A 57048-nucleotide genomic window follows, 5' to 3' on the forward strand; every position below is an offset into this window, starting at 1 on the left:
CGCGGGTTTCCACCCCGTTGGGGCTGACGCGGGGGTTTGCCGGGTCCCCCCCAACCCGCCCCCCCCCATGCCGGCGGGGGGCCCCCCGCCCCCCGACCCGTGCATGAACGCGTGCGCCGGTGGTCATCGCCAGGATGACGGCCATTTCGTCGCCGCGCGGCGCATCGGCAATGCCGATCTCGATCGCATCGAAATGGCTGCGCACATAGGAGGCGTTTATGTGCGTGATCGGGATATCGATGCGCGTTCCGGGGCCGCCGACCTTCTTGGTCGAAGGCACGATCGCCTTGGCATTGCCGAGCAGTTCACGCATCGCATAGCCGCCCGGATTATGCCAGAGCGCGCCGTGTTCAAGCTCGCCGGCGGCGCCGACTATGGCACCCTTGCCATAGCCTTCGATGGCCTGGCCGCCTTCACCAATGGCGTCGATCAGGCGCCGAGCCATATCGAGACCGAGCGGCTTCAGGTCTTCCATGAAGCCAGTGATCTCTTCGACATAACGTCCGGCAAAAGGGTTGGCGATGACCGCGACGACCGCGCCCCGCTTGAGCGGGCGTGCCGCGTGGGGTCCGCCCTCATGGAATATCTCTTCGACCTGAACCAGAAATTTCCTGACCACCACAGCCGGCATCGTTCGCTTCCTTCATCCCGTCGTTCATAAAAACTCATTAGAGTATCAACAATTATGCCCATGGACATTTGTCAAGCGCAGACGTCGAGCAAGTGGGCGAAGGGCCAAGAAAACTGCATCGGATGACGATTGACAGCCTGTTAAGCCGCTCCTAAACTCATATGACCATCAACGAACTCGCCGTTGTCCCGGCGATATGTGGGGGATGGTCAAAGCGTGGCTTCAAAAGCTGAAAAAAGCTGAAGGGGAATGACATGAAAAGGGCGCTCAAGAGTTTATTTCTGGCCGGCACGATGCTTGCCATTTCGTTCGGACCGGCCGCCGCACAGGCCAAGGTTTCCGTGGCCGCGATCTCGGGATACTTCGCACAGGGTTTTGGCGTTTCGATCGTCAACGGCCTCAACAAGGCCAAGACGGATTTCGGCATCGACCTCAAGCTGGTCGACACCGGCAATCGCGCGCTCGACTACCAGCAGCAGTTCGAGAATCTTGCCAAGGGCAAGCAGTACGACCTCATCTTCGTGATGGGCTGGGAGCTGGTGGACTCGCTGCAAAAGGTCAGCGCCGAATATCCTGACCAACGCTTCGTGTTCATCGATGGCGTCCTCGACAATCCCAAGATGATCTATGCCAATTTCGCCGAGGAGCAGGGATCCTTCGTCGCCGGCGCGCTTGCCGGCATGATCGAAGCCAGGGGCACCGCCTTCGACAAGATCGGCGACGGCAAGGCGATCGGCTTTGTCGGCGGCCGAGATATCCCGGTGATCCGCAACTTCCTGGGCGGCTACGAGCAAGGCGCCAAATATGCCGCGCCCGACGTCAAGGTAAACTCCGTCTTCGCCGGAACCTTCGACGACCCGGCCAAGGGAAGCGAACTTGCCCAGGCGCTTTACGGCCAGGGCTCCGACATTGTCTACAACGTCGCCGGCCCGACGGGTGAAGGCGTTATGCAGGCAAGTGCCGCGGTCGACAAATATTCGATCGGCGTCGACATCGACATGTGCGGCTCGGCTCCCGGAAATGTGCTCGCCAGCATGCTGAAGCGCGGCGACATCGCCGTCTACACGCTGATCAAGGACGAGGTCGAGGGCCGCAAGATCACCGCCGGCACCCGCACTTTCGACCTCGCCTCGGGCGGTGTTGAGGTCAAGGTCTGCGATGATATTGCCCCAAAGATCCCCGCTGGCGTTACCGCCAAGCTGGACGAGATCAAAAAGGGCATCGTCGACGGCAAGATCGTGATCGCCAAGGCGAAGTAAGCCAACAACAGCGCCTCCCTGCCAAGAAAGCGCTACACTGATCCGCCGCGGCTTGCCGCGGCGGATCAGTGTCCAATCTGCGAGAGCCACGTTGTCGAACACGCCGGGGTCGCCGACCCTCCACAGCAATGCCGCGATGGCCGTCGAGTTGACTGGCATCACCAAGCGTTTTGGCGCATTCGTCGCCAATGACGGCATCGACCTTGCGGTCCGCCGCGGCGAGATCCACGCCATCATCGGCGAGAACGGTGCCGGCAAGACGACGCTGATGAACATCCTGTTCGGCCTCTTGCAGCCGGACGAAGGCTCGATCCGGCTGAACGGTGAAGAGATCGTGATCGCCGACCCGTCCGTGGCGATAAAGGCCGGCCTCGGCATGGTTCACCAGCATTTCAAGCTGGTTCCCTCGCTCTCGGTTGCCGACAACGTCTTTCTCGGCATGGAAATCCGTCGCCATGGGCTGATCGACCACGCCGCACAAATTGCGCGCACGCGTGATCTGTCGAAGCGCTTCGGCTTGCAGGTCGATCCGACCGAGCGCGTCGGACTGCTCTCGGTCGGCATAGAGCAACGCATCGAAATCCTGAAGGTCCTGGTGCGCGGCGCGCGCACCATCATCCTCGACGAACCGACCGCCGTGCTGACGCCGCAGGAAAGCCGTGAACTGTTCCAGACACTGCGCAGCTTCGTGGCCGAAGGCATGACGGTGATCTTCATTTCGCATCACTTGGAAGAAGTGATGGAAGTGTCCGACACGGTGACGGTGCTGCGCAATGGCAGGAAGGTGGCGACCCGGCCGACGGCCGAACTCAGCAAGGACGAGTTGGTGCATATGATGGTCGGCCGCGAGGTCAGCTTCGACCGCCGGGCGCGTGCGTCGCTGCACGGCGACGTGGTGCTCGAAGTGAAGGATCTGTGGGCGCGCGACGATCGCCTGCTGCCGGCCCTTCGCAACGCCAGTTTCACCGTCCGCTCCGGCGAGGTGGTGGGGATCGCGGGTGTGGCCGGCAATGGTCAGACGGAGCTGGCGGAAGTGCTTTCGGGCCTGCGACCGGCAAGCCATGGCGGGGCGTGGCTGAAGGGCCAGAATCTCACCGCTCTCTCCCCCGCCGCGATCCGCCAGGCAGGCCTCGCCCATGTTCCAGGCGATCGCATGGTGCGCGGGGTCGATCGCAACGCTTCGATAGCGGCCAACACCCTGATGGGCCGCCAGCATCGCGCACCATGGAGCCGCGGCGGCATGCTCAACTGGAATGCCATAAATCAAAACGCCGAAACGCTGATCAAGAGCTTCGATATTCGCGCGCGCGGAGCCGGTGATGCGGTCAAGCGGCTTTCGGGCGGAAACATCCAGAAGGTCGTTCTGGCGCGCGAATTCACCAATGGCGCCGATTTCCTGCTGATCGACCAGCCGACGCGCGGCGTCGACATCGGCGCCCAGGAGGCCATTCATGACGAGATCATGCGCCAGCGGGCCGCCGGCCGCGCGATCCTGCTGATTTCCGTGCAGCTCGACGAACTGGCCGCCCTTGCCGACCGCATCCTGGTGATGTTCAACGGGCGGATCATGGGCGAGGTCGCCGGCGACGAGGCCGACGAGGAGCGCATCGGCATGATGATGGCAGGCGTGGCCGCGCCGGAATTTGCCGCGGAGACCGCATCATGACAGACCATTTGCGTGCCGTTTCCGGCCAGGTGATCGCCATCGGCGTGGCGCTGCTGATGGGCGCGATCATCATCCTCATGGTCGGCGAAAGCCCGGTGCGTGTGTTCATGACGCTGTTGCGCGGCGCCTTCGGCGATCAGGAGAAGATCGCCGGGACCCTGCTGCAGACGACGCCGATCCTGATCTGCGGTGTCGCCGCCTGCATCGGCCTGCGCGGCGGCATGTTCAACGTCGGCATCGAGGGCCAGCTGTTCCTCGGCGGCTTCGCCGCCGCCTGGGTCGGCTTTGCCATGCTCCTGCCCGCGGGCATTCACACGCTGGCCGCGCTGGCGCTCGCGGTCGTGGCAGGCGCGGCCTGGGTCGCCATCCCCGCCTACTTCCGCGCCCGCTACAACACCAACGAGGTCGTCTCGACGATCCTGTCGAACTACGTGGCGGTGCTGCTCACGTCCTACTTCACCATCTTCCTGTTCAAGCGGCCGGGTGGCTGGTCGGAGACGCCGCCGATCCTGGCGACTTCCTATCTGCCGGAGATCTTCACCTTTTCGCGGTTGAACTGGGGCCTGGTCATTGGCCTGGTGCTGGCGGTCGGCGCAGCCCTTGTCTTCCGCTACACCAAATGGGGTTACGGCGTCACGATGGTCGGTTCGGCGCCGAAATTCGCCGAATATGGCGGCGTCAACGTGAAACGGCAGGGTTTCCTGGTCCTGCTGCTTTCGGGGGCCGTCGGCGGGCTGGCCGGCGGCGTCGAGACGCTCGGCGTCCATCACCGCTTCATGGAAGGATTTGCCCCTGGTTTCGGCTTCGACGGGCTGATCGCCGCCCTGCTTGCCAATGGCTCGCCTGTCGCCACCATCTTCACCGCACTGTTCTTCGGCGCCCTGCGCAACGGATCGCTGCTGCTCGAGGTCGATACCAGCGCGTCGCGCGAGATCATCACCGTGATCCAGGCGCTGATCATCCTCAGCGTGTCGGCCCAGGTGCTGGTGAGAAAGCGCGGCGACAGCCAGGCAGGGGAGCGGCGATGGAAATTCTAGACAAGCTCATCAACGTCGCGCTGATCGCGGCGACGCTTCGCACCACCGCGCCCATCCTTCTGGTCGCGCTTGGCGGCTCGTTCACCACCAAGGCCGGCATCTTCAACATCGGCCTCGAGGGGCAGATGCTGGTCGGCGCCTTCTTCGCCGTCCTTGGTTCGATCTGGACAGGTTCCGCACTCGCGGGCGTCGCCTGCGGCGTCGCGGCGGCGCTCGTCTTCGCCCTGGTTTTTGCCGTCCTGGTGGTGAGCTTCAAGGCCAATGAAGTGGTCGTCGGGCTGGCGCTCAACATCCTGGCCGGCGGCATGACGATCTCGCTGATGAAAGCGATCTTCGGCACGCGCGGTTCGATCGTCGGTCACGGCATCGTCGGCCTGCCGAAAGTCCAGCTGCCCGGTGCCCGCGACCTTCTCGGCTCGTGGGCGCCGCTGATCTCCGGCTTCACGCCGCTCGTCTATGTCGCCTTCATCGCCGTGCCGCTGCTGGTCGTCTGCTACAAGCGGACGCGGCTCGGCCTCTATATCCGCGTCGTCGGCGAAAAGCCGGAAGCCGCCGAGGCGCTTGGCATATCGATCACCCGCGTCCGCTACATCGCGTCCCTGCTGTGCGGATTGCTGGCGGGCCTCGCCGGCGCGCATCTGTCACTCGGCTACATCACCATGTTCACCGAAAACATGTCGTCGGGCCGTGGTTTCATGGCGGTGGCGATCCTGATCTTTTCCAACGGCGATCCGCTGAAGGTGCTGGCCGGCTGCCTGCTGTTCGGCTTCGCCGATGCTTTTTCGCTGCGCCTGCAGACGTTCGGCTATCCCTCCTACCTGGTTCTCACCGTCCCTTATGTCGTCGCGCTGATCGCATTGTTCGCGCTGTCCTACCGGGCGCGTCCAAGGGTTATCGCGGAGACGCTGGAATCGATGCGTAAGCTGCTGTCGGTAGACAAGAACACTGAACCCGGCCGCAAAAATCCCCAGTGAAGGAAGCCTTTATGGAACGCATAATCCTCGACGTGGATTCGGCCGGCGACGATATTCTCGCCGTGCTGTTTGCAGCGGTCAATCCGAGGCTCCGGCTCGAGGGCGTGACCACCGTGACCGGTGCGGCCGGCCCGATCGAACAGGTCACCAACGTCGTCCTCAACACGCTGACGCTCGCCGGGCGTGACGATATCCCGGTTCACGCCGGCGCGTGGCGGCCGATCGTCGGCAACGCCAAGGCCGACATGGAGGCGCCGGTGCATTTCGAAAGACGGCTCGTTGCCCGTTTCGGCGATCGCCTGAAGAAGTTCAACCCGCCGGCGCCGACGCCGGTGCGGCAGGCCACATCGGGACATGCGGTCGATTTCATCATCGGCACGGTCATGGCCAATCCGGGCGAGATCACGCTGGTGACGACCGGTCCCTTGACCAACGCGGCCATGGCGCTGTTGCAGGAGCCGGGACTGACCGGTGCACTGAAGCGGCTGATCGTGCTCGGCGGCAATTTCCAGACGCCGGGCAACATCACACCCCTGTCGGAGTACAACATCTGGGCCGATCCGGAAGCCTCGCGCATCGTGCTGAACGCCGATGTCGAGAAGATTCTCGTGCCGCTCGACATCTGCGAGGACAACCGCGTCGCCGATTCGATGCTGACCCGCGACGACATCGCCGACATGCAGGCCGTGGCAAGGGACAATCCCGTCCTTGAGATGATCGCCGACAGCTTCCCGATCTACATCGACATCTGGCGCGAATTCTTCGACCTCGTCGGGTTCCCGATGGACGACGTGATCACCGTGGCGCTGGCTTTCGATCCGGGCCTGGCGACGATGACCGAGCCGCTGTTCGCCGACGTCGTGCTCGACGGCCGGCTGGCGCGCGGCCAGACCGTCGCTTATCGCGGCCGGCAATTGCTGCCCGGCGGCGGGCCCAAGACCACCCGCATCTGCACCGGCCTCGATGGCCGGCGTTTCCTCGACGGCTTCAAGAAAACCATAGCGCGCTACGAGCGGGCGGCGTGAAAGACGACATGATGACCAAGCCAACTCCTATCCTGTTCGACTGCGACCCCGGCCACGACGACGCCATTGCGCTGGTCATGGCGCATCGCTCGCCGGCCATCGAACTCATCGGCGTCACCACGACCTGCGGCAATGCGGAGGTCGAGAAGACGACCGCCAATGCGCTGCGCATCCTGGAATATATCGGCGCCGGCGACGTGCCTGTCGCGCAGGGCTGTCACCGCCCGCTGGCGCGCCCGCTGGTGCTCGGCACCGCCGACGGTCCGAGCGGGCTCGAGGGCTCGCCCTACCTGCCGCAGGCGACGATCAAGCCGGTTGACCAGCATGCCGTCGACTTCCTGGCCGACAGACTGCGCGCCGCGCCCGAACCGATCCTGGTCGTTGCCACCGGCCCGCTCAGCAACATCGGCCTGATGATCCTCAAGCATCGCGACGTGCTGCCCAAGATCAAGGAGCTGATCTGGATGGGCGGCGTGTTCTACCGCAAGAGCGAGATCATCACGCCGACCGAGTTCAATGCGTTCTGCGACCCCGAGGCGCTGAAGATCGTTCTGGACAGCGGCGTGCCGATCCTGATGGTCGGCCTCGACGTCACCATGCAGGTGCTGATCGAGGCGCCGCAATATGCCGAACTCGCCACCATCGACACGCCGCTCGGCCGGCTGGTCAATGACTGGCTGCTGTTCTACGAGAAGCTGCACCGCAACTCGATGGGCGTCGGCGGCGCCATGCACGATCCCTTGGCGCTGGCGCTGGCCATCGACCCGACATTGGTGCGCACGCGCCCTGCCCATATCGGCGTCGATCTGTCCGGCACCTACGCCTTCGGCGCGACCATCGCCGATTACTGGGGCGAGCGCGGTGAAAAGGACAATGCCCGCATCGCCCATGAGGTCGACGCGGACCGCTTCTTCAAGCTGATGTTCGATCTGCTGCGGGACTGAACGGAGCGCGAGCAGCGCCGGCAGCGTTTCACGATAGGAATTTTTTCTTGACTCCCTGCCCTCAGCTATGGTACATTTTTGTCTATGGTGCAGATTTACGCCAACGACCCGCCGCAAAGGCGGGTTTTTCGTTTGATGCCTCAAATCTCCCTGACAAATTCAGCCGCGTGAGATGTCAGGGTCAGTTGAGCTGGTTGAGGATCCCGGAGCTGCTCGCGATCATCAAACTCCTGTAGATCAGGAACGTTAGCGTACAGATCGCGGCCATCGAGATCGGCACCCCGAAAGGCACGACGCCTTTGCGATCCATATGCTGGATGTAGAGCCGGAACGCCCCCTCAGGCAGCATGAACGGGGTTTTCACCACCATCACCGTGATCAGGGCAAAAACCAGCAACAGCATGGAAAACAGGACGAGGCCGCTGCCACCGATCAGGAATGGCATGACCGCCATCAGCTTGACGTCGCCGGCGCCGATCTTGCGCAAAGCCCAGAAGGGGAAGAGCGCGGCGAACAACAGAAGCCCGGCAAATGCGCTCAGTCCCATGTCCCACCACGATCCGGACTGGAGCGACAGCAGCAGCAGGCCCCCAGCGCCCAGGCAGAGCAGCAGCAGCACGTCGCGATTGGAAATCTTCTGCGTCTTGAAGTCGAGCCAGCCAATCCTTGCCAGCAGGGGGATGGCGAGAACTTTCAGCAACAGTGCTTCGACGAGCAGCATGCTAGCGCTCGATGTTCTGCACGCTTGACGACAAAAGCTTCAGATTGTTGGCGACGGTCGGGTCGTTGGGCGCCAATTCGTAAGCCTTGAGGAAGTTCGAGCGGGCATCCTGCAACTTGCCGCGCAGCAGATAGGAGTAGCCGACATTGTTATAATATTCGGGCGTCGCGCCGACCAGCTTGAAGGCCCTGGCATAGGCCCGGTCGGACAGGTCGAAGCGGTGGATCCGATCGGTGCAGGCGGCCAGCCCCATCCAGGCGTTACCATCATTGGGCGCCAGTTGCGTCGCCTTGAAGAACAGCGCGCCGGCATTGCCGTAATTTTCGGCACGGAACTGGTTCTTGGCTTCGGCGACGGCCTGGTCCGAGGCATAGTATTCGACGTCGCTAACCGTTTTCAGCCCGTCGAAAGCATCGCCAAAAGACGTTACGTCGCCCTTCGACGGTTCGTTGGTGCGAACGACACCGTCGGTTGTGTCCGCCGTCTGGCAGCCGGCAAGCACCGCCATGAGCAGACAGGCCGCGGCCGCGATAACCCTCTTCATAAATGTGTCCCCTTGGGGTCCCCGACTCACATTAGGACCAAATCATATACCTAACTAGAAGAAAATGCCTTTCATCCGGATGATGAGCGGCAACATGATCACCATCATCACGACAGGGAAGATACAAAGCCCGAGTGGGATCATCATCTTAACCGGAAGCGCGTTGGCGCGTTCTTCAGCATGCAAAATTCTTTGGCTGCGCATCTCATCGCTGTAGATGCGCAAGGCTTCCGTCAGGCTGGTGCCCAGTTCTTCCGATTGCCGAAACAGCACCGACAGAGCACGTGCCTCTTCAAGCCCGATACGATCCGAAAGCTCCTTCAGGGCCTCCCGCAGTGGTTTGCCTGCACGCAATTGGAGAGTCATGATCGACAATTGGATGCCGAGCCATTTGTGCGTACCGGCAAGTTCGGCGCCCACGCGCTCGACCGCCGCCTCCAGGCTCATGCCGGCATCGGCGCAAGTGATCATCATGTCCATGAAATCGGGAAAGCCGCGACGATAGATCTGCTTTTGTCCGTTCTCAAAGCGATCGAGGGCAATGCTCGGGACGACCATGCATGCCAGTCCGAACAAGGCTGAACCAGCAAATGCAACGAGGCCGGGCAACTGAGTCGGCAACACCCGCGACAGAAGGGCATACATCGCCAGGAAGCCTACGCACACTGCGGCAAGGCGAGACAGCGTATAGATTATCGGCGCGCTTGACTGATGAAATCCGGCTCGAAACAGTTTCGCTTCCAGAGCATTCGGCTCGCCGCGTTCCTTCTCCAAAGCTCGGAAGTAGGCATCGACAGGCCGCTGCGCGGAGATCTTGTTGAGTTCCTGCTGCGCGTAGAGCGATCGGCGATTGGTGACCCCCTCGGACAAGAGGCTTTGTGCAACCAGCCTCCTTGTCTGGATGGCGGGCATGACAACCAAGGCGCCCAAGACAAACAGCGCCGCTGCTGCCAAGAAGACGGCAAGGGAGAGCAGAACTGCTGAGTCTTGGATATTCGGAAGAATTTGCTCGTCCTCCCCTTCTAGATATCGAAATTGACCATGCGGTACATGATGAAATCGCCGAGCAGGGCCCAGAATCCGAAAATCACGAACACTGGCAAGATCAGCGGGCTACCCCAAACGTCTCCATAAAATTTCGGAGCGACGAGAAGAAGGATGCCGAACATGACAACCGGAAACAGCGAGATGATCCAGGCCGACATGCGGCCCTCTGCCGAAAGCGCCTTGATCTTCATGCGCAGTTTGCGCCGTTCTCGCAAAACAGACGACAGATTGGCCAGGATCTCGGTCAGGTTGCCGCCTGTCTTGGCTTGTATGGAGAGCGAAACCGACAGCAAGTGAAGCCCTTCGAAGCCGACGCGTTGAGAGAGCTTCCGAACGGCTTGCTCGAGACTGAGGCCAAAGGTGATTTCATCGGACACAATGCCGAATTCTGTGCCTAGAGGGTCCGGCATTTCGCGCGCGACCAGCCCGATCGCTACTGTCGTTGGGTGGCCGGCGCGCAAAGAACGGACGATCATGTCGAGCGCATCCGGAAGCTGTGTGGCGAATTTATGGATCCGCTTGTTGCGCGCGCGCCGCAAAACGAGAAGCGGCAAAATGAAGCCGACTAACAAAAAAACAATGACTGCGACGATGGACGAGAAACCCAATAGCAGGGGCAGCATCAGCGCGAGGACCAGGCCGGCGAGCAGGAAGACTGCCGCAAACGCGAGCGGGTTTCCGGTAATGCCGGACTGGGTGTAGAGGCGGTTCAAGGTGATCGCGCCGAAAACAAAGTCGCCCGATGCCGTAAGCCCTCGTTCTTGCAGCAAACCCTGCAGGCTTTGTTCGGCGGGCGACTCTTCACCCAATCGCTGCAAACGCCGGTTGATAACACCCGCTTTCGCCCGTCGGCCTGCAAAAGACAGGTAGAAGGATTCGGCAGCAAGGATCACTGACGCAGCCGCCAGCACATAAATGAAGTAAAGGAGCGTCTGACCGGTCAGCATCAGAGCGCAACCTGCGGGTTGAATGCATCCTTGGCGAAATGGTGGCCCAGCGTCGCCGCCTCCTGAGCAAAGCGCGGCCGCACACCGGTTGCGCGAAACTCTCCGATAATGGCGCCGTCGGCAGCCACGTCGCGCCGGACGAAGTGATAGATTTCCTGTAGCTGGACGACATTGCCCTCCATACCGGTCAGTTCCGATATGGAGGTGACACGCCGGCCGCCGTCTGACAGCCGCTGGGTCTGCACGATAATGTCGATAGCCGACGCGATCTGCGCCCGAATGGAATCGTTGCTCATCGGCATGCCGGCCATGCCGACCATCTGCTCCAGCCGCGAGACCGCGTCGCGCGGGGTGTTGGCGTGGATGGTGGTCATAGAGCCTTCATGGCCGGTGTTCATCGCCTGCAGCATGTCGAAGGCTTCCTCGCCGCGCACCTCGCCGACGATGATGCGGTCCGGCCGCATGCGCAGCGCGTTCTTGAGCAGTTCGCGCTGGCGCACCTCGCCCTTGCCCTCGACATTGGGGGGGCGCGTTTCAAGGCGGCCGACATGCGGCTGCTGCAATTGCAGTTCGGCCGCATCCTCGATGGTGACCAGTCTCTCTCTCGACGGGATATAGCTCGACAGTGCATTGAGCAAGGTTGTCTTGCCGCTGCCTGTGCCGCCCGAAACCAGGATCGATTTGCGCGCCTGCACTGCAATGCGCAGCAGATCGATCATCGGCGGCCGGATCGAATTGAATGCCATCAAACGCTCGAGCGAATAGGGATTCTTCGAGAATTTACGGATCGATACCAGCGGACCGTCTACCGAGATCGGCCGCACGGCGATGTTGACGCGTGAGCCATCCGCCAACCGTGCATCGACCATGGGCGCGGATTCGTCGACACGCCTGCCAATCGCCGAAACGATCTTGTTGATGATACGCAGGAGATGCGCCTCGTCCCGGAAACGGATTGCCGTCTCCTCGATCACACCCCGCCGCTCGATGAAGACCTTCTTGTGGGTGTTGATCAATATGTCGGCGATGGAATCGTCCTTGAGCAACGGTTCGATCGGCCCAAGGCCCAGCATCTCGTCGGCGGTGTCGCTGGTCAGTTGATCGAGCTCTCGGGCATTCAGCGGCACGGTTCGATTCCGCACGAACTCACGCACGATCGGACGGATTTCGTTCAGGATCTCATCCTTGGAAGCATTTTCAAGGGCGGTCAAATTGAAGCGATCGATAAGATGGCGATGAAGCTCGACCTTGAGGGTCAGAAAGTCTTCACGTTGCGATTCAACATCAGTGATTGGCGCAAGGGTCAGAGCAACAGGCGGCACCACCAGCGGCTCGACCTTTGTCACTGCCTGCTGTTCGCTTGGCCCCTTGATGAACCGCCCCAGCATAATCGCTTATACTCCCCTTAATCCCTCATTAGCGGAAACTAACTGTTAACCACGGGAGGCACAAGCGCCCAAGTGGCTGCCGTACCCTCAATACTTTCTACATAGTTAAGATCACGAGGCTGTAATAACGCGCTTATTTGATATGGCTGTCGGTTCGCGGGCAGAGGCTCGGTTCCGCGTTCCGCGCTCATCCGATCTCCCAGGAGGAACCGGCCCGATATGCGCAGCTAACCCATTAGATATAAAGGAATATGCATTGGTGCTAATACTTCTGCATTGTTGCCACATCCGGGGCCAAATTGTGAATGAATGGTTAAGGCGCTTGAAAAATGAAAGGAATCAAACTGTTGCGTAAATCAGAACTGTAATCTTCTTGCCGAATCATGTACATGAAAGTTAAGGAACCCTTAATGTCGTTTGACTCTGCGTTTTCTCGGGACCTAGGATCGAGATGACGGGGGATGCTTGGGTATGGGGTTCATCACCTAGCTCTGTCTCGTCGGGTTCAACCTCCAAAAGGAGAAATTGACATGAAGAAGCTCATGACGATGACCCGGCAGTTCCGCGACGACGAAAACGGCGCTGCAATGGTCGAATACACTGTTCTGCTCGGCATTATCACCGTGGCTGTTATCGCCACCGTGGCACTGGTAGGCACCTGGGTTGGCAACCAGTGGACGACGCTCAATACCACCTTGGAGACCGCAGCTCCGACTCCGGCTCCGTGAAGGCTTGGAGGGCCCAGGCATGAAAAGCCTGGGCCCTCTTTCTACCTTAAGAAAACAAGCGGTCGAAAGAGCCGCCTATCGAGCGAGTTGGGGCTATGCGGGCTAACACTGTCATCATGATCGTCCTTGCCGGCGTATTCGGCGTATTGGCTGTTGTGCTCGCCAATGTCTGGCTGGCCAACCAGCGCAGTGCAATGGCACGGACGGATGACGTCCAGCGCGACACGGTCGTGGTGGCTGCGGTGGCACTTAAGTTCGGCGACACGCTGTCCGCCGACAAATTGCGTGAAGTCGCGTGGCCTACCGGCGCGGTTCCGGCTGGGGCCTTCAAGACGACCAAAGAACTTCTAACAGGCGACTCGAAACAGGCATTACAGGCGATCGGCGTCAACGAACCTATTCTTGCCACCAAAGTCACCGGCCCCGGGCAGCGCGCCACGCTTTCGGCGGTGCTGGGCGAAGGCATGAAGGCCGTTTCCATCCGCGTCAACGACGTGCTGGGCGTCGCCGGCTTCGTTTTCCCGGGCGACCGCGTCGATGTGCTGTTGACACGCACGGTGCGCAACGCAGAAGGCGCGGATCAGAGTTTTGTCGACGTGCTGCTGCAGAGCATGAAGGTGCTCGCCGTCGACCAGGTCGCCGACGAAAGCAAGGACAGTCCGACGGTGGTGAAGTCCGTGACGCTCGAGGCCAGCACCAGGGATGCGCAGAAGCTGACCCTGGCGGCAGGTGCCGGGCAATTGTCGCTGGCACTGCGCCAGGCCGCCGCCAGCAACGGCGAAACGACGGAACGTGTGACGCTTTCCGACCTGACCGGCGAAACGCCGGCCGATGTCGCCGCCAGGCAGGCGGAACTCGAAAAGAAAGTTGCAGCAGAAGCCGCTGCCGCCGAGGAGCGCAAGCGCGCGGAAGACAAGATTGCCGGTTTGACCCAGGCCGTGGAAAAAGTGGGAAGCCGCCTAGACGAGTTGGGCAAGGTGAAGCCCGCTCCGGTTGTGGTGGCGGCACCGCAGCCCGTCCTCAAGGAAGTGGTCAAATACGTGCAGCCTGAGCCTCCGGCACGGGCAACGATCGGCGTTTTCCGGGGCGTGAAGCTCGAGACATATGACGTGCCGCGACAACAATAGCTAAGTGCGGCGAAACGGAACGGGGCTGCCACCGGCAGCGATTGGGGAGACGGGGATGCGGGGTTCTTGGTTAGGGATGGCGGCGGCCGCGTTGCCCTGTCTGGCGGCGCTGTTGCTGTCGGGCTTGGCGGCCGGTGCGGCTGATCGCTTCATCGATGTGTCGACCCCCGCCGTCCATCGTATTTTCCTGCCGATGTCGCAATCGGTGACGATCCAGGTGAGCGCCAATCTGGGTGACATCGTCGTCGGCGACGAGAAGATCGCCGATGCCCAACCGATGACCGACCGCACGCTCTATGTCATCGGCAAGGGCGCGGGCACCACCACGGTCAATCTGTTTTCCACGGACAAGCGCTCGCTCGGCGCGCTCCAGATCGAGGTCGGCGTCGATGTCAGCGACATGGCGCAGGCGATCCGCCAGGTGGCGCCAAAGTCGCGCATCGAAATCGGCTCGGTCAACGGCAGGGTGAGACTTGGCGGTCACGTCAAGGACGGCGCCACGCTGGCGTCGATCCTGGAGGTTGCGCAGCAATATGGCCCGGACGCTGTCATCAACTCGGTTATCGTAGACGACAGCCAGCAGGTCAATCTGGAAGTGCGCGTGCTGGAAGCCAAGCGCAATGCGGGTCGCGACCTCGGCGTGTCGATCAAGAGCACGAACGGCGATGGTACGACTCGCACCGGAACCGGAATTGCTGCCGTAGACGAAGACAAAGTGGTGCTCGGACCGGGCGGGCTGCTCAGCAATCTCTTGTCCAACTCCACTCCCTTTGGAGCGTTGCTCACGCGCGTCATCGACAGCAACATCAAAGTCGATCTGTACATCGAGGCGCTCGAGGCCAAGGGCGTGGTGCGCACGCTCGCAAACCCCAACCTGACCACGCTTTCCGGCGAGCCGGCCAGCTTCAATGCCGGTGGCGAAGTCCCCATCCGCAGCGTCGACAAAGACGGCCTGATCCAGATTGATTACAAGCAGTTCGGTGTCAACCTCGTGTTCACGCCGGTCGTGCTCGTAGACGACAAGATCCATATCAAGCTGGCGCCGGAGGTCAGCGACCTGACCGGCTTCACCACAGCCGGCGACCCGATCTTCACCAACCGCAAGCTGACAACCGTCGTCGAATTGCGCGACGGCCAGAGCTTCGCGGTCGGCGGCCTGCTGTCCAGTAAGACCACCAAGCTGCAGAACCAGGTGCCGTGGCTCGGCCAGGTGCCTATCGTGGGAACGCTGTTCCGCAATTCGAGCAACCAGAAGGAAGAAACCGAGCTGGTCGTGATCGTCACGCCGCACATCGTGCGGCCGGTGAAGCCCGGCGAGCAGTTGGCGACGCCTTTCGACAAGACGCGGCCCGCCAACGATCCGGAATTCTTCGTGCTCGGCCAGCTTGAAGTGACCAAGGACATGGTTCGCAAGTATGAACTGGGCGAAGGCGTCACCGGCCCCTATGGCCACATGCTGGACTTCAAATCGAAGGACAAGATGCTCTATGTCAAGAAATAGTGCCTTGATCCTCGTGCTGTGCGCCGGTGCGCTGTCGGGCTGCGCCGCGGACTATCTGAACCACTACGATTCGGTGACCCTGGCCGCCGGCGACACGCAGAAATTCAACTCGATGCTGCAGACGGTCGACCCGCTCAATCCGAATTCAAGGAATACGAAGATCGAAGGCGACGGCGCGCGCGCTGCCGGTGTCGCCCACAACTACAGATTTCCACCGCCGCCACCACCGCCGCCGGCGATCACGGTCAATGTCGGTACGCCGGCGGCGAATTGAGGAAAAGGATGCGGTTTCAGTGCGCCAGGCCATACGAGGGAACCTGGCGTCAGGGGAGCAAAGAGTAAGGCCATGCTGCGAACTATTCGCGCGTTCTGGCACGACCAGAGGGGAATAGCGCTGATCCTCGTCAGCGTCACGTTGCCGGCGATCATCGGCTTTTCGCTGCTGGCGATCGACATGAGCCGCGTCAACAACCTGCACAATGATTTGCAAAAGGGCGCGGATGCGCTGGCCCTCGCCACAGCAGCAGAGCTTGACGGAGGATCGGACAGCATCACTCGCGGCGACCACGCCCTCGCTACTCTGGTCGCCAACCAATACAATTTCACGACCACGCCAGGACCGCAGGCATTGGCTGCCGCGGGTGTAACCAGGCGCTATCTCAAATCGCTCCCGGCCACGGACAACCTGCCTATCGCGGACGCCAACGTCATCGCCAACGAAGTGACAGATGCCAAGCTGGCCCGTTTCGTGGAGGTCAAGGTGACGCCTGTCGGCTTCGCCGCAATTTTCCCGGCTTCTTTTTTGTCTTCCGGTGCCAGCAACTCCTTCACGGTTGGCGCAGTAGCCGTGGCCGGATTTGACAGTTCGGTCTGCGACTACACTCCGGTTTTTATCTGCAATCCGTATGAGCAAATGGAGCGTGATCGTATCGTCACACTCGAAGAAGCGGCGGCAAGTCAGGACTGGAGGCGAAAGCAAATATTGATGCGTATGAACGGCTCGTATGAACCCGGAAACTTTGCCTTTCTCGAATCGCCGGCCGGGAATGGAGCCCCCGGACTTGAAGCTGCTCTGGCAAGCACCAAGCCACCGGGCTGCTACGATAGGGATGGCGTCACGACCGAGCCAGGGCAAAATGCCGGCCCGGTAAAGGACGGCCTCAATTCACGTTTCGGTATCGCCAAGCAGTACTTCGGAAGCGCCACAAGTGGCCCAGCCAAAAATGTCCGCATGGGCCTGACTAGCATCAATTGCAGCAGCGGGCAGGTAAACTTCCAGACCAACCCTGCGCTTGGCGTCGGCCTCAACGAGGATTCTTGCTTCGCCAATGGCACGACTTGCCCCAACATGAGCGGCCGGATGGGTGCCGGCGATTGGAGCCCGACCCAATATTGGGTCGCCAACCATCCGCCGGACACATCTCTTCCAAATGGTCTTACCAACAATTCCACCCGCTACGAGGTCTACCAGTACGAGAATAAGAACAATCGCATCAATGACGTCTCCAAAGGCGGGGAGCGCGGCGGACCGGCCTGCGGAGCAACTCCAGTGACCACAGTGGACCGCAGACTTCTTTATGGAGCGATAATCGATTGTCTGGCGGTCGCCGATTCCGGAGCCAAGTTCTCCGGCAAGATCCCCAATGTTCCTGTCCGCGCCTTCGCTAGCTTCTTCATCACCGAGCCTATCAAGAATACCAAGGACATTTATGGCGAATTGGTAGACATCACCGGCAAAGGCGGTCGCGGGACACTCGACAATTTCCTGCGTGATGAAGTGCAACTTTACCGATGATGTCGATGATCAGAACCCTGTTCCGCCACCTCGATCAATTTCGACGCGACCACCGCGGGGCGGTGCTTGTCGAAATGACGCTGATCACGCCGCTGATGCTGATCCTGTCGGCAGGGGTGTTCGAGTTTGGCAATTTGATCCACCAAAAACTTCTTATGGAGGCTGGGCTTTCGGACGCGGCGCGCTTCGCAGCACGTTGCAACAGCCAACTGTATGTCGACTATACCGACGCGGGGTTCACGGCGATCAATTGCGCCGACATCGCTTCCAACATAGCGGTGTTCGGCGAAGTGGCGAACACAGGCAATCCCCGCGTAACGGGCTGGCAGAAAACGGATGTGACGGTGACTATAGCAGACAGCGGCTCCTGTCACGACGCCGTGGTAGCCGGCGTCACCAAGTACCGCTCCACCACGGAGCAGGTCTGCATCGTCAGGGCATCGAGCGACTTGGCTTACGATGACGTGGGCATGCTGACATTTATCGGCATAGGCCCGATCACGCTTCATGGTTTGCACGAGGAGCGGTTGATCCGGTTCTGAAATGATCAGGCGTTTCGTAAAATCGGAAGACGGCGCGGCGATGGTGGAAATGACCATCGTATCGACACTGCTGTTCGCTCTGGTTTTCGGTTTCGTCGATTTTGGCTACGCCTTCTATCAGTGGAACGCGGCGACTAAAACGGTTCAGGTCGGTGCGCGGTTGGCTTCCATTTCCGATCCTGTTGCGACCGCGCTTGCTACGGCGGCTCCGACCACGACGCCGGGCGCACCCGTCAGCGCTGGTGCTTATGCGCCATTCGTCTGCAAGTACACCGGCAACACCGGGGCATGTAATGGCGATTCTGCCAAATTCAGCGCTGCCGGGTTCAGCATCATCTTCAGAGGTGACACCACGTACACCAACGACAATACGTGCCCCGCGCTAGGCGCGAACCAACGGCCTGGTATGTGCCACTTCTTCCCGGGCTTGCACCGCGACAACATCGTCGTCACCTACGCGGCCACCGGGCTCGGATTCCAGACCCGTCTGGGTGGGCCGGTTCCGACAATCACCGTCAATTTGCAGAACCTGACCTTCCAGTTCTTCTTCCTCAAAGGACTGATGGGTTTCAACAACATCACAATGCCCTCCATGCTGAGCACCGTCACGGGCGAAGATTTAAAGAGTACCGCGCCATGAATGCCATCAACACCAAGGTGACGCCGACCAAGCGCAAGCAGGTGGCGCTGTTTTCGTCGGATCCGCAGTTCAAGCGCGATGTAGCGACGCGGCTCGACGCGCTGGCGATCTATGATGTCAGGGTTTCCGAGACGAGCGACTTCCTCAAGGGGCCGCCGGCCGATACGCGCCCGGGCATCGTCATCCTCGATCTCGGCAATGGCGAGCTGCTCGGCAGGCCCGGCATCGTCGAGGCGCGCGCGCTGTGGGCTGCCGTGCCGCTGATCGCGGTTTCCGACGAGCTGACCTCGGAGCAGACGCGCGTTTTGGTGCGCATGAACGCCTCGGACTGGCTGCACAAGCCGCTCGACGGCAAGGAGCTGCTCAATGCGGTGACCTTCCACGATACCGGCAACCAGGGAACGAAGAGCCGGATCATCACCTTCATCAGCGCCAGCGGCGGCGCGGGCGCGACGACGCTGGCGCTGTCGGCGGCCGAATTCCTGGCGTCGAAATCGGCCGAGCGCGGGGCGTCCACCTGTCTCGTCGACCTGGATTTCCAGAGCGCCAATTGCGGCGCCTATCTCAATCTGTTCAACCAGTTCGACCTTGCCGGCATCATCGGCCAGCCGGAGCGGCTCGATGTCGAGCTGATGGACGTCATCAAGCTGTCGCGCCCGTCCGGCCTCACCCTCTACGCGTTCGAGCGGCCGCAACTGCCGTTCGAGCCGCATGGCAGCGATTTCGTCTTCCGGCTGCTCGACCTCGTCGCCTACCGCTTCGACGACATCGTCATCGACCTGCCCAATCTCGAAACGCCCTGGCACAATTCCGTGCTGTCGACGAGCGACGAGATCTTCATCGTGTTCGAGCTCAACGTCGCTTCGCTGCGGCAAGGCAAGCGGCTCTACAAGAAGATCCGCGAGCTGCGCGGCAATGCGGTCTCGATCACGCTGGTCGCCAACAAGCACAAGCGCAAATGGTTCGGGAACCATTTTTCGCGCAGCGAGCTCGAGAAGATCTTCAAGGCGCCGCACATCAAGTCGGTGGCGCTCGACAACGCGCTTCTGACCGATGCGCTGAACAGGGCTATTCCGCCATCGGAAGTGGATGGGCGGGCGCGCTTCAACAAGGATCTGAAGCGGATGTTCAAAGAGCGGCTCGATGACGCTGCCCGATAGATATCGGATCGGCCCAAAGCTCGCCGGCGCATGTGCGCTCGGCGTGGCGCTGGCGCTGTCCGTCCACGACTTCGCCGAGGCGCGATCGGCGCTTTCGGAGCGGCCGCCGCTGCCGGCGATGGGGCCCAGCCTGCGCAAGGCCGTTGCCTTTAGAACCGCCGAGCAGCCGGGCACGATCATCATCCGCAAGGACGAGAAGGCGCTTTACCTGGTGACCCGCCAGGGCCAGGCGCTGCGTTACCAGATCAGCGTCGGACGCGACGGGTTCGGCTGGACCGGCACCGTTAAGGTCGGGGCGAAGACCGAATGGCCGGAGTGGCGCCCGCCGCAGGAAATGCGCGCCCGCCAGCCGGAGCTGCCGAAAATGGTGCCCGCCGGCCCCTACAACCCGCTCGGCGCAAGGGCGCTCTACCTGTCGCGGGACGGGCGCGACACGCTCTACCGCATACACGGCACCAACGACCCGTCGGGTGTCGGCTTCGACGGGACATCGGGCTGTTTTCGTCTCACCAATACGGATGTGATCGATCTTTTCAAACGCGTCGCGGTCGGCGCAAAGGTGGTGGTCCAATGACGATGATCAGCGAACCGGACATGCCGGCGATCGATATCGGAAACCAGGAACAGCGCGAACCGGCTGCCACCGAGAAACCCAGCAAGGCAAGGACGATCGGCGTCATCGTCGCCGGTGGCGCGCTTCTGATCACCGCGATCAACATGGCGGCCGCGGTCTATCTCTATCGGGGCATGAGCGACCTGCGTTTCGTCGAAGCGCGGCTGGAGCAGCTCGGCGCGTTCGAGCAGCGGATCGCGGCCCGGCTCGACACGGTCAACAACGGCTTCCAGAGCCGGTTCGAGAAACTGGACAGCCAGTTGCAAGGCAGCTTCAACGAGATCGATGCCAGCATTGCCCGGTTGGGGCAGAATGCGCCGGTCGCCGGCGGCGAGGCCATGCCGGGTGCGGAAGAACCGTCCGAATTCGCCACCAGCACGCTGGCGCAAGCGCCCGAAGCCCTCGACGGCGAGAGCGCGAGCGAACCCGGCGTCATCGAAGCGCCCGCACCCAGGAAGAGAATCGCATCGGCCTCGCCCCCTGCTCCAAGCTCCAACTACCAGCGCATCCAGCAGCCCGACGGCAAGGTCTATTACCGCCGGATCAACTAGACCCGGCAGAGCCCGGAGCGGGCGGGTTGCAGGTGGCGATCGGTCTAGAGATCGCGCTGCAGCGCCAGGATACGGATGGCCCGGACGGACCGCTCCCGCGCCTCAGTGAGGAAGGCGATGTGGCAGTAGGCACAGGCCACGATGCCCAAAAGCAGAACCAGGCTGTTTTTCAAGGTGAAATCGACGGCCAGCGAATACGGAAGACCCTTGGGCGACGTGAATTCGGCAATCGTGCTCGCCGTTTCCGAATGGCTGCCGACGGCGATCATCAGGCCAGCGAAAATCAAGGCGACGTGGTTGGCGAGGAACGAGAATGCCGACTTTTTGGTGTGGCACGCCACCCAGCAGACGATCGCTGCCGCGGCAAGAATGACGGCGTCGACAGCCATGGAGCCGCCCAGCCAGACATCGACCTGCTGCCAAAGCACCGTCGACAGAGGGCGCAGTTCAAGCCATAGCCACCATGCGGTCGGGCTGGCTGGGTATGTGCCCAGCAACAAGGTCGCCATGCGCTCCCCTGCCAGGAGCGCCAGAATGAGAAACGGAAAGGCGAAAAGCAGAAGCGGCTTGCGTTTCATGTTCCCTCGACAATCTGCAAGCCAGGATAGGCCGTATAGATTGCTCAAGGCTTAACAGCCTACTTCCGACCCTCTCCCGATTGCGAGCGTTCGAGGACGGCGAAGAAGATCACGGTGAGCAGAAGGACGATCAGCAGCAGCACGAACGCGGCTGCCGCGCCTTCGTTGAGCGAAAGGCCGAGAAAGGCACGGCGATAGGCAAAGAAGCTCAGCACTTCGGTCGCATTGCCTGGCCCGCCCTTGGTCAGGACATAGGGCAGATCGTAGGTCCGGAACTCGTTGATCAGCTGGATGATGATGGTGATCGCCGCGACCGGCCGAAGCATCGGCAGCGTGATGTAGAAGAATTGCTGCCAGCCGCGTGCGCCATCCACTTCAGCTGCCTCATAGGGATCTCGCGGCAAAGCGGCGAGCCCCGCGGCGAGGATCAGCACGACGAAGGACATTTGCTGCCAGATGTCGATCGCCGCCATCGTCCAGAGCGCCATGCCTGGCGTGCCGAGCCAGTCGAGGCGCGGCAGGCCGAACGTTTCCATCAGATGATTGGCGATGCCGAGATTGGGCTGGAGCAGCATGCGCCAGATCAAGGCGACGCTGATCGGCGACATCGCCATGGGAATGGTCAGAACCGCGAAATAGACCGGCTTCATCCGGACCGTCCGGTTGAGCATCAGGGCGATGCCCAGCCCGATCACGAATTCACCGACCACCGTCACCGCCGAATAGCGCACGGTGAGCCAGAGTGCGTTCCAGAACAGCTCATCGCCGATCATCGAGGCGAAATTCTTGAACCCGACAAGCGGCAGAAGCTGCGGCTTGATCAAGGTCATCGAGGAGATCGAGAGGATGCAGGCATAGGCCAGCGGAAAGCCCATCACGATCGCCAGCAGCAGCAGGCCGGGCAAGGCAAAGGCCCAGCCGGTCCGCCACTCGCGGCCACGGGCAGCCCATCCTTTTTTGATCGCATTGTGCATCGTAGCCGAGCCTTGGTCGGGGTGGCGTTGCTGATCTCGTCAAGATCCGGGGTCTGGACAAGATCCGGCGCGGCTGACACCGCCGCGCCGGATCTCCTTGCCGAGCCGGACCGCTATTTATCGAGGAGCCCCTGCAAGCCGTCGGAAGCCGCCTTCAGCGCCGCGTCCGATGTCGCCTGGCCGCCAGCCGCCAGCGAGAGCTGGGTACCGAGCAGATCCTCGTATTGCGCCGAATAGGTGAAGATCGGGAACGACTTGCCGGTCGCCACCACATCCTCGGCGGTCTTGTAGAAGGGATATTTCGCCAGCACCGCCGCATCGGCATAGACATCGCTGCGCACGGGCGCGTGGCCCTCGAGCGCGCGCTTCACCGAAACATCCTTGCTCTGCACCCACTGGATGAAGGTCCAGGCGGCTTCCTGCTCTTCCGGCGACGTGTTCTTGGGAATGCCCCAGCCCCAACCGCCGCTTTCGCCGTGGCCACCCGGCATCACCGACAGGGCGACCTTGCCGGCGACCGTCGGACACTTCACGGCATCGTCCATCTGCGGCAGCATCCACCAATAGGTGACCATGCTGAAGGCCGAACCGCTGCACATCAGGCGCATGGTGTCGTCGAGCGTCGCCGACACGGCACCCTGCTGGGCGCCGTGCTGGATGTTGTCGACATAGAGATCGAGCGCCTTCTTGGCCTCTGCCGTGTCGAGGCTCGCCTTGCCGTCGGCATTGAGATAGCTGCCGCCGGCGGAGAACAGGTAATTGGAGAATTCCATGCTGTTGGGATCGCCGCGCTGGCCCTGCATCGCGGCTCCGGCGACGCCGGCATTGGCCTTCATGAATTTGGAAATCGTCACATAGTCTTCGAGCGTCGTCGGCAAAGCGAGCTCCTTGCCGGTTGCCGTCTTGTAGGCGGCCTTGAGCTTCTCGTCGCCGATCAGGTCCGTGCGGTAGAGGAGGCCCATCGAGTAGTTGTACATGGGCACCAGAAACAGCTGGTCCTTGGTCCGGCCGAGCAGGTCAAGCGTCGAGGGAATGAAGGGGCTCAGATCGTATTTGGATTTCTCGACGAAGGGTTTCAGATCGGCGAGCCAGCCGGCGGCCGGAAATTCGCCGGCCCACAGGAAGTCGACCTCGAGCACATTGTAGTAGCTCTGCGGCGCGGTCAGCTGGGACACCAGCTTGTCGTGCATGTCGGGATAGCCGATCTTCTCGAACTCGACCTTGATGCCGGTCTGCTTCTCGAATTCGGGCAACAGCGCTTCGATGATCTTGGTTTCCGGCACGTCCTCCATCAAGGCGTGCAAGGTGATGGGCTCAGCCGCCCTGGCCGGAAGCGATGCGCTGACAACAGCTGCCCCGCTCACGGCCGTCATCAGCATTTTGATCAAGGTCTGCTTGTTCCAAGTCATAACTCTCTACTCCTCTTTCCCTCTGGACGCGGCGGTGATCCCGCCACGATTTCCTAACCGGCTAGCGAGCCATGTCGGCTCTCGGAGCGGCCGGCCTATTTCACGCTGCCGAACGTCAAGCCCTGGACGATGAAACGCTGGATGAAGCGGGAAGCCACGACCAGCGGCAGGATGGCAAGCACGACGCCGGCAGAAACCTTGGCGATCTGGACGCCGTTCGAGGTCTGCAACGCGGCGAGCGCAACCGGTATGGTCGCCGTCTTCGGCCCGCTCAAAACCAGGGCAAACAAAAACTCATTCCACGCCAGGATGAAACCGAGCACGCCGGCGGCCGCGATACCGGGCATCGACACCGGCAGCACAATGCGCCAGAAGGCGCCCCAGGCGGTCGCGCCGTCGGTCATCGCCGCCCACTCCAGATCGACTGGAATGCCTTCGAAGAAGCCCATCAGGATCCAGGTCAGGAAAGGCAGGTTGAGCGCGGCATAAACGATGATCAGCCCGGTCAGCGAATTGCTGAGCTCCAGGCTTCGGAACAGCGTGAAGGTCGGCAGCACCAGCGCCACGGGCGGCAGCATTTGCGTCGCCAGAACGGCAAAGCGCGCCCAACGACCGCCCGTACGGAAGCGGGCGAAGGCATAGCCGGTGGTGGCGGCGAAAGGCAAAGCGAGCAGAACCGAGCCGAGCGCGACGATCAGGCTGTTGAGGTAGGACTGACCGAAGCGACCTGACAGCAGCGCCGAATAATTGTCCGTCGTAAAGGCCGGCATCAGCTCGTTGCTGTAGGATAGCTGCTCGGGCACGAAGCTCGTCCGCAGCACCCAGAGCGGCGGCAGCAGCACGATGGCGCAAACGACAATCAGCCCGAAATGCAGGCCGAAGCGGCGGCGAAAGGCAGGCCGTTCGTTTCTGTCCATCATCGAGTGGCCCCCATGAGGCTCGGCCGCGCGATGACCAGTTCGGTCTCGGGATCAAACAGGTGCATTGGCAGCGGGTCGATGTAGAGCTCGACGATCGAGCCGACGGGCGCCGTGAAATAACGGCTCAGGCGGGCGGCGATCTCCAACGGCTTGTCGTCTCCGGCGGGGTGGGCATGATCCTTGCCGGTGGCCTGACCCGCGATCTGGCCGATCAGGACGTTCTCGGCGCCGAGAGCCTCGACGGCCACGACCCGTACGGCAATCTTCTGCCAGTCCGGCTTGTCGGCGCGTTCGTGGAAATCTTCGGCTCGAACGCCCAGAATGACGCGGCGCCCGACACGCTCGCCATAGGCGTTGCGGTGGCGGGCGGTGACGGTAAGCACGGCACCACTGTCGGTCACGACGGAGAGCCCTTCGCCAGGTGCGGGCTGAAGCGTGGCCGGAATGAGGTTCATCGGCGGCGTCGCCAGGAAGCGCGCGACGAAGGTGTTGACCGGGTCGGCATAGACTTCAAGCGGCCGGCCGGCCTGGACCAGGCGACCATCGCGCATGATGCATATGCGATCGCCCATGGTCATGGCCTCGACCTGGTCATGCGTGACATGGACGATGGTGCGGCCAAGGCGCCGGTGCAGCTTGACGAGTTCGAGCCGCATCTCTGCACGCAGCTGCGCATCGAGGTTGGACAGCGGCTCGTCAAGCAGGAAGGCCGCCGGTTCGCGAACGATCGCCCGGCCGAGCGCGACACGCTGCCGCTGGCCGCCCGAAAGCGCTGCCGGCTTGCGGCCGAGAAGATTCTGCAGCCCGAGCAGGTTAGCGGCGTCCGCAATCTTGGCATCGATGACCGCTGCGTCGGTGCCGCGCATCTTCAGCCCGAAGGCCATATTCTGCCGCACCGACATATGCGGATAGAGCGCGTAGCTCTGGAAAACCACCGCGACGTTGCGGTCGCGCGGCGCGACATTGGCGACGCTCTTGCCACCGATGCGGAGATCGCCGGAAGAGATACTCTCCAGGCCGGCAATCATCCGCAGCGTCGTCGACTTGCCGCATCCCGACGGGCCGAGAAAGATCACGAATTCACCGTCAGGAATGGTGAGATCGACCTCATGCACCCCGTAATTGCCATTGCCGTAGAGCTTGGAAACGCGATCGAGCTCGATAGACGCCATAGACTTTCCTCATGAACCCGTCTGACCCGGCTGAACGCCGAAGGCCGGAGTCGAGCGAACGGTCATCTTAGAGAACAAAATATAACATTGAAAGCCTGCCTTCTGATCATATGTGTTCACTTTTTTTGGATGGCGCGTGCCAGCATCAGGATCCGGTTACAGCCGCCAAAAGCCGTCAGGTCATGTAGACGCCGCCGGTCACGTTGACCCCCTGGCCAGTCATGAAGCGGGCTTGATCCGAACAGAGGAAGACGACGACGTCGGCGACATCCTCCGGCAGCTCGAGCCGGCCGAGCGGCGTCTGCGCGATATAGTCGGCGACCACCCGTTCGGGCGTGACTTGCCGCAGATGCGCCTCCCACTCGACTTCTCGCGATTGCATGCCGGTCTTGACGAACCCCGGGCAGACGGCATTGACGCGTATCCCTTTGGGCGCGAGCTCGCGGGCAAAGGCCTGCGTCCAGCCGAGCACGGCGAACTTGGACGCCGAATAATGCGCTAGGAGCGGCGCACCGACCTTCGCGGCAAGCGAGGCGGTGTTGACGATGCAGCCCGTGCCCTGCTTGACAAAATGCCGTCCAGCGATCTGATTTGCGAGGAACACCCCGCGCGCATTGACCGAGAAGTTGAAGTCCCACTCCTCGTCGGTCAGATCCAGCGCATGCTGCATGGTGGACACGCCGGCATTGGCGATCAGGATGTCGCAGCCGCCAAGCGCTTCCAGTACGGCGGCAAAGGCCGCCTCGACGGAATCGCGACGGCGAACATCGACCGTGACGGCGACGGCACCGCCGCCAATCTCCTCGGCCGCCTTGCGCGCCGCGTCGGGATCCAGATCGCCGATCGCCACGGCGACACCCTGCCGCGTCAGGGCGGTCGCGATCGCGCGACCGATCCCCGCGCCGCCACCCGTCACAAAGGCACGCTTGCCCGCGAGTTCGGCAAGCACTGGAGGAATGACGGAGACAGCCGGCATGGTCGTATTCTCTCTGCTTGGTGGCGGAATGCGATCTGTTGATATCGAGATGCATACCAATAAATTCGAACGCTGCAAACATATTTTTGTTTGAAAATGTTCGATCATGCGGTAGAGTTGAAGTTGCAGACCGCTTCGTCAGCGGCTTACCCACCGGATACATCGATGGCCGACGACACCGCCTCTCCCCTATCGTCCACGCATGGCGCACCGCGTGATGCCGATCGTCAGCGCCTTCTCGCGCACGATCGACAAGCCCGCATCCTCGCTTTCCTGCGCCGGACGGGGTCGCTCACCGTCGCCGCGGCAGCGGCCGAACTCGCCGTTTCCGACATGACGATCCGCCGCGATCTCGTCGAACTGGAACGCGAGGGTAGGCTTGTGCGAATCCACGGAGGTGCGATCGAGGCGGACAACCCGCCGCTGGTCGCCATGGACAGTGAGGAGCCGAGTTTCGATTCGCGCTTGCGCCAGCGCCGCGACCCGAAGGCCGCGATTGCCGCCGCCGCGGCCGGCTTGGTTTCGGGATACCGCACGATCGCATTGGATGTCGGCACCACCACCTATCTGATGGCCGAGCACCTCAAGGACCTTCCGCACGCCAAGGTGTTCACCAACAGCCTCAGGATCGCGGCGGCGCTGAACGGCGGTGTGCCCGAAGTCTATGTTGCTGGCGGCCGTGTACGGGCCGACGAGATGTCGACCGGCGGGCCCGCGGCCATCGCCCAGTTCGAGGCGCTGTGGTTCGATGTCGCCGTGATCGGCGTCTCCGGCATCACGGCGGACGGCCTCTTCGACTATTCCTTCGATGATACCGATATGAAGCGCGCCTATCTGAGACGCTCAGGCACCAAGATCGTGCTCTGCGATTCCGCCAAATTCCTGCGCATGTCGCTGGTGCGGATAGCGCCACTGTCGGACGTCGACATCCTCATCACCGATGCCGAGCCGCCGGCCAAGATCGCCGCGGCGCTCGCCGCGGCCAAAGTCGACCTGCGCATCGCGCCGCCGCTGACGCGCGACTGAGGCGCAACATTTTCACTTATCCCCAAGGAGACGACTCGATGGTATTTGAATTTTTCGGCGACAAGAAGAAGGCTGTCATCTCGATGGCACATATCGGTGCCCTGCCGGGAACGCCCCTCTATGATGCCGATGGCGGCCTGGACAAGCTGATCGATGGCGTGCTCTCCGACATTCGCAAGCTGCAGAGCGGCGGCGTCGATGCCATCATGTTCGGCAACGAGAACGACCGCCCCTATGTCTTCAAGGCGCCGCCCGAAGGCATTGCCGCCATGACTGCGATCGTCCAGGCGGTGAAGCCCGAACTGAAAGTGCCGTTTGGCGTCAATTATCTCTGGGATCCGACCGCCAGCGTCGCGATCGGGGCTGCCACCGGAGCCCGTTTCGTGCGCGAGATCTTCACCGGCCTGTTCGCTTCCGACATGGGCTTGTGGGAGCCCGATTGCGCCGCCGCCTCGCGCCTGCGGCACAATCTTGGCCGCGACGACATGAAGCTTCTCTTCAACATCAATGCAGAGTTCGCACACTCGCTCGACCAGCGTCCTATTGAATTGCGCGCCAGGAGCGCGGTGTTCTCGTCGATGGCCGACGCCATCCTCGTTTCCGGTCCGATCACTGGCCAGCCGGCCGACCAGTCCCACCTGCGCAGCGTCTGCGAGACGATCAAGGACGTGCCGGTCTTCGCCAACACCGGCGTGAACCTCGACAATGTCCGCGATGTCCTTTCGCTGGCGAGCGGCGTCGTGATCGGGACCCATTTCAAGATCGATGGCAATACCTGGAACGCCGTCGACGGCGATCGGGTCAAGCGCTTCATGGACGTTGTCGCCACCTTGCGCTGAGGACGGCTTCCACGGCGATGCCGGCCACCGCCGGCTCGCGGTGATCATATCGATCGTTGCGGGCCGGCGTCCGGAATGATCGACTGGTATCGAGCAGTGGGACACAACGAGGCAGACAGGTTCGCCCGCCTGCCCTTCCCGGCATTTCAATGGATTCGACATGACGTTCGTTCTCGGTCTCGATATCGGCACCACCTCGACGATCGGCATTCTGATCCGGCTTCCCGATCAGGTGCTGGGCCTCGCCTCGCGCCCCGTCACGCTGCATTCCGAGCATGCGGGCTGGGCCGAGGAAGATCCCGCGCAATGGTGGATCAATGTCCGCGACATCGTGCAGGAGTTGCTCAGGACCAGCGGCATCAAGGCCGAGGAGATCGTGGCGGTCGGCACCACCGGCATGCTGCCGGCGGTCGTTCTCCTGGACGACCAGGGCGAAGTGCTGCGGCCAAGCATTCAGCAGAGCGACGGCCGCTGTGGCGCCGAAGTGGCCGAACTGCGGACCGAATGCGATGAGGCGGCTTTCATCGCCAAGGCCGGCAACGGCATCAACCAACAGCTCGTCACCGCAAAGCTGCGCTGGATAGAGCGTCACGAGCCGGAGGTGTTCAGCCGCATCGCCACCGTTTTCGGCTCCTATGACTATATCAACTGGCGCCTCACCGGCGAACGTGCGGTCGAGCAGAACTGGGCGCTGGAGGCCGGCTTCGTCGATGTTTCGACGCACCGGATCGACGACGATCTGGTGGCGCTCGCTCACATACCGCGCTCGGCCGTGCCACGAAAGATCGCCTCGCATGAGATCCTCGGTTCCGTCTCGGCGAAGGCCGCGGATGAGACCGGCCTGATGGCGGGAACACCTGTCGTCGGTGGTGCGGCCGACATGATCGCTTCCGCGCTCGGCGCCGGAGTTGCCAAAGCAGGCGATGTCCTCCTGAAATTCGGCGGCTCGGTCGATATCCTGATCGCCACCGATCAGATCAAGCCAGATCCGCGCATGTATCTCGATTACCATCTGGTGCCGGGCCTGTTCATGCCCAATGGCTGCATGTCGACCGGCGGCTCGGGCCTCAACTGGTTCGTACGCAATTTCGCCGGCGGCGAGATGGTCGCGGCACAGGCCGAGGGTATTTCGGTACACCAGCGGCTCGATGCGCTGGCGGCAGAGCGTCCCGCCGGTGCCGATGGCCTCATCATCCTGCCCTATTTCCTCGGCGAGAAGACGCCGATCCATGATCCAGCGGCTCGTGGCGTGATCGATGGGCTGACGCTGTCGCACGATATCGGCCATGTCTGGCGCGCTTTGCTCGAGGCCTATGCCTTTGCCATCGCGCATCATGTCGAGGTGCTCAACGACATGGGCCACCGGACCGAGCGCTATCTCGCCTCCGACGGCGGCTCAAGCAGCAAGGTCTGGATGCAGATTGTCGCGGATGTCCTGCAAAAGCCGGTCCAACGCCTGACCGGGCACCCCGGCTCTTGCATCGGCGCTGCCTGGACGGCGGCGATCGGCGTCGGCCTAACCGACGACTGGTCGGGCGTTTCCGGTTTCGTCAGCTTCGCCGACCGGCTCGATCCCGACCCGCGCAAGGCTGACATCTACCGCGACGGCTATCGCCGCTATCGCGATCTTTATGCGCGCCTGTCGGCTCCTGGCGCGACCAGAGCGGGATCGTCATCGTGATGTATCGCGCCGTCGCCTGGACATCGACGGAACGCTGATCGACAGCGAGCCGTTGCATCATCAATCCCTCCTCGCCGGCTGCCGCAACTGGAACGTCGATCTTGACGACCTGCCCGACCAAGCCTTTCGCGGCATCCATATGGGCGACGTCTGGACAATGCTGCGTCCGCGTCTCCCAGTCGGGCTCGACCAGGCGGAGTGGCTCGCCGCTATCAATGCCCACTACGTCGCGAACCGGGCGAACGCCGTCCCAATCCCCGAGGCGGTCGAGACGATTCGGACCCTGGCTGACCGCGGCGTCCCGCAGGTCTGCGTCTCGAATTCCGGCCGGCAAGTCGTCAATGCCAATCTCGATGCGCTCGGCGTGCTCGATCATATGAGTCTCACAATCAGCCTCGACGACGTGTCGGCCGGCAAGCCCGACCCCACGCCCTATCGCGAGGCCTGCCGGCAGCTCGCCGTAGCTCCAGGGTCGGTGGTGGCCGTGGAAGACAGCCGCACCGGCACTAAGGCAGCACGAGCCGCCGGTCTGTTCGTGGTTGGCTATCTCCCCAGCGGCGGCCTGCTCGGCGACGTCGATCTCAGCACCAACCGTCTGTCGTCGATCCTGGATCTGTTTCCAGGCTGAGGGTTTGCGCGTCGTTACCTTCCAGGTGTGCGCTTGACCATGCATTCAGGATCGTAGCGTGATGGCAACTGATCGATTCACATCGACCGGTAGGAATCCCCCTTGCGCCTCGGCGTCGTGAAACCGCAAACGACACCACACCAGGATGGACGCTTGATGAACGACCTCCCCCAAACACTTGCAGCGGACTCGCTCGGGCCAACCGTGACGATTGGAGAAATCCTGGTAGAGATCGTCGCGAGGCAGACAGGCACCGGCTTCCGGGAACCTATCGACCTCATTGGCCCCTTTCCGAGCGGCGCGCCCGCCATCTTCATCGATCAATGCGCACGTATGGGCGGAGCGGCCGCAATGGTGGGCGTGGTCGGCGACGACGATTTCGGCGTCGTCAACGTGGAGCGCCTGAAGCGGGACGGCGTAGACACTTCCGCCATCGCTGTTTCCCCGGATTATCCGACGGGCAGCGCCTTTGTTCGCTACCGCACGGACGGAAGCCGCGATTTCGTCTACAACATCGCCAAATCCGCCGCCGCTCGATTGGAATGGACCCCGCAGGTCGAGGCGCTGATCGCGCGTTGCGGGCATATCCATGTCATGGGAACGGTGTTCGCAAGTCCCGCAGCCTGGGCGATCACCGAACGCGCGATCCCGCTGATCAAGGCACGCGGCGGCACGATGTCGCTCGATCCGAACCTGCGCAAGGAATTGCTGGCGCACGGCCAGACCGAGGAGAAATTCGCCGGTCTGGTGGACGAAGCGGACCTGCTGCTGCCGTCGGGCAATGAATTGTTCCTGGCCGCCGGCACGGACGGCGAGGAACGCGCGATCGAGGCGCTGTTCAGACGAGGGGTCAAGGAGATCGCCGTGAAGCGCGGCGAACATGGCGCGTCAGCCCGTCAAAGCACCGGAGCCCGCGCCGATTGCCCCGGCCTGATCGTCGAGGAAACGGACCCCACCGGGGCCGGCGACTGTTTCGGGGGAGCCTATGTCGCATGCCGGCGGCTGGGCATGGCGCTGCAGACGGCGCTCGAATTCGCCAACGCGGCAGGGGCGCGCAACGTCACACGCCACGGTCCCATGGAGGGAGCCGGCACGCCGGCCGAGCTGGAAGATTTCATGGCAAGAACGGCGAGAAGAAATTGATGCGTGTGGCGATCGAAGATTTGCCGGCCCTGCACAGGGACGGGAAGAAAATCGGGGTGACCTCGGTGTGCTCGGCGCACCCGCTGGTGCTTAAAGCCGCACTACGCCACGGCCGGGAAACCGGCACCACCGTGCTGATCGAGGCGACGTGCAATCAGGTCAATCATCTGGGCGGTTATACGGGCATGACGCCGGCCGATTTCGCGGCGATGGTGGAAGCGCTCGCGGCAGCCGAGCGGTGCCCGGAAGAGCTGATCGTGCTTGGCGGGGATCATCTCGGCCCTAATCCCTGGAAAGACCGGCCCGCCGAGGAGGCGATGGCGCAGGCCGGGACGATGGTCGATGCCTATGTCCGCGCCGGCTTCCGCAAGATCCACCTCGATGCTTCGATGGGCTGCGCGGGTGAACCGGCGACGCTAGACGACCACACGGTGGCCGGGCGCGCGGCCAGGCTGGCGGGCGTCGCGGAGCAGGCGGCAGCGCAGAGCGGCGGGGCAAGCCCGGTCTACATCATCGGGACGGAGGTGCCGCCGCCCGGTGGCGCCGATCACGCTTTGGATGCGATCACCCCGACCAGTCCGGAGGCGGGTAGCCAGACACATGCCATTCACGCCCAGGCGTTCCAAACCGCCGGGCTTGAAAGCGCATTTTCCCGCGTCATCGGGCTTGTCGTGCAGCCGGGCGTGGAGTTCGGCAACCAGAATGTGATTTTCTACGATCGGACCAAGGCCGGCGACCTGGCGGCAACCCTCGACAGATTGCCGTCGCTCATTTTCGAAGCCCATTCGACGGACTATCAGGGTGAGAGGCCGTTGCGTGAACTCGTCGAGGACGGCTTCGCCGTCCTCAAGGTCGGACCCGAGCTGACCTTCAAGCTGCGCGAGGCGCTGTACGCGCTCGACCTGATCGCTTCCGACCTGGTGCCTGACTATGGCGAGCGGCCGCTTTACCACGCAATGGAAGAGCTGATGCAAGGCACCCCCAAGAATTGGGCAAGCCACTATCATGGAAGCGATGCCGACAAGCGGACGCTGCGCCACTACTCCTATTCCGATCGCATCCGATATTATTGGGCGATCCCGCAAGCCCGTGCCGCCTGCAACCGTCTCTTCGATACGTTGAACGGCCGCAAGGTGCCGGTGATGCTGTTTCTCCAGCACCTGCCTTCTGCAGTCACATGGGCTGACCGGGCCTGCGACGTCGAGGAGATCGCGATCGGTCACGTCCGGCGGAGCATCGAGGCCTACGCCCGGGCATGCGGCACCTGAGATCCTCGTCCGGTCCTTCAGGGCCAGAGCGGATGGGCTGGCGGGCGGCAGGAACGCTTACAGCGATGGCCCCAATCGGATCGGACTGCCGTCGCTGAAACGGGATTGACGGAACCTGTAGAGGTTGTGCCCGGTCTCGTTGCCTTGGACGAGGTCGGACAACACACGGCCGATGCCGGGTCCGATGCCGAAGCCGTGGCCGCTCATCCCGGTCGCTATAACGAGACCCGGGATCGCAGCGGCGCGATCGACGATGGGCACGACATCAGGCATCGCATCGATCATGCCCGCCCAGCTCGCCTTGAGCGGTACAGTCGTGAACTGAGGGAAAAGCTCCCTGAACCCGCGGTCGATGGCGCGGAGCGCCGACGTCTCGGGAGCGGGATTGAGGACCCGCATCCGTTCGAAAGGGCTTTTTTCATCCGCGTTCCATCTGCGCGGCGTCGACCAGCCATCCGGGTATCCTCGCGGCGCGGCCGGCAGGTAGCGCGTGCCGAAGGGATTGGCCATCAGGGCGCTGAAATATTTGCCCGCATGGCGAAATGCGTCCGGCCCTATGTAGAGTTGGCTGCTGCCTCCCGATGCGAGCGTATACCCGCCATCCTGCCTGCGCCGGAAAGCGATGCGTTCATCCGCGGCGGCACCGGCGTGGATCTCCGGCATCGGTGCTGTCGCGGCGACGGTCGCCCTGACGCTGAGCTGCGGAATCGAGATGCCGTGGGCGCGCAGGAAGAGCGACGTCCACGCGCCGCTGGCGACGACGACGTTCGAGGTCGCGATGCGCCCTTTCTCGGTCCAGACGCCACTGATGCGTCCCGCGGAGATGTCGAGCATACGTGCCGCGCAATTCTCGATGATCGTCACACCTTCGCGGGCCGCCAGGCGAGCAAGCGCGGGCACCGCGACCCAAGGTTCCGCCCGCATGTCCGATGGGGTGATCATTGCGCCTTTGAACGGTCGCGACATGGCCGGGATCAGGCTTGCCAACTCACCTTGGTCGAGGAGACGCGTGTCGACGCCATGAGCCTGGGCAATCTCGAGAAACTTCGCGAAACCGGCCATCTCCTTGTCTGTCCGCGCAAGATAGGTAACGCCCGTCTGCTTCAGTCCTATGTCCTCGCCACATTCCTGCGCCAGTTGCCGCCAGAGGCGCTGCGCTTCGATGACGATCGGCAGTTCGTCGGCATCGCGGCCCTGCTGCCGGATCCAGCCCCAATTGCGCGAGGATTGCTCGGCGGCGATGCGGCCCTTTTCCAGCAGCGTCACCGAGACGTTCCGTCGCGCCAGGAACAGTGCCGTGCTCACGCCAATGACCCCGCCGCCGATGATCACGACGTCCGAAGTCTTCGGCAGGGGCTGCTGGAACTGGATCGAGGTGGCTTCGGTGAAGGGGAAGATTGTCAAAGAGCACCGTCCTTCTTGGTATGCTGCGGCGACATCCGGTCCACGCTGGCAGCGAGATCTGGGCAGCGATGTCTGGCCGCCGTGAAATGTCGATACCACGCGAGGAGATTGATCGTCAGCTACTGCTTGCCGACAAGGACGGCGACAGATCGCGGGTCTGGAAGTCCCTCTGGACAATGAGTTTTGAAACTGCCGGCCAAAGGCTGGCGACTGTGCAAGCGTGCCCCACTATTGCGTTATCGGCGGCGGCATCGTCGACCTGGCGACGGCCATGCGGCTGGTTGAGACATATCCCGGCTGCAGCCTGATGCTGTTGGCCGGAAATACTGTCCGAGCCTCGGCCTCGCGACCTGCTCCCGCACGAAGCAGGCATCCGCGCGCAAGCCGTGCGCAAAGACAGTGCCCTCATCCATGATTTCCTGTTCGCACAAACGGACCGCATGCTGCACGTCTGCAACGCCCCTTCACCCGCCGCCTCCTCGGCGATCCCGATTGCAGAGATGATTCGAGATCGCCTCATGCAGGGCTGCTGAAAACGAGGCGGTATGCATGGAGCCGCAACGCCCGCTGAACGCTGGAGTATCCGTCTTGGCCAAGGGATTGGGGCACCGGCCGCGGGCAACGCAGCTTTTGCGTCAGAACCAGATCCGCTCACCACCGGGCCAGCAATTCCGCTCCCGGCGAGAAGGTACTTGGCCTGCCGGCTATAGCCGCTCGGCCTCAGGCCTGCGGTTTCCGCAAGCGTTAGCCTCCTGTGGACGCCGGCATTTTTGGCTGCGCAAAGATCTCAAGCGAAACGACGGCCGACGTCGCAGGTTCGACCGTCATAGGCATAGCTCGACGAGCTCCCTATGGTACACGTCCACAGAATGCACTGACACTCAAGCCAGCTTGGCTAAGCCAGAATCTTTAAGTCTTTGAAATGACCTGACTATTTATGGTACCGTTGGCTGGGATCGAACCAGCGACCTCCGGATCCACAATCCGGCGCTCTAACCATCTGAGCTACAACGGCACGTTGCCCGAGCGGATCGAAACAGAAACTCATCCGCCCGCTCTGTCGTTCGGCGATGCGTCCTTACGGGCTTATGGATTCTAATTCAAGGCTTTTGGAAAGCAAAGGTCACTTCCCCACATCGACGCGGCATTTGCCTGGCAAGAAGGACCAGGCGCCGGACAAAGAAAAGGCCGGCGGGAGGAGGTGCCGGCCTTTTCCTGTTACGAGCCAGCGGGAGGAGGTGCTGGCTGGTCACCCCGGGGAACAGAGGGAGGAGGTTCCACTCACCGGGTATTCCTTGATGGCTGCCATCATACACCTGATCGTTTTTAAGAAAATGCGACCTTTTGTTGCATCTTCCGATCATGCGCAAATGTTAGGCAACCTTGATTTCCTTCATCGCCTTCTCGAAGGCGGTCTTGATCGGCTTGGAGACGTCCTCGGCCGCCTTGGAGGCAACGGCCTGGAAGTCCTTGGCCTGCTCGACGGTCGATTCGACGCGCTTGCGCAGGAAGGCGGTCTGCAGCTCGACGACTTCCGACAGCGACTTGGCGCCGATCAGGGCCTCGAGGTGGGAAAAACCGGCCTCGGCATTGGCACGCAAAGCGGAGATGGTCTTGAGCGACAGGTCGTTGGAAACGGTCTTGGCGGTCTCGTAGGTCGACTCCAGAGCCTTCTGGGTCTCCTCGGCGCCGGTCTTCAGCTTGGCGTAGGCCTCTTTCGACTGCTCAACGCCCTTTTCGGCGAAAGCGCGGATCTGGTCGGTGGCCTTGGAAGCGTCGAAGCTCGGGAATTCAACGTTTTCGATCGTCTCGGCGGTCTTGGTCCTGGACATTTTCCATCCTTTTCAGCGGCAGCGGCTTTGACAGAAAGCCGTCTCGTTCATGTATGATGGCAATATAAAGGCAAATTTTGTGCATTGCAATATCTTTGTTGCAGTGCACCATAAATTTCTTTGGGCCGTTAACCAAGAGCCCAGATTCCAGCCTTTGCACGTTCTGGCTTGTGGACCTTCGCGCCTCCGGCTTTTATTAACAAAGCGTTAACTGCAAAATCGCCGCTCCGTGAGGTCCGCCAAGCGCATGCCGTCCGAATATTCCTTCCTCGATGTCGCCGTGCTCGACGCGGTCCGCCAGCGCTTTGCGGCAGGCGACGCGATCGCGATCCTGTCGGCGGATCTGGAGCAGGTGATCTGGGCCAACGGGCCAGGAGCCGCGATGTTCGGTTATCCCGACATCGAGGCGATCATCGGCGCCTCGGCGCAGTTGCCCGTGATCGCCAGGCGCCAGATCATGGCGACCAGCGGATTTCCCGAGATTGGCAGTGACCGCGCCATCATGGTGCGGCTGGCGACCGGAATGACCAGCCGCGCCGTCGGCTTCCTGGCCAGTGCGGTGACCATGCCGGACGCCGAAAAGGCTATCATGCTGGCAGTGCCGGCGGCTCAGACGGGCTCGCGCAGTGCCGGCGAAATCGCCGCGCGCGCCATTAGCGGCTTCACCGAGGATGGTCATTTCATCGCCTTTGTCGATGCCCGGGGCAACGTCGAGGCGGCCTCGGAGGGATTTTCGGCGCTTGGCATCCTGCCGGAGACGCTGGCGGCACTGGTTGCGGACGTCGCAGCCGAGAGCGACCGCATCGTCAAGCGCCTTGTCCCCGGCGGCACGGCCTCCTATCCGGCTGGGCTGGCAAGATTAACCGAGGAGCGGCATCTGCTGGTGGTGATCGACGAGGACCAGCTCGACGACACCGCCCCCGCGGGCGAACATCCTACACAAACCATTGCCGAGGGGGCACCTGCTGGCGATGCGGCTTCCCAGCCGGAACAGGGTCGCCAGACACCGACCGACGAACCAGGCGCCGCGTTGCCGACCGAGGACGTCGCCGGATCGCGGCCGCATGCGATCGCCGACGCGACCGTACAGACGCCGACAGCGGCCAATAGCGATCAGCCGGCATTGGAGCGCACGCCGGCGCAGCACGACCATTGGTACTTCAACGCCGGCGAGGACGGAGGGCAACAGGCGCCGCGACCCGCCGCGCCCGGACCTGAAGCTCCGGCCGAACCGGCGGCCCTGGAAATCCAGTCCACTTCCGCGGCCACGCCGACGACCGTCTCGGCGATGGACCGCGCCGCGGCGCCGGTGCGTTTCGTCTGGCGCACCGATGCCGAAGGCAAGTTCAGCGCGCTGTCGCCGTATTTCGCCCACATCGTCGGCAAGCCGGCGGCCGACGTGATCGGCCGCCGCTTCAGGGATGTCGCCGCTACATTCGGCCTCGACCCCTCCGGCGAGATATCGGGGCTTCTCGAACGGCGCGATACCTGGTCCGGGCGCTCCGTGCTGTGGCCGGTCGTCGGCACCGACCTGAAGATACCGGTCGACCTGGCGGCGCTGCCTGTCTATGGCCGCAGCCGCGCCTTCGAGGGTTTCCGCGGCTTCGGCGTCGCCCGCGCCAGCGACGCGGTCGTCGATCCGGAGGCCATCGGCATGGCGCTGGTGCCCAATAGCCAGGCGCCGGCAACGCCGGAACCACAAGCCATCCAACCCGCACCCGAACAGCCGAACGCTGAGGAGCCCAAGGCCGAGGACACGCAGGCATCGGATCCGTTCAAGGGCGAGGTGCCGGCGTTGACTATCGTGCCGAAACAGGAGCGGCGCTTTGCCGACAAGGTGATCCGGCTCGCCGAACACCGCCAGCCAGCCAATGACAAGGGTCTGTCGACCCTGGAACGCAGCGCGTTCCGCGAAATCGGCGAGCGGCTGAAGAAGGATAGTGCTCCGGTCGAGCCGCCTGAGGCTGAGACTGCGGAGGCGTCGACAGCGGAGGCCGAGGCTCCGGTCAAGCCGTCCGACGACCCGATGCACAGCGGCGTCATCCCTGCGTCAGGGCCAGAGAACGAACCGGTCGAGCCACCCGATGTCGATGCCGAAGACGAGCGGGATCTGGTACGGCTTGACGGTCACGCGGACGAAGCGGCTCGTGAAGCCCCCCCTGGGATGAATGTGACGGGCTCGTTGCTCGACTATGCCGGCCAAGATGACGAACGTGGCTCCGTGGCGGCGGAACCAGAGAACACCGCTGCCGTTTCGCCCGGCGAAAAGCCTGAAGCCACTGACGCGACACATGATGGCCTCGATGACGACAGCATGACGTCAGCAGATTTTCGCGATGCCGAAGACAGTGAGGATTGGGCGCAGCCCGACGAGGAAGCCGCGCCGCCCGACGAGCAGGCGGTTGCCGAGGAAACCGTCGATGCAGGCGGCGACGCGGCGGAAATACGCGTCGAGCGCCCTCGCCTGCAGGTTCCGCCGCTCAAGGCCGAAGGGTTCGTGCCGTCGGCGTTTTCCGCCGGAGATGAACACAAGGCTCCGGACACGTCGCTGCTCGGCAAGCTCCCCGTGCCGCTGCTCATCCATTCCGGGGACCAGTTGCATTATGCGAATGAGGAATTCCTCAGCCTGACCGGCTACGAGGCGCTTGACGATCTGGCGGATGCGGGCGGCCTCGGCGCGTTGTTTGCCGACCCCTATGCCGATGACGGCGTTTCCGACGGCACCGATCGCGCGCTGCGGTTGAAAACACGTGACGGACAGGAATTCCCGATCGAGGCCATTTTGCGCTCGGTTCCCTGGCGCGACGGCAAGGCGCTGATGCTGGTCGTGCGACGCTCCGGCGAGGATGATGCGCCGGCGAGCCTGCATGTCGTTGGCGACGAGCAGACGCAGCCGGACATTTCCGAGCTCAAGGTGCGCATCGCCGAGATGCGCACCATTATCGACACCGCCACCGACGGCGTCGTGCTGATCGGCCGTGACGGCACCATCCGATCGATCAGCCGGCCGGCTGAAGCGCTGTTCGGCTTCGACAGCGACGATGTGACCGGCAAGCCGTTCGCCTCGCTGTTTGCGATTGAAAGCCAGCGCGCGGCACGCGACTATCTCAATGGGCTGTCCGAGCCCGGCGTGGCGAGTGTCATGAACGACGGCCGCGAGGTGATCGGGCGCGAATCGCAAGGACGCTTCATTCCGCTGTTCATGACCATCGGCCGGCTGCCCAACGACAGCGGCTTCTGCGCCGTCGTTCGCGACATCACGCAGTGGAAGCGGGCCGAAGAGGACTTGACGCAGGCACGTGCGGTGGCCGAGCGCGCGTCCTCGCAGAAGACCGATTTTCTGGCCCGCATCAGCCACGAGATCCGCACCCCGCTCAATGCCATCATCGGTTTTTCGGAATTGATGGTCGACGAGAAATTCGGACCTGTCGCCAACGACCGCTACCGCGACTATCTGCGCGATATCAACCGCTCGGGCAATCATGTGCTCGACCTGGTCAACGACCTGCTCGACATCTCCAAGATCGAGGCTGGCCAGCAGGAGATGGCCTATGAGGCGGTGTCGCTCAACGACACGCTGGCCGAAACGGTGGCGATGATGCAGCCGCAGGCCAACCGTGAACGGGTCATCATCCGCTCCAGCTTCGCTTCGCGGCTGCCGGAAGTGGTGGCCGACCTGCGCAGCGTGCGCCAGATCGCGCTCAACATCCTGTCGAATGCCATCCGCTACACCCAGGCCGGCGGCCAGGTGATCGTCTCGACCGCCTATGAGACGTCGGGCGACGTCGTCATGCGGGTGCGCGACACCGGCATCGGCATGAGCCATGCCGAGATCGAGCAGGCGCTGAAGCCGTTCAAGCAGATCAACGCCCTGAAGCGCGGACGCGGCGACGGGACCGGGCTTGGACTGCCGTTGACCAAAGCGATGGTGGAAGCCAACCGTGCCCGGTTCACCATCAATTCGACACCGGGCGAAGGCACCCTGGTCGAGGTGGCTTTTCCGTCGACCCGTGTGCTCGCGGAATAGGTCAGCCCTCTCCGCGGTTCGGTCCCGATAAAAAGAAAAGGCGCCCAAAGGACGCCTTAAGAGATGGGATTGCTGTCACAACGGGGGCTTGAGCGAATTCGGATCCTCGGGGCTGAGGAACGGGATTTCTCCCTCAAGTTACGTGCGACTATCGACGCCGGACCTTAACAACTCCTTACCGGGGCGCCGGAAAATTTACGAATGTGTACCACTCATGAAATCTAGGTAAATTCTAGCGAGATATTTCGTTAACCATGCCGGCTGCCAATTACTCGGCCAGCTGAGGCAGGTTCTTGAACAGCTCGAGCGCCTCTGGATTGGCGAGTGCCTCCTTGTTCTTGATGGCGCGGCCATGCACGACATCGCGCACCGCGAGTTCGGTGATCTTACCCGACTTGGTGCGGGGAATATCCGACACGGCAACGATCCTGGCCGGGACATGGCGGGGACTGGCGCCACTGCGGATCTTGGCGCGGATGCGTTTTTCCAGATTCTCGTCGAGCTGCACGCCGGCGGACAGGCGCACGAACAGTACGACGCGCACGTCGTTGTCGAAGTCCTGTCCGATGCACAGTGCTTCCAGGATCTCAGGCATCTGCTCGACCTGATTGTAGATCTCCGCCGTGCCGATCCTCACCCCGCCCGGGTTGAGCGTGGCGTCGGAGCGGCCATGGATGATGAGGCCGCCATGCTCGGTCCATTCGGCGAAATCGCCATGACACCAGACATTGTCGAAGCGTTCAAAATAGGCCGCCCGGTACTTCTTGCCATCGGGGTCGTTCCAGAAGCCGATCGGCATCGCCGGAAAGGCTTTTGCGCAGACCAGCTCACCCTTTTCCTGCCGGACCGGCCTACCGTCGTCGTCCCAGACATCGACTGCCAGGCCGAGGCCGGGTCCCTGGATCTCGCCGGTCCAGACCGGCTGCGTCGGCACGCCGAGCACGAAGCAGGAGACGATGTCGGTGCCGCCGGAGACCGAGGCCAGATGCACGTCCTTCTTGATGCCGTCATAGACGAAGCGGAAATCTTCCGGCGACAGCGGCGAGCCGGTGGAGGAGATTGCCCGCACAGTGGCCAGATCATGCGTGCGGATCGGCTTGAGACCGGCCTTGCGCACGGAATCGATGAATTTGGCCGAGGTGCCGAAAAAGGTCATCTTCTCGGCATCGGCGAAATCGAACAGCACATTGCCGTCGGGATAGAATGGCGAACCGTCATAGAGCAGCAGCGTGGCACCCGAAGCGAGCCCCGACACCAGCCAGTTCCACATCATCCAGCCGCAGGTGGTGAAGTAGAAGAAGCGGTCGCCGTCGGTGAGACCGGCATGCAGCTGGTGTTCCTTGACATGCTGGATCAGCGTGCCGCCGGCCGAATGGACGATGCATTTGGGAATGCCGGTCGTTCCCGACGAAAACAGGATGTAGAGCGGATGCGAAAACGGCAGCGGCTCAAAAGTGACAGGCTTGCCGGCGAAGGGCGACAGCGCCTCTTCCAGCGCTACCGCCTTGTCGATGGTCCCGGCGACATCGCTCGATGTGCCGAGATAGTCGACGACCAGGATCTTGCGGACAGTGCCGAGCTTGGCCGCGACCGCGGCGATCTTGTCGGCGACTTCGATCGCCTTGCCATTGTACCAATAGCCATCCGGCGCGATGAAGACGACGGGCTCGATCTGGCCGAACCTGTCGAGTACGCCCTGCTCGCCGAAATCGGGAGAGCAGGACGACCAGACGGCACCGATCGAGGCGGCGGCCAGCATGGCGGCGACGGTCTCCGGCATGTTGGGCATCATGGCGGCAATGCGGTCGCCCTTCTTCACCTTGAGCGACAGGAAAAGCTGCTGCAGCCGCGAGGTCAGCGCGTGCAACTCGTTCCAGGACAGCCGGCGCTCGACCTTGTCTTCGCCGCGAAACACGATTGCGTCGCCTGAGCCGGTCTTCTTCAGCAGATTCTCGGCGAAATTCAGTGTCGCATCGGGAAAGAAAGAAGCGCCGGGCATCTTGTCGCCGTCGACGAGCAGGTTATCGCCCTTGTCGCCGACGATGCCGCAGAAATCCCAGATCAGGCTCCAGAACCCTTCACGGTCCTCGACCGACCAGGCGTGAAGCTGCGAATACGAGGAAAACGCTACGTCGGCTTTCACTCCGGCGGCCTTGGTGAAGGCGGTCAAGGGTGCTGCGTCAATCTGGTCTTGCGTCGGGGTCCAGAGCGGTTGTCCGGCAGCCATGATCGTTCCTCCACGGTCGCCATCGCTTATGCATATCGCAGCGCAGCAGAGCAAGATTTTGTTCGGCTGATGCGACCAGATGTGCGCAAATGCCATCGCCGGGCCATAAAGACTTGAAATGCCTCAGCCCTAAGTCGTAGTGACAACTTGAAGTCGTGGTGGCGGCCGGAAGTGTGGTCACGACTGCAGTCGTAGTGACGACTGGGGGTCGTGGTGACGACTGGAAGTCGTGGTGACGACTGGGTTACACCCGTCGGGCGATTTGTCGGAATGGAAGCATACGGGGCCATATGCCATCATCTATGATCCGGCGCGGAATATGGGCGATCGGCGCTGCCGTGATCGTCATCGCGCTGGTTGTTGCCGCCCTGCCGCTGATCGCCTCCACCCGTATCGTGCGCGACCGCATCGCTTGGGAAATGAGCGCGTGGAGCGGCTTCCGGGTCGCCATCGACGGTTCGCCGCGCATCGAGGTCTGGCCGACATTCCGGGCAATCCTGACCGATGTGACGCTTTCACAATGGACCGACACCGAGGCGCCGCCTGTGGTCGAGGCAGAACGGGTCGAGGTCGACCTTTCCGCCATGGCGGCGCTGCGCGGCGACGTGGTGTTTTCGACGGCGCGGCTGGTGCGGCCGACGATCCGGGTTCAGCGCACGCCTGCCGGCCTTTTCCTGCCCGCTGTCCCCACCGGCGGGCGCATCACGCGTTCCATCGACACGGCGCGCGGCGTGGTCAATGCCGACCCCGCCAAGCCGGACCTCGGCAAGCTGCCTACCGACACCTTCGGCACGGTCGAGTTTCGCGACGGCCGTATGGTCGCCTCCATCGGCGGCAAGGACGTCGAGATCCTGAGCAGTTTGAACGGTCAGGCGAATTGGGCGGCGATGAACAGCAATGCGACGCTGTCGGCAACAGGGATCTGGCGGGGCGAAAGCGTCGCGCTGGACGTCGCCTCGGCCAGACCGCTTGTGCTGTTTGCCGGCGGCACGGCGCCGCTGACGCTGTCCTTCAAGGCGGCACCCGCCACCTTCTCGTTCGACGGCACGGCCAGCATGTCTGAAAATACCTATTTCGACGGTCAGGCGAAGTTCTCGGCACCCTCGCTGCGGCGTGTCCTGGAATGGTCGCAGGCCGGCATCGCTCCGGGTGCGGCGATCGGCTCGGTCAGCATTTCGAGCAAGATCACCGCGACCGGCGGGCGCGTCAAGTTCGACAACACGGCGATTGCGCTCGACAACAATCCGGGGATGGGTGCACTGGACCTCTCGCTTGGTGAAGCACAACCGGTAATCTCCGGCACGCTCGCCTTCGACACGCTCGACCTCAGATCGTTTCTGTCAGCCTTCACCCCGCTGGTGCCGACCGGAGGGGCGGGGCCCGGCGAAATCGACACAAGTTTCGCCGACAAGATCAATCTCGATCTCAGGCTGTCGGCGGCGCACGCCACGGCGGGGCCGATCCAGCTCGCCGACGTCGCCGCCACCGCCCAGGTCAAGGATGGTCTGTCCGTCTTCGACATCTCCGATGCCTCGGCCTTCGGCGGCAACATCCAGACCAGCCTTCGCTTCGATCGCAAGCCGGAAGGCTCGCAGGTCGAAATCCGCCTTCTGGCGTCCGACATCGACGGCGGTGCTTTCGGTACGGCGGCAGGGATGACGCGGCTGGTGCCAGTCGGCACGGGCACCGTCTCGGTGATCCTCAAGGGGCCGGGCAGAACCTGGGATTCCATCTTCGACAATGCCGACGGCTCGGTCTCGGCGACCTTCGGGCCGGGTGCGTTGAGCAAGCTCAACCTGCCGGCCTTCCTCAAACATACCGAACAGGGCGGCTTCTTCGCGCTCGACGATGTCTCTGACGGAACATTGCCGATCGACGGCGCCGAGATCAAGGCCACCATTTCGAAGGGCGTGGCGCGGATCGACAAGGCCGAGGCCAATTCAGCGAAGTACAAGATCTGGCTGTCCGGCATCGCGTCCTACGCCGGGCGCGGACTGGCCTTGTCCGGCGGCGTCATTCAGCCTGAGCAGGCGGCAACGCAGGCCAACGGCCAGCAAGGTCCCAACCAGTCGTCGTTCTTCGTCGGCGGGACATGGAGCACGCCGTTCATTTCCCCGATCAGCCGCGGCGTTTCGGGGGAATAGGCCGCCACCGCGCCTCCTATCTTTCACCCGCGCTGCGCGGCCTGCTCGTCGAGCTGGCGCTGCACCTCACGCCGTTTGTTGGCAAGCGAGGCGATGATGACGCCAATCGCCACGACGGCGATCAGAATGGTACAGGCGGCGTTGATTTCCGGCGTCACGCCGAGGCGAACCTGGCTGTAAATCTTCATCGGCAGCGTCGTCGCGCCCGGCCCGGAGGTGAAGCTGGCGATGACCAGATCGTCGAGCGAAAGGGTGAAAGCCAGCATCCAGCCGGAGACGATCGCCGGCATGATAACCGGCAATGTGATCTGGAAGAAGGTCTTCACCGGCGTTGCGCCAAGATCCATCGCGGCTTCTTCCAGCGAGCGGTCGAAGGTCATGAGGCGCGACTGCACGACCACGGCGACGAAGCACATGGTCAGCGTGATGTGGGCGAGCGTCACGGTGAGGAAGCCGCGGTCGAGCCCGACGGCGACAAAGAGCAGCAGCAGCGACAGGCCGGTGATGACTTCCGGCATGACCAGCGGCGCAAAGACCATGCCGGAGAATAGCACCCTGCCCTTGAAGCGCGTGTAGCGGGTCAAGGTGAGTGCCGCCAGGGTGCCCAGCACCGTCGCAACCGTGGCCGAGATCAGGCCAACACGCGCCGTCACCCAGGTCGCGTCCATGAGGCCTTGGTTGTGGAACAGCGAGACGTACCATTTGGTCGAGAAACCGCCCCAGACCGTGACCAGTTTCGATTCGTTGAACGAGAAGACGATGAGCAGCACGATCGGCAGATAGAGAAAGGCAAATCCAAGCACGATCGAGGTGATGTTGAAGCGGCTCCAGGTGGCGTTCATGAGGTCACCTGTCCATTTCCTGAGCGCGCGCCTGGGCCCGCTGGAAGAGCATGATCGGCACGATCAGCAGCAACAGCAGGATGACGGCGACGGCCGACGATACCGGCCAGTCGCGATTGGCGAAGAACTCGTTCCACAACGTCTTGCCGATCATCAGCGTCTGCGATCCGCCGAGCAGATCGGGAATGACGAACTCGCCGACGGCCGGAATGAACACCAGCAGACAGCCCGCGATGACGCCGGGCAGCGATAGCGGGAAGGTGATCTTCCAGAACGCGCTGGTCGGCGGACAGCCGAGATCCTTGGCTGCCTCGATCAGCGAATAGTCCATCTTCTCAAGCGCGGAATAGAGCGGCAGCACCATGAACGGCAGGTAGGAATAGACGATGCCGATGAAGATCGCCGTATAGGTGTTGAGGATGATCAGCGGCTGGTGGATGACGCCGGTGGCGAGCAGCAGCTGATTGAGCAGCCCTTCGGGCTTGAGAATGCCGATCCAGGCGTAGACGCGGATCAGGAACGAGGTCCAGAACGGCAGGATCACCAGCATCAGCAAGGTCGGGCGGATCGTCGCCGGCGCGCGCGCCATGCCGTAGGCGATGGGATAGCCGACGAGCAGTGTCAGGACCGTCGAGACCGCGGCGATGATTACGCTGGTCACATAGGCGTTGAAGTAGAGCGCGTCCTGCGTCAGCCAGGCGTAGTTGTCGAGGCTGAGTTGTTTCAGCTGGGCGAGGAACCCGGAAACTCCGCCGCTGAAATCGAGCGCCGGCGTATAGGGCGGAATGGCGATCGCCGTCTGCGACAGCGAGATCTTGAAGACGATGACGAACGGAATGAGGAAGAAGAACAGCAGCCAGACATAAGGGATGATGATGACCAGTCGGCCAACGAAGGCAGCACCCAGCCTGGCGAGGATGGATTTGCCGGCATTGGTCGTCGGAGAGGCTGATGCGGTGGTGACGGCGGCGCTCGACATGGTCGCCCCTACCGCGTCAGCACGACGCCGGCGTCGGGCCGGAAGGAAACCCAGGCGCGGTCGTTCCAGCTCAACGGATCCTCGGTGATGCGGGCCGCGTTCATGGTGCTGGCGCGCACCACCTGGCCGTCGTCCAGCCTGACATGATAGACGGTCATGTCGCCGAGATAGGCGATGTCGTAGACCTCGCCCTCGATGGCGTTGACCGCCTCGGCCGGTTTCTTCGACGACACCTTGATCTTTTCGGGCCTGATGGCGAAGGTGACGGCCGTCCCGGCGCCGGCGGTGCCGGCATTGTCGGTGCGGATGGTGATGCCGTTGCCGGCATCGATGCTGGCGCTGCCGGCCTCGCCACGCGCGATCTTGCCCTCGAACATGTTCACATTGCCGACGAAGCCGGCGACGAAGCGGGACCCCGGCGCCTCGTAGACTTCGGCCGGCGTTGCCACCTGCATCACCTCGCCCTTGTCGATGATGGCGATGCGATCGGCCATGGTCATCGCCTCTTCCTGGTCGTGGGTGACGACGACGAAGGTGAGGCCGAGGTTCTGCTGCAGGTCCATCAGTTCGAACTGCGTCTCCTCGCGCAGCTTCTTGTCGAGAGCGCCAAGCGGCTCGTCGAGCAGCAGCACTTTCGGCCGTTTGGCGACCGAACGGGCGAGCGCGACGCGCTGGCGCTGGCCGCCGGACAGCTGATGCGGCTTGCGCTTGGCGAACTGCTCGAGCTTGACCAACTTCAGCATCTCGGCAACGCGCGACGCGATCTCGGGCTTCGGCATGCCGTCCTGCTTGAGGCCGAAGGCGATGTTGTTCTCGACCGTCATGTGCGGGAACAGCGCGTAGGACTGGAACATCATGTTGACCGGCCGCCGGTAGGGCGGGATGCCGCGCAGATCCTGGCCATCGAGCAGGATGCGGCCGGCTGTCGGCTCCTCGAAGCCGGCGAGCATCCTGAGCAGCGTCGATTTTCCACAACCAGAGGCGCCGAGCAGGGCGAAGAACTCGCGCTCGAAGATGGTCAGCGACAGATTGTTGACGGCGGTGAAGTCACCGAACTTCTTGGTGACGTTGTCGAACTGGATGTACGGCTTGGCATTCGGGTCGTTCCACGGTGCAAAATCCCTGCGGATGCTGCCAAGCGATTTCATGTCCCACTCCGTCCTGATTCTTGCTTCTTACCCCAGGTAGAAACGGTCCCGGCAGGTGGCTGCCGGGACCGTGTCGGATTGCTTACTGGCCAGTGACGATCTTGGTCCAGGTGCGCGTGATGACGCGCTGGGTCTTGGGATCGTATGGCGAGACGGTGTAGAGCTTCTTTATGGTCTCGGCATCGGGATAAACCGAAGGATCCTCCAACAGTGCCTTGTCGACGAATTGCTGCGAGGCCTTGTTGCCGTTTGCGTAGAGCACGTAGTTCGACGACTTGGCGATAACTTCCGGCTTCATCATGTAGTTGATGAACTCGAGCGCCTCCGCGACATGCGGCGCGTCGGCAGGGATCGCCATCTGGTCGAACCACATCTGCGCGCCCTCCTTCGGCACGGAATAGCCGATTTCGACGCCCTGCTTGGCCTCGACCGCGCGGTTGCGGGCCTGGAACACGTCACCCGACCAGCCGACCGCCAGGCAGATATCGCCGTTGGCAAGCGCGTTGATGTATTCGGAGGAGTGGAACTTCCTGATGTAAGGCCGGACCTTGAGCAAGGTCTCCTCGGCCTTGGCGATATCATCGGGTGACGTGCTGTTCGGGTCGAGGTCGAGATATTTCAACGCCGCCGGGATGATGTCTGCCGGCGAGTCCAGCACGTAGACGCCGCAGTCCTTCAATTTCGCCAGGCTGTCGGGATTGAAGAAGACATCCCAGCTGTCGATCTTGTCGGTGCCGAGTGCCGCCTGCACCTTCTTGATGTTGTAGCCGATGCCAACCGTGCCCCACATGTAGTTGACCGAGTATTCGTTGCCGGGGTCGTACTTGGCGGTGCGCTCGGTAACCGTATCCCACATGTTGGAAATGTTGGGCAGTTTCGACTTGTCGAGCTTCTGGAACACGCCGGCCTGGATCTGGCGCGCGAGGAAGTTGCCGCTGGGCACGACGACGTCGTAGCCGCTGCCGCCGGCAAGCAGCTTGGTTTCCAGGATTTCGTTGGAATCGAAGGTGTCATAGACGACCTTGATGCCGGTTTCCTTGGTGAAATCGTCGATGATCGAACTGTCGATGTAGTCCGACCAGTTGAAGACGTTGACGACACGATCCGCGGCGTGACCGCCGACGGTGACAAGTGTCAGGAATGCCGAGGTAGCCGAAAGCCAGAGCGCTTTGCGGATCATGCTATTCTCCTTTGATGAGTGTTCCTTCACCGGCTCGTCGCGATATCAGCGCGACCGGCATTTTCTTCAGACTATTGAGCTTTCCAAGGGGCGACAAGCGCGAACTGCCGAGACCATGCAGGCGGTTCGATGAGATGGCTCGATGCCCCTGAGGCGGGCTGGGAGGCATACCGTCATAGGCTTTCGCCGTGGCGCGGGCAGAGATACGACGATATTGTCCGGTCTCGATCGGACCGGCTGGGAGACTTGGCAAGATACGCCTGTCTTGTTGTTGCCGTATTCCCAGCCTGCCCGTGCTGCAGCGACGTTGTCAATGGCAAAGCTGCAGGCCGCTTCAATTAGGCGACGGCACCCCGGTGACCCCGGCGCGTTCGGGCCGTGCCTGGCGCTTGAATTCGAGCCCGATATGGACGAGCAGCGCCGTGACAACCACCGCACCGCCAATGATGGTGCGCCCCGACGGCACCTCGGAATGGATGAGCCAGACCCATATCGGACCGAGGATCGGTTCGAACGTGCCGAGCAGCGCCGCGATGGCCGCCGGTATCAGCCGCGCTCCGGTGGCGAAGAAGGCGAGGCCGAGGCCGAGATTGACCACGCCGAAGGCAAACAGAAAGCCCATGTCGCTGACCGACACGGCGAAGGTCGATGCCTGCGAGACGGCAAAGCCGGCCGCGAGCATGGTGCCGAGGCACGTCGCTGGCGTCATGCGCACGCCGGAAAACCGCCGGGTGATGACGGTGGCGACCGAGAACATGACCGCGATCAACAGCGCCAGCCCATCGCCTATGGGCGAGACGGCGCCATCCAGCGATTCCGACACCATGATGGCGACGCCGGCAATGACGGCGGCAATCGCCACCCAGGTCGCGGCACCAACCCTTTCGCGGAACAATGCCCAGGCAAACAGCGCCGCCAGAAGCGGCACGCCTGCCTGCATCAACAGGATGTTGGCGACGGTGGTGTAGGCCAGCGCCACGACGAAGGCGGTCGATGCGGTGGCAAAGCAGATCCCGACGGCAAGGCCGGGCAGACCCATGTCGCGGAACAGCTTCAGCGTGCCACGCCAGCCGTCGCGCCAGACCATGAAGCCGACCAGGAAGGCGGCTGCCCAGACGGAGCGCCAGAAAATGACCGTCCAGCTGTCACCGACAGTGATGAAGCGGGCGATGGTGCCGCCGAAACTCCACATCAGCGCCGACAGGAAGACCAAAAGCATGCCGACGCGTTCCTCGCGCGGCGAGACGGCTGGCGATGGGACGATCGGCGATGCGGTATCGATCATGAGCGCGACTGTCGGGCTTTTGTGGACGGAACGATGCGCAAGGGGCGACAAAAAGATGCTCTGTTCGCGTAACGCAAAGGCGCAGGCCGGAACTGAGCCAGCGGCCGGCGACAATTGTGGCACCTTGCCCATTTCAGAGGAACACGGCGTTACTGGAAATCGAAAGCACTCAGGCCCGTCACCATCTCGTCAAGGCCGAGCGGGCGCGTCACCGGCGGCTCGGCGCGCGCGAGGCAGCCGACGCGCTCGCAAAGCCGGCAGGCAGGCCCGACCGGCGTCGCCGCGACGGTGCCGGCCTTTGCGGTGATTGCCGCCCCGGGCAATGCCGCTCCATAGACGATTTCGTCACGAAAGCCGATGTCGCAACCGAGCAGCAGCGCGGTGCGGCGCGGGCGTTCCGAGAATGCGCCTTGCGGCCCTTCCAGCGTGCGGGCGATGCACAGGAACTCGGCGCCGTCGGGCATTTCCACCGCCTCGACGAAGACCTGGCCGGGTTGGGTGAAGGCAACATGCACGGGCAGCTTGGGACAGCCGCCGCCAAAGCGGCTTTGTGGAAACCCCTGGCTGCCGGCCTTGCGGAAGCGGTTGCCTGCATTGTCGACCTCCAGCATGAAGAACGGCACGCCGGAGACACCCTGCCGCTGCAGCATGGTCAGCCGGTTGGCTGCCTGTTCGAAGGAGACCCCGAAGCGCGAACGCAGGACATCGATGTCGTAGCGGGCGCGCACGGCAGCCGCATGAAAGGCCTGATAGGGCATCATCAGCGCATGCGCCGCATAACGGCCAAGTTCGAAGCGGGCCAGGCGGCGCGCCTCGTCGGTGCTCAGCTTGAGCGCCTGGATCTCGCCGGCGACCGCGACCGTCATGCGGATCAGGCAGGCCTCCATCGCGACTTCGCGCAACTGGTCGAACGGCGACAGGCGTTCGGACAGGAACAGGCGCTGCGAATGACGATCATAACGGCGGCGCCAGTTCGGCATGGTGGCGACCGGCAGCACCTTGACGACGATGCCATATTCGCGCTTCAGCCAGGCCTTCAGCGCGCCGAACAGATCGTCGCCGGGATCGAGCACCGAGGTGAACGCCGCGGCCTCCTCCTCGAGGGCAGCGAAATGGTTCGGCCGGCGCTCGAAAATCTCGTGCACCTCGTCGATCGGCAGGCGGGCGCCGGAAAGCGCCGTCGCCCGACCCTCGCGCGCCAAAAGCTCGTTGAGATCGGACAGGCGTTCGGCCTGCTCACGATAGGCGCGGAACAGTTTTATCACCGCCGCGGACGCGTTGGGCGCGGCCTCGGCAAGCTCGATCAGTTCCTGATCACCCGGCAACTCGCCGACCAGCAGAGGATCGGTGAACACTTCCTTCAAGGCAGCGACAGACCCCCTCGCCTCGCCCTGCAGCTCGTGTGGATCGACCTTGTAGACGGAGGCCAGTCTGAGGATCAGCTGCACCGTCAGCGGCCGCTGGTTGCGCTCGATCAGATTGAGATAGGACGGCGAAATGCCAAGACCCTCGGCCATCGCCGTCTGGGTCAGGCCCTTGGCGTTGCGGATGCGGCGGATGCGCGGCCCGGCGAAGATCTTCTGGTCAGCCACGACTGTCCTTACAGCATTTACACGAATTTTTTGGGCTCTGCCCCTTTACAAGAATGACAAATTACAACGCGCCGCTGTCAAACACAACACAGGTTTTCTCTTATATCTCCTCAGTTTTCTAGATTTCTGTGGCTGATCTCGCACAGAAATGTAAATCCAGTCATACCCCAAGACCCCCAATGCTTGACGCCTTGACACAGTTCAGCAATTCCTCGGAGTGACCAATGACTGATTTTTACAACCTCGTCCCATCGGCCCCGGAAGGTCGTTTCGACGGTATCGAACGGCCCTATTCCGCGGCTGATGTGAAGCGTCTGCGCGGTTCGGTGCAGATCCGTCAGAGCCTCGCCGAAATGGGTGCCAACCGGCTGTGGAAGCTCATCCATGAGGAGGACTTCGTCAACGCGCTCGGCGCCATGTCCGGCAATCAGGCGATGCAGCAGGTGCGCGCCGGGCTGAAAGCGATCTACCTGTCGGGCTGGCAGGTTGCCGCCGACGCCAACACGGCTGGCGCGATGTATCCGGACCAGTCGCTCTATCCGGCCAATGCAGCGCCCGAACTCGTCAAGCGCATCAACCGGACGCTGCAGCGAGCGGACCAGATCGAAACGTCCGAAGGCAACGGGCTTTCGGTCGAGACATGGTTCGCGCCAATCGTCGCCGACGCGGAGGCGGGTTTCGGCGGACCGCTCAACGCCTTCGAAATCATGAAGGCCTTCATCGAGGCGGGCGCCGCCGGCGTCCACTATGAGGATCAGCTTGCGTCGGAAAAGAAATGCGGCCATCTCGGCGGCAAGGTGCTGATCCCGACCGCGGCGCACATCCGCAACCTCAATGCCGCGCGCCTGGCGGCGGACGTGATGGGCACGCCGACCCTGGTCGTCGCGCGCACCGATGCGGAAGCCGCCAAGCTGCTCACCTCCGACATCGACGAACGCGACCAGCCTTTCGTCGACTACGACGCCGGGCGCACGGTGGAAGGTTTCTACCATGTCAGGAACGGCATCGAGCCCTGCATCGCCCGCGCCATCGCCTATGCGCCTTACGCGGATCTGATCTGGTGCGAGACCTCGAAACCCGACCTGGCACAGGCCAGGAGATTCGCTGAGGGCGTGCGCAAGCATCATCCCGACAAGCTGCTCGCCTACAATTGCTCGCCCTCGTTCAACTGGAAGAAGAACCTCGACGACGCGACGATCGCCAGATTCCAGAAGGAGCTCGGCGCCATGGGCTACAAGTTCCAGTTCATCACGCTCGCCGGCTTCCACCAGCTCAACTATGGCATGTTCGAGCTGGCGCGCGGCTACAAGGCACGGCAGATGGCGGCCTATTCCGAGTTGCAGGAAGCGGAGTTCGCGGCCGAGGCCAATGGCTACACCGCGACCAAGCACCAGCGCGAGGTCGGCACCGGCTATTTCGACGCCGTGTCTATGGCGATCACCGGCGGCAAGTCGTCGACCACCGCCATGCATGAATCGACCGAGCACGCGCAGTTCAAACCAGCCGCGGAATAGCGGACCGCAGAAATACAGAGGGAACGCCCAACAGGGCTTGGAACACAAGGAGAAGACCAATGGCATCGATAAGCCGCGTCAAGGAACGCGCCGAGGAACAGTCGACGACGATGAGCGTCGACCAGCAGGCGACGATCCGCATGCTGGCCAACGACCTGCACCGCCTCAACCAGTCGGTGATGAAGGCGGTCGAGGCGGGCGTCTCGGTCGAGCTCGTGCGCTCGGCACGACATCACGGCGGCGACGGCAACTGGGGCGATCTGCTGATCCCGGTCATCGTCACGCAGCAGAGCCACGGCTGACCGAATCCATGCAACCGACCCTTCACCTGCGCAGCCTCTGCGCAGGTGAATTTTCTTTTCATCAAGCTCACGTGTGGACAGTTGAGTACAGTAGCGTTGCTTGAAATTCACTGCTCCCGGCGATGATTTAGGGTACTTTTATTTCAACTTGACATAGGCTCCGATCTCACGCCAATTGCGCTCCGGATTCAACTCTGCATTGAAATAGGGGCGAGCTTCTTGGCCGACTTGTGTGCCCGGTGAACCGCGAAGGCGAGACTCCAAGACATCCGAATCTGGCGACCCGTGACTCGAGCGCCGAGGCGATCCGTGATCCGTCGCAGGTGCTTGTCGTCGGGAAATCGCCAATCAATCGCGTGGTGATTTCAAAGATCGTCGAGCGATCCGGGCTCAAGCCGATTTCGGAATCTCCCGACACGGCGGCAAGGATCTTGCGGTCCCTCATTCCCGGTGTGGTTGTCCTTGACGGCGGCGCCGACAACAAGGACTGCGAGAACCTGATGTCCAGCATCGCCGCGTTGCGCCGCGCCTCGGGCAAATCGCTGCCACCGGTAATCCTGCTGTCAACCAAGAATGGCGCGACGGAAAGTCTGGGCCTGTCTGGTATCATCGACGTGGTGGTCGCCAAGCCGATCACGCCCGAACGGTTGCAACCGGTGATCGATCGTCTCATCGGCCGCTAAGCTAATTGCGGGAAAGTGTGTAACGGTTTTCCGTCCGGAATTGAGCAAATTAGGTAAGGCCCGGCAATCACGGATCGATGATGCTTTCGATCAATCCGGGCAGTTGTCCGAGATCGGATATCTGGCGGAACCTCGATTCGGTTACCGGCGCTTCGACATGCTCCAGCACCCAAGTCAGTTCGTGCGGCACATGGACACCCCAGCCGCCGGCCTCGATGGCCGGCACCACATCCGACTTCAGCGAGTTGCCGACCATCATGCTTTTCGCGGCACCATCGCCGTGGCGGCTGAAGATCCTCCTATAGGTGGCGGCATTCTTGTCGCTGACGATCTCGACCGCGTCGAACAGATCGCCAAGGCCAGAGCCAGCCAGCTTGCGCTCCTGATCGAAGAGGTCGCCCTTGGTGATCAGCACAAGCCGGAATGCGCCGGCAAGCTTTTCGACCGTCTCGCGGGCGTGCGGCAAGGCCTCGATCGGATGACTCAGCATTTCGCGGCCGGCATCGAGAATCTCTGCTATGACCGAGGCCGGTACGCGGCCTTGCGTGACCTCGATCGCCGTCTCGATCATCGACAGGGTAAATCCCTTGATGCCGAAGCCATAGACGGCGAGGTTGCGCCTTTCGGCCTCCAGCAATCGTGCCGAGATATGCTCGGCTTCGCCATGGTCGACGAGCATGGCGGCAAAGCGCTTTTCCGTCAGCCGGAAGAACTGCTCGTTCTGCCACAGCGTGTCGTCGGCGTCGAAGCCGATCGTCGTCAGTTTGCCGTTGGGCCGCATTCAATTTCTCGATTAAGATTTGGGCCTCGATTGGAATTGGGACGGTCGAGACTAAGCCGATTGGCGTGATTTTCAACCGCGCCGGCCAATGCCCGACGCGGCTCCCCTTCCCTTCCACAGGGGGGCACGGCTATACTCCACAATCCGCAACCCAATCTGGTGAATGATGCCGCCTGCAAAAAAGGAAGTCCGTCCGTCGAGCCGCGGAGGACGCGCCCGCACGCCTGCCTTCGTGAAAAATCAACGGGGCGTCAAGAACTGGAAGGAAGTCAGCGCCTGGCTGGAGTGGCGCGGCATCGAGGACATCGAGTGCATCACGCCCGATCAGGCAGGCGTTGCGCGTGGCAAGATGATGCCATCGAAGAAATTCACCTCCAACACCTCGCTGGCACTGCCTTCGGCTGTCTTCATGACGACGATCTCCGGCGGCTACCCCGAGGATGGCAATGGCTTCCATTATCCGGAAGACGACGGCGACCTTAAACTGATGCCCGACCTGTCGACGCTGACGGTGGTGCCCTGGGAAGAAGACCCGACGGCCGCGGTCATCTGCGATCTCGTCCACCAGGACGGACGCTCGGTCGAGTTCACGCCGCGCAACGTGTTGAAGCGTGTGGTGGCTGCCTATGACAAGCTCGGCCTGAAGCCGGTGGTGGCGCCCGAGATCGAGTTCTACCTGGTGCGCAAGAATCCCGATCCGGACTATCCGCTGACGCCGCCGGTCGGCCGTTCTGGACGCGCAATCGGCGGCGGCGCCGGCTATTCGATCGCCGGTGTCAACGAATTCGACGAACTGATCGACGACATCTACCATTTCTCCGAAAGCCAGGGCCTGGAGATCGATACGCTGATCCACGAGGAAGGTGCCGGGCAGCTGGAGATCAATCTGCGCCATGGCGACCCGATCGAGCTGGCCGATCAGGTGTTCATGTTCAAGCGCACCATTCGCGAGGCGGCGCTGAAGCACGAGATCTACGCCACCTTCATGGCCAAGCCGATCCAGGGGCAACCCGGCTCCGCCATGCACATCCATCAGTCGATCATCGACAAGAAGACCGGACAGAACATCTTTTCGGCCGCTGACGGCTCGGAAACCGACGATTTTTTCCACTTTATCGGCGGCATGCAGAAGCATGTGCCGAACGCGCTGGTGATGTTCGCGCCCTACGTCAATTCCTACCGCCGGCTGACACAGGCGGCGTCGGCGCCGGTCAACAACAAATGGGGCTATGACAACCGCACCACGGCATTTCGCGTGCCACGTTCGGATCCGGCGGCTCGGCGCGTCGAAAACCGCATCCCGTCCTCCGATGCCAACCCCTATCTAGCGCTTGCGGCATCGCTTGCCTGTGGGCTGATCGGCATCACCAACAAGATCAAGGCCGAGCCCCCCGTCCTCACAACGGCCAATGCCGACGAGATCGACCTGCCGCGCGGCCTGCTCGAAGCCGTCGACCTGTTCGAGGGCGACGAGGAACTCTGCGCGCATCTGGGCAAGTCCTTCGCCGCCACCTATGCGGCGATCAAACGGGCGGAGTTCGAGACCTTCATGGAAGTGATCAGCCCGTGGGAGCGGGAGTATCTGTTGCTGAATGTTTAGGGGAGTAGGGGAGTAGGGGAGTAGGGGAGTAGGGGAGTAGGGGAGTAGGGGATT

49 protein-coding genes, 1 tRNA gene and 2 pseudogenes are annotated in these 57048 nt (G+C 62.4%); 29 read left to right on the top strand and 23 right to left on the bottom strand.

Annotated elements, in window-relative coordinates; genetic code table 11:
* Positions 1–79: 79 nt before the first annotated feature.
* A pseudogene (locus tag NKJ04_RS30150) lies at positions 80–631 on the bottom strand (amino acid synthesis family protein); the annotation flags it as partial.
* A 254-nt stretch (positions 632–885) separates the two neighbouring features.
* On the opposite strand from NKJ04_RS30150, the gene NKJ04_RS30155 reads away from it, so the two are divergent.
* From NKJ04_RS30155 to NKJ04_RS30180, 6 genes are all read left to right on the top strand, one after another.
* On the top strand, positions 886–1890 hold the full coding sequence (locus NKJ04_RS30155; RefSeq protein ID WP_352679194.1) for a BMP family lipoprotein: 1005 nt from the start codon (positions 886–888) through the stop codon (positions 1888–1890).
* 136 nt (positions 1891–2026) lie between these two features.
* Positions 2027–3556 (top strand): ABC transporter ATP-binding protein, encoded by a 1530-nt coding sequence (locus NKJ04_RS30160; RefSeq protein WP_502897991.1) that lies wholly within the window; start codon positions 2027–2029, stop codon positions 3554–3556.
* Complete coding sequence (locus tag NKJ04_RS30165) at positions 3553–4593, top strand: ABC transporter permease (RefSeq protein WP_352679200.1); 1041 nt, start codon at positions 3553–3555, stop codon at positions 4591–4593. The genes NKJ04_RS30160 and NKJ04_RS30165 overlap by 4 nt, the downstream gene beginning before the upstream one ends.
* A complete protein-coding gene (locus tag NKJ04_RS30170; protein ID WP_352679203.1) occupies positions 4581–5567 on the top strand; it encodes an ABC transporter permease in 987 nt (328 codons plus the stop codon). The genes NKJ04_RS30165 and NKJ04_RS30170 overlap by 13 nt, the downstream gene beginning before the upstream one ends.
* An 11-nt stretch (positions 5568–5578) precedes the next feature.
* The gene (locus NKJ04_RS30175) at positions 5579–6592 is read left to right on the top strand and encodes a nucleoside hydrolase (RefSeq protein WP_352679206.1); all 1014 of its coding nucleotides are present in this window, start codon (positions 5579–5581) and stop codon (positions 6590–6592) included.
* On the top strand, positions 6589–7536 hold the full coding sequence (locus tag NKJ04_RS30180; protein WP_024502284.1) for a nucleoside hydrolase: 948 nt from the start codon (positions 6589–6591) through the stop codon (positions 7534–7536). The genes NKJ04_RS30175 and NKJ04_RS30180 overlap by 4 nt, the downstream gene beginning before the upstream one ends.
* Before the next feature lie 181 nt (positions 7537–7717).
* Here NKJ04_RS30180 and NKJ04_RS30185 read toward each other — a convergent pair whose 3' ends face one another.
* From NKJ04_RS30185 to NKJ04_RS30205, 5 genes are read right to left on the bottom strand one after another with little or no spacing between them, the layout of a single operon-like run.
* Positions 7718–8257 (bottom strand): prepilin peptidase, encoded by a 540-nt coding sequence (locus NKJ04_RS30185; protein WP_352679210.1) that lies wholly within the window; start codon positions 8255–8257, stop codon positions 7718–7720.
* A gap of 1 nt (position 8258) precedes the next feature.
* Positions 8259–8801 carry a tetratricopeptide repeat protein gene (locus NKJ04_RS30190; RefSeq protein ID WP_352679213.1) on the bottom strand — a complete coding sequence of 181 codons (543 nt, stop codon included), beginning with the start codon at positions 8799–8801 and terminating at the stop codon, positions 8259–8261.
* Between the two features lie 54 nt (positions 8802–8855).
* Positions 8856–9806 (bottom strand): type II secretion system F family protein, encoded by a 951-nt coding sequence (locus NKJ04_RS30195; RefSeq protein ID WP_352679290.1) that lies wholly within the window; start codon positions 9804–9806, stop codon positions 8856–8858.
* Positions 9807–9823: 17 nt separating this feature from the next.
* The gene (locus tag NKJ04_RS30200; protein ID WP_352679216.1) at positions 9824–10795 is read right to left on the bottom strand and encodes a type II secretion system F family protein; all 972 of its coding nucleotides are present in this window, start codon (positions 10793–10795) and stop codon (positions 9824–9826) included.
* Positions 10795–12183, bottom strand: coding sequence for a TadA family conjugal transfer-associated ATPase (locus NKJ04_RS30205; protein WP_352679218.1), 1389 nt, complete (start codon positions 12181–12183; stop codon positions 10795–10797). Before NKJ04_RS30205 ends, NKJ04_RS30200 begins: the two co-directional genes overlap by 1 nt.
* Positions 12184–12713: 530 nt before the next feature.
* Here NKJ04_RS30205 and NKJ04_RS30210 point away from each other — a divergent pair.
* From NKJ04_RS30210 to NKJ04_RS30255, 10 genes are all read left to right on the top strand, one after another.
* Positions 12714–12911, top strand: a complete 198-nt coding sequence (locus NKJ04_RS30210) for a Flp family type IVb pilin (protein WP_352679220.1) — start codon at positions 12714–12716, stop codon at positions 12909–12911.
* A 95-nt stretch (positions 12912–13006) separates the two neighbouring features.
* Positions 13007–14038 carry a Flp pilus assembly protein CpaB gene (gene cpaB, locus NKJ04_RS30215; protein WP_352679223.1) on the top strand — a complete coding sequence of 344 codons (1032 nt, stop codon included), beginning with the start codon at positions 13007–13009 and terminating at the stop codon, positions 14036–14038.
* A gap of 55 nt (positions 14039–14093) precedes the next feature.
* Positions 14094–15539, top strand: a complete 1446-nt coding sequence (locus NKJ04_RS30220; protein ID WP_352679225.1) for a type II and III secretion system protein family protein — start codon at positions 14094–14096, stop codon at positions 15537–15539.
* Positions 15526–15813 (top strand): hypothetical protein, encoded by a 288-nt coding sequence (locus tag NKJ04_RS30225; protein ID WP_352679228.1) that lies wholly within the window; start codon positions 15526–15528, stop codon positions 15811–15813. Before NKJ04_RS30220 ends, NKJ04_RS30225 begins: the two co-directional genes overlap by 14 nt.
* Positions 15814–15885: 72 nt before the next feature.
* Entirely contained in the window at positions 15886–17334 is a 1449-nt protein-coding gene (locus NKJ04_RS30230) for a TadE/TadG family type IV pilus assembly protein (protein ID WP_352679231.1), read from the top strand.
* A gap of 5 nt (positions 17335–17339) precedes the next feature.
* Positions 17340–17876, top strand: coding sequence for a TadE/TadG family type IV pilus assembly protein (locus tag NKJ04_RS30235; protein ID WP_352679234.1), 537 nt, complete (start codon positions 17340–17342; stop codon positions 17874–17876).
* 1 nt (position 17877) lies between these two features.
* Entirely contained in the window at positions 17878–18516 is a 639-nt protein-coding gene (locus tag NKJ04_RS30240) for a TadE/TadG family type IV pilus assembly protein (RefSeq protein WP_352679237.1), read from the top strand.
* Positions 18513–19676 carry a CpaE/TadZ family protein gene (locus NKJ04_RS30245; RefSeq protein ID WP_352679240.1) on the top strand — a complete coding sequence of 388 codons (1164 nt, stop codon included), beginning with the start codon at positions 18513–18515 and terminating at the stop codon, positions 19674–19676. Before NKJ04_RS30240 ends, NKJ04_RS30245 begins: the two co-directional genes overlap by 4 nt.
* On the top strand, positions 19660–20250 hold the full coding sequence (locus NKJ04_RS30250; protein WP_352679243.1) for a L,D-transpeptidase: 591 nt from the start codon (positions 19660–19662) through the stop codon (positions 20248–20250). The genes NKJ04_RS30245 and NKJ04_RS30250 overlap by 17 nt, the downstream gene beginning before the upstream one ends.
* Complete coding sequence (locus NKJ04_RS30255; RefSeq protein ID WP_352679245.1) at positions 20247–20840, top strand: hypothetical protein; 594 nt, start codon at positions 20247–20249, stop codon at positions 20838–20840. The genes NKJ04_RS30250 and NKJ04_RS30255 overlap by 4 nt, the downstream gene beginning before the upstream one ends.
* A 44-nt stretch (positions 20841–20884) precedes the next feature.
* Here the strand turns inward: NKJ04_RS30255 and NKJ04_RS30260 are convergent, their stop codons facing one another.
* The 6 genes from NKJ04_RS30260 to NKJ04_RS30285 all read right to left on the bottom strand — a co-directional run bounded on the left by NKJ04_RS30260 (position 20885) and on the right by NKJ04_RS30285 (position 26869).
* Positions 20885–21418: a hypothetical protein gene (locus NKJ04_RS30260; protein ID WP_127292981.1), complete on the bottom strand. Its 534-nt coding sequence runs from the start codon at positions 21416–21418 to the stop codon at positions 20885–20887.
* A gap of 59 nt (positions 21419–21477) precedes the next feature.
* A complete protein-coding gene (locus tag NKJ04_RS30265) occupies positions 21478–22392 on the bottom strand; it encodes a carbohydrate ABC transporter permease (RefSeq protein WP_127395315.1) in 915 nt (304 codons plus the stop codon).
* Between the two features lie 113 nt (positions 22393–22505).
* Complete coding sequence (locus NKJ04_RS30270; protein WP_352679249.1) at positions 22506–23801, bottom strand: ABC transporter substrate-binding protein; 1296 nt, start codon at positions 23799–23801, stop codon at positions 22506–22508.
* A gap of 95 nt (positions 23802–23896) precedes the next feature.
* Positions 23897–24721: a carbohydrate ABC transporter permease gene (locus NKJ04_RS30275; RefSeq protein ID WP_081734746.1), complete on the bottom strand. Its 825-nt coding sequence runs from the start codon at positions 24719–24721 to the stop codon at positions 23897–23899.
* The gene (locus tag NKJ04_RS30280; RefSeq protein WP_352679253.1) at positions 24718–25893 is read right to left on the bottom strand and encodes an ABC transporter ATP-binding protein; all 1176 of its coding nucleotides are present in this window, start codon (positions 25891–25893) and stop codon (positions 24718–24720) included. The genes NKJ04_RS30275 and NKJ04_RS30280 overlap by 4 nt, the downstream gene beginning before the upstream one ends.
* Positions 25894–26068: 175 nt before the next feature.
* Positions 26069–26869: an SDR family NAD(P)-dependent oxidoreductase gene (locus tag NKJ04_RS30285; RefSeq protein WP_127292989.1), complete on the bottom strand. Its 801-nt coding sequence runs from the start codon at positions 26867–26869 to the stop codon at positions 26069–26071.
* A gap of 165 nt (positions 26870–27034) precedes the next feature.
* On the opposite strand from NKJ04_RS30285, the gene NKJ04_RS30290 reads away from it, so the two are divergent.
* The 6 genes from NKJ04_RS30290 (at position 27035) to NKJ04_RS30315 (ending at position 33454) form a co-directional block, all read left to right on the top strand.
* A complete protein-coding gene (locus NKJ04_RS30290; protein WP_352679255.1) occupies positions 27035–27895 on the top strand; it encodes a DeoR/GlpR family DNA-binding transcription regulator in 861 nt (286 codons plus the stop codon).
* Positions 27896–27933: 38 nt separating this feature from the next.
* Complete coding sequence (locus NKJ04_RS30295; RefSeq protein ID WP_352679258.1) at positions 27934–28734, top strand: BtpA/SgcQ family protein; 801 nt, start codon at positions 27934–27936, stop codon at positions 28732–28734.
* Between the two features lie 160 nt (positions 28735–28894).
* A complete protein-coding gene (locus NKJ04_RS30300; RefSeq protein WP_352679261.1) occupies positions 28895–30415 on the top strand; it encodes an FGGY-family carbohydrate kinase in 1521 nt (506 codons plus the stop codon).
* The gene (locus tag NKJ04_RS30305; RefSeq protein WP_352679264.1) at positions 30366–31043 is read left to right on the top strand and encodes an HAD family hydrolase; all 678 of its coding nucleotides are present in this window, start codon (positions 30366–30368) and stop codon (positions 31041–31043) included. The genes NKJ04_RS30300 and NKJ04_RS30305 overlap by 50 nt, the downstream gene beginning before the upstream one ends.
* A 156-nt stretch (positions 31044–31199) precedes the next feature.
* The gene (locus NKJ04_RS30310) at positions 31200–32186 is read left to right on the top strand and encodes a tagatose kinase (protein WP_128302642.1); all 987 of its coding nucleotides are present in this window, start codon (positions 31200–31202) and stop codon (positions 32184–32186) included.
* Entirely contained in the window at positions 32186–33454 is a 1269-nt protein-coding gene (locus NKJ04_RS30315) for a D-tagatose-bisphosphate aldolase, class II, non-catalytic subunit (RefSeq protein WP_352679266.1), read from the top strand. The genes NKJ04_RS30310 and NKJ04_RS30315 overlap by 1 nt, the downstream gene beginning before the upstream one ends.
* A 57-nt stretch (positions 33455–33511) precedes the next feature.
* Here the strand turns inward: NKJ04_RS30315 and NKJ04_RS30320 are convergent, their stop codons facing one another.
* The gene (locus tag NKJ04_RS30320) at positions 33512–34858 is read right to left on the bottom strand and encodes an NAD(P)/FAD-dependent oxidoreductase (RefSeq protein ID WP_352679292.1); all 1347 of its coding nucleotides are present in this window, start codon (positions 34856–34858) and stop codon (positions 33512–33514) included.
* Positions 34859–35176: 318 nt separating this feature from the next.
* On the opposite strand from NKJ04_RS30320, the pseudogene NKJ04_RS30325 reads away from it, so the two are divergent.
* Positions 35177–35391, top strand: a pseudogene (locus NKJ04_RS30325) (L-2-hydroxyglutarate oxidase); the annotation flags it as partial.
* A 405-nt stretch (positions 35392–35796) separates the two neighbouring features.
* On the opposite strand, the gene NKJ04_RS30330 reads toward NKJ04_RS30325, so the two are convergent.
* Together NKJ04_RS30330 and NKJ04_RS30335 are read right to left on the bottom strand one after the other, a co-directional pair.
* Positions 35797–35873: transfer RNA gene (locus NKJ04_RS30330), tRNA-His, on the bottom strand.
* 358 nt (positions 35874–36231) lie between these two features.
* Positions 36232–36690 carry a phasin gene (locus NKJ04_RS30335; RefSeq protein ID WP_013530255.1) on the bottom strand — a complete coding sequence of 153 codons (459 nt, stop codon included), beginning with the start codon at positions 36688–36690 and terminating at the stop codon, positions 36232–36234.
* A gap of 247 nt (positions 36691–36937) precedes the next feature.
* Here NKJ04_RS30335 and NKJ04_RS30340 point away from each other — a divergent pair, with 247 nt between their 5' ends.
* Complete coding sequence (locus tag NKJ04_RS30340; RefSeq protein ID WP_352679269.1) at positions 36938–40717, top strand: PAS domain S-box protein; 3780 nt, start codon at positions 36938–36940, stop codon at positions 40715–40717.
* Between the two features lie 268 nt (positions 40718–40985).
* On the opposite strand, the gene NKJ04_RS30345 is transcribed toward NKJ04_RS30340, so the two are convergent.
* The gene (locus NKJ04_RS30345) at positions 40986–42944 is read right to left on the bottom strand and encodes an acetoacetate--CoA ligase (protein ID WP_352679272.1); all 1959 of its coding nucleotides are present in this window, start codon (positions 42942–42944) and stop codon (positions 40986–40988) included.
* Between the two features lie 290 nt (positions 42945–43234).
* On the opposite strand from NKJ04_RS30345, the gene NKJ04_RS30350 reads away from it, so the two are divergent.
* On the top strand, positions 43235–45088 hold the full coding sequence (locus NKJ04_RS30350) for an AsmA family protein (RefSeq protein ID WP_352679275.1): 1854 nt from the start codon (positions 43235–43237) through the stop codon (positions 45086–45088).
* Positions 45089–45111: 23 nt separating this feature from the next.
* Here the strand turns inward: NKJ04_RS30350 and NKJ04_RS30355 are convergent, their stop codons facing one another.
* The 6 genes from NKJ04_RS30355 to NKJ04_RS30380 form a co-directional block, all read right to left on the bottom strand.
* The gene (locus NKJ04_RS30355; protein ID WP_013530251.1) at positions 45112–45930 is read right to left on the bottom strand and encodes an ABC transporter permease; all 819 of its coding nucleotides are present in this window, start codon (positions 45928–45930) and stop codon (positions 45112–45114) included.
* A gap of 4 nt (positions 45931–45934) precedes the next feature.
* Entirely contained in the window at positions 45935–46909 is a 975-nt protein-coding gene (locus tag NKJ04_RS30360; protein WP_023809176.1) for an ABC transporter permease subunit, read from the bottom strand.
* A gap of 8 nt (positions 46910–46917) precedes the next feature.
* Positions 46918–48057: an ABC transporter ATP-binding protein gene (locus NKJ04_RS30365; RefSeq protein ID WP_013530249.1), complete on the bottom strand. Its 1140-nt coding sequence runs from the start codon at positions 48055–48057 to the stop codon at positions 46918–46920.
* An 82-nt stretch (positions 48058–48139) separates the two neighbouring features.
* A complete protein-coding gene (locus NKJ04_RS30370) occupies positions 48140–49237 on the bottom strand; it encodes a polyamine ABC transporter substrate-binding protein (RefSeq protein WP_352679279.1) in 1098 nt (365 codons plus the stop codon).
* 334 nt (positions 49238–49571) lie between these two features.
* Positions 49572–50522, bottom strand: a complete 951-nt coding sequence (locus NKJ04_RS30375) for a DMT family transporter (protein ID WP_352679282.1) — start codon at positions 50520–50522, stop codon at positions 49572–49574.
* Positions 50523–50671: 149 nt separating this feature from the next.
* Positions 50672–52114, bottom strand: a complete 1443-nt coding sequence (locus tag NKJ04_RS30380) for a helix-turn-helix domain-containing protein (RefSeq protein WP_352679285.1) — start codon at positions 52112–52114, stop codon at positions 50672–50674.
* 224 nt (positions 52115–52338) lie between these two features.
* On the opposite strand from NKJ04_RS30380, the gene aceA reads away from it, so the two are divergent.
* From aceA to NKJ04_RS30395, 3 genes are all read left to right on the top strand, one after another.
* Positions 52339–53628 (top strand): isocitrate lyase, encoded by a 1290-nt coding sequence (gene aceA / locus NKJ04_RS30385; protein WP_023809180.1) that lies wholly within the window; start codon positions 52339–52341, stop codon positions 53626–53628.
* 59 nt (positions 53629–53687) lie between these two features.
* The gene (locus tag NKJ04_RS30390; protein ID WP_006202762.1) at positions 53688–53930 is read left to right on the top strand and encodes an SMc00767 family acetate metabolism repressor; all 243 of its coding nucleotides are present in this window, start codon (positions 53688–53690) and stop codon (positions 53928–53930) included.
* 230 nt (positions 53931–54160) lie between these two features.
* Complete coding sequence (locus NKJ04_RS30395; RefSeq protein ID WP_023809181.1) at positions 54161–54613, top strand: ANTAR domain-containing protein; 453 nt, start codon at positions 54161–54163, stop codon at positions 54611–54613.
* Positions 54614–54680: 67 nt separating this feature from the next.
* Here NKJ04_RS30395 and NKJ04_RS30400 read toward each other — a convergent pair whose 3' ends face one another.
* Positions 54681–55394, bottom strand: coding sequence for an HAD family hydrolase (locus NKJ04_RS30400; protein ID WP_023809182.1), 714 nt, complete (start codon positions 55392–55394; stop codon positions 54681–54683).
* Positions 55395–55557: 163 nt separating this feature from the next.
* Between NKJ04_RS30400 and NKJ04_RS30405 the strand changes: the two genes are divergently transcribed.
* A complete protein-coding gene (locus tag NKJ04_RS30405) occupies positions 55558–56994 on the top strand; it encodes a glutamine synthetase family protein (protein WP_027035719.1) in 1437 nt (478 codons plus the stop codon).
* The last annotated feature ends 54 nt before the right edge of the window (positions 56995–57048 follow it).

It is taken from the genome of Mesorhizobium sp. M0618 (assembly GCF_040320765.1).
Taxonomy (GTDB): Bacteria; Pseudomonadota; Alphaproteobacteria; order Rhizobiales; family Rhizobiaceae; genus Mesorhizobium.

What these genes read in the sequence shown, in the direction of transcription:
- NKJ04_RS30375 (WP_352679282.1), bottom strand. Translation starts at nt 50,522, where the DNA reads ATGATCGATACCGCATCGCCGATCGTCCCATCGCCAGCCGTCTCGCCG.
- NKJ04_RS30165 (WP_352679200.1), top strand. Translation starts at nt 3,553, where the DNA reads ATGACAGACCATTTGCGTGCCGTTTCCGGCCAGGTGATCGCCATCGGC.
- NKJ04_RS30345 (WP_352679272.1), bottom strand. Translation starts at nt 42,944, where the DNA reads ATGGCTGCCGGACAACCGCTCTGGACCCCGACGCAAGACCAGATTGAC.
- NKJ04_RS30300 (WP_352679261.1), top strand. Translation starts at nt 28,895, where the DNA reads ATGACGTTCGTTCTCGGTCTCGATATCGGCACCACCTCGACGATCGGC.
- NKJ04_RS30255 (WP_352679245.1), top strand. Translation starts at nt 20,247, where the DNA reads ATGACGATGATCAGCGAACCGGACATGCCGGCGATCGATATCGGAAAC.
- NKJ04_RS30360 (WP_023809176.1), bottom strand. Translation starts at nt 46,909, where the DNA reads ATGTCGAGCGCCGCCGTCACCACCGCATCAGCCTCTCCGACGACCAAT.
- NKJ04_RS30405 (WP_027035719.1), top strand. Translation starts at nt 55,558, where the DNA reads ATGATGCCGCCTGCAAAAAAGGAAGTCCGTCCGTCGAGCCGCGGAGGA.
- NKJ04_RS30370 (WP_352679279.1), bottom strand. Translation starts at nt 49,237, where the DNA reads ATGATCCGCAAAGCGCTCTGGCTTTCGGCTACCTCGGCATTCCTGACA.
- NKJ04_RS30295 (WP_352679258.1), top strand. Translation starts at nt 27,934, where the DNA reads ATGGTATTTGAATTTTTCGGCGACAAGAAGAAGGCTGTCATCTCGATG.
- NKJ04_RS30185 (WP_352679210.1), bottom strand. Translation starts at nt 8,257, where the DNA reads ATGCTGCTCGTCGAAGCACTGTTGCTGAAAGTTCTCGCCATCCCCCTG.
- NKJ04_RS30355 (WP_013530251.1), bottom strand. Translation starts at nt 45,930, where the DNA reads ATGAACGCCACCTGGAGCCGCTTCAACATCACCTCGATCGTGCTTGGA.
- NKJ04_RS30290 (WP_352679255.1), top strand. Translation starts at nt 27,035, where the DNA reads ATGGCCGACGACACCGCCTCTCCCCTATCGTCCACGCATGGCGCACCG.
- NKJ04_RS30230 (WP_352679231.1), top strand. Translation starts at nt 15,886, where the DNA reads ATGCTGCGAACTATTCGCGCGTTCTGGCACGACCAGAGGGGAATAGCG.
- NKJ04_RS30350 (WP_352679275.1), top strand. Translation starts at nt 43,235, where the DNA reads ATGCCATCATCTATGATCCGGCGCGGAATATGGGCGATCGGCGCTGCC.
- NKJ04_RS30270 (WP_352679249.1), bottom strand. Translation starts at nt 23,801, where the DNA reads ATGACTTGGAACAAGCAGACCTTGATCAAAATGCTGATGACGGCCGTG.
- NKJ04_RS30205 (WP_352679218.1), bottom strand. Translation starts at nt 12,183, where the DNA reads ATGCTGGGGCGGTTCATCAAGGGGCCAAGCGAACAGCAGGCAGTGACA.
- NKJ04_RS30285 (WP_127292989.1), bottom strand. Translation starts at nt 26,869, where the DNA reads ATGCCGGCTGTCTCCGTCATTCCTCCAGTGCTTGCCGAACTCGCGGGC.
- NKJ04_RS30310 (WP_128302642.1), top strand. Translation starts at nt 31,200, where the DNA reads ATGAACGACCTCCCCCAAACACTTGCAGCGGACTCGCTCGGGCCAACC.
- NKJ04_RS30225 (WP_352679228.1), top strand. Translation starts at nt 15,526, where the DNA reads ATGTCAAGAAATAGTGCCTTGATCCTCGTGCTGTGCGCCGGTGCGCTG.
- NKJ04_RS30250 (WP_352679243.1), top strand. Translation starts at nt 19,660, where the DNA reads ATGACGCTGCCCGATAGATATCGGATCGGCCCAAAGCTCGCCGGCGCA.
- cpaB (WP_352679223.1), top strand. Translation starts at nt 13,007, where the DNA reads ATGCGGGCTAACACTGTCATCATGATCGTCCTTGCCGGCGTATTCGGC.
- NKJ04_RS30390 (WP_006202762.1), top strand. Translation starts at nt 53,688, where the DNA reads ATGGCATCGATAAGCCGCGTCAAGGAACGCGCCGAGGAACAGTCGACG.
- NKJ04_RS30170 (WP_352679203.1), top strand. Translation starts at nt 4,581, where the DNA reads ATGGAAATTCTAGACAAGCTCATCAACGTCGCGCTGATCGCGGCGACG.
- aceA (WP_023809180.1), top strand. Translation starts at nt 52,339, where the DNA reads ATGACTGATTTTTACAACCTCGTCCCATCGGCCCCGGAAGGTCGTTTC.
- NKJ04_RS30275 (WP_081734746.1), bottom strand. Translation starts at nt 24,721, where the DNA reads ATGATGGACAGAAACGAACGGCCTGCCTTTCGCCGCCGCTTCGGCCTG.
- NKJ04_RS30265 (WP_127395315.1), bottom strand. Translation starts at nt 22,392, where the DNA reads ATGCACAATGCGATCAAAAAAGGATGGGCTGCCCGTGGCCGCGAGTGG.
- NKJ04_RS30160 (WP_502897991.1), top strand. Translation starts at nt 2,027, where the DNA reads ATGGCCGTCGAGTTGACTGGCATCACCAAGCGTTTTGGCGCATTCGTC.
- NKJ04_RS30155 (WP_352679194.1), top strand. Translation starts at nt 886, where the DNA reads ATGAAAAGGGCGCTCAAGAGTTTATTTCTGGCCGGCACGATGCTTGCC.
- NKJ04_RS30235 (WP_352679234.1), top strand. Translation starts at nt 17,340, where the DNA reads ATGATCAGAACCCTGTTCCGCCACCTCGATCAATTTCGACGCGACCAC.
- NKJ04_RS30305 (WP_352679264.1), top strand. Translation starts at nt 30,366, where the DNA reads ATGCGCGCCTGTCGGCTCCTGGCGCGACCAGAGCGGGATCGTCATCGT.
- NKJ04_RS30335 (WP_013530255.1), bottom strand. Translation starts at nt 36,690, where the DNA reads ATGTCCAGGACCAAGACCGCCGAGACGATCGAAAACGTTGAATTCCCG.
- NKJ04_RS30200 (WP_352679216.1), bottom strand. Translation starts at nt 10,795, where the DNA reads ATGCTGACCGGTCAGACGCTCCTTTACTTCATTTATGTGCTGGCGGCT.
- NKJ04_RS30245 (WP_352679240.1), top strand. Translation starts at nt 18,513, where the DNA reads ATGAATGCCATCAACACCAAGGTGACGCCGACCAAGCGCAAGCAGGTG.
- NKJ04_RS30365 (WP_013530249.1), bottom strand. Translation starts at nt 48,057, where the DNA reads ATGAAATCGCTTGGCAGCATCCGCAGGGATTTTGCACCGTGGAACGAC.
- NKJ04_RS30260 (WP_127292981.1), bottom strand. Translation starts at nt 21,418, where the DNA reads ATGAAACGCAAGCCGCTTCTGCTTTTCGCCTTTCCGTTTCTCATTCTG.
- NKJ04_RS30210 (WP_352679220.1), top strand. Translation starts at nt 12,714, where the DNA reads ATGAAGAAGCTCATGACGATGACCCGGCAGTTCCGCGACGACGAAAAC.
- NKJ04_RS30340 (WP_352679269.1), top strand. Translation starts at nt 36,938, where the DNA reads ATGCCGTCCGAATATTCCTTCCTCGATGTCGCCGTGCTCGACGCGGTC.
- NKJ04_RS30315 (WP_352679266.1), top strand. Translation starts at nt 32,186, where the DNA reads ATGCGTGTGGCGATCGAAGATTTGCCGGCCCTGCACAGGGACGGGAAG.
- NKJ04_RS30240 (WP_352679237.1), top strand. Translation starts at nt 17,878, where the DNA reads ATGATCAGGCGTTTCGTAAAATCGGAAGACGGCGCGGCGATGGTGGAA.
- NKJ04_RS30220 (WP_352679225.1), top strand. Translation starts at nt 14,094, where the DNA reads ATGCGGGGTTCTTGGTTAGGGATGGCGGCGGCCGCGTTGCCCTGTCTG.
- NKJ04_RS30175 (WP_352679206.1), top strand. Translation starts at nt 5,579, where the DNA reads ATGGAACGCATAATCCTCGACGTGGATTCGGCCGGCGACGATATTCTC.
- NKJ04_RS30400 (WP_023809182.1), bottom strand. Translation starts at nt 55,394, where the DNA reads ATGCGGCCCAACGGCAAACTGACGACGATCGGCTTCGACGCCGACGAC.
- NKJ04_RS30280 (WP_352679253.1), bottom strand. Translation starts at nt 25,893, where the DNA reads ATGGCGTCTATCGAGCTCGATCGCGTTTCCAAGCTCTACGGCAATGGC.
- NKJ04_RS30190 (WP_352679213.1), bottom strand. Translation starts at nt 8,801, where the DNA reads ATGAAGAGGGTTATCGCGGCCGCGGCCTGTCTGCTCATGGCGGTGCTT.